The 57,671-nt window shown below is 66.2% G+C and carries 55 protein-coding genes and 1 riboswitch (2 of these 56 running past the window's edge); of the genes, 38 read left to right on the plus strand and 17 right to left on the minus strand.

Annotated features, from left to right (window positions below):
* The 3 genes from qcrA to ctaE form a co-directional block, all read right to left on the minus strand.
* Positions 1-495, minus strand: partial view of a cytochrome bc1 complex Rieske iron-sulfur subunit gene (gene qcrA, locus CH273_RS26380; RefSeq protein WP_230596647.1) — the 5' end (the start) only. It extends 714 nt beyond the left edge of the window; only the first 495 of its 1,209 coding nucleotides appear in the window; its start codon is at positions 493-495; its stop codon lies beyond the left edge, outside the window.
* Positions 492-1,340 (minus strand): cytochrome bc1 complex diheme cytochrome c subunit, encoded by an 849-nt coding sequence (gene qcrC, locus CH273_RS26385; protein WP_032394411.1) that lies wholly within the window; start codon positions 1,338-1,340, stop codon positions 492-494. The genes qcrA and qcrC overlap by 4 nt, the downstream gene beginning before the upstream one ends.
* Before the next feature lie 83 nt (positions 1,341-1,423).
* Positions 1,424-2,035, minus strand: coding sequence for an aa3-type cytochrome oxidase subunit III (ctaE, locus tag CH273_RS26390; protein WP_032394410.1), 612 nt, complete (start codon positions 2,033-2,035; stop codon positions 1,424-1,426).
* A gap of 151 nt (positions 2,036-2,186) precedes the next feature.
* Between ctaE and CH273_RS26395 the strand changes: the two genes are divergently transcribed.
* On the plus strand, positions 2,187-2,663 hold the full coding sequence (locus tag CH273_RS26395; protein ID WP_032394409.1) for a hypothetical protein: 477 nt from the start codon (positions 2,187-2,189) through the stop codon (positions 2,661-2,663).
* A gap of 53 nt (positions 2,664-2,716) precedes the next feature.
* A complete protein-coding gene (gene trpD / locus CH273_RS26400) occupies positions 2,717-3,778 on the plus strand; it encodes an anthranilate phosphoribosyltransferase (protein ID WP_032394408.1) in 1,062 nt (353 codons plus the stop codon).
* Between the two features lie 12 nt (positions 3,779-3,790).
* On the opposite strand, the gene CH273_RS26405 is transcribed toward trpD, so the two are convergent.
* Both CH273_RS26405 and CH273_RS26410 read right to left on the minus strand, forming a co-directional pair.
* Positions 3,791-4,066, minus strand: coding sequence for an Lrp/AsnC family transcriptional regulator (locus CH273_RS26405; RefSeq protein ID WP_027497377.1), 276 nt, complete (start codon positions 4,064-4,066; stop codon positions 3,791-3,793).
* Between the two features lie 54 nt (positions 4,067-4,120).
* The gene (locus CH273_RS26410; RefSeq protein ID WP_082322389.1) at positions 4,121-5,920 is read right to left on the minus strand and encodes a DEDD exonuclease domain-containing protein; all 1,800 of its coding nucleotides are present in this window, start codon (positions 5,918-5,920) and stop codon (positions 4,121-4,123) included.
* Between the two features lie 147 nt (positions 5,921-6,067).
* Between CH273_RS26410 and CH273_RS26415 the strand changes: the two genes are divergently transcribed.
* The 5 genes from CH273_RS26415 (at position 6,068) to CH273_RS26435 (ending at position 11,099) form a co-directional block, all read left to right on the plus strand.
* Positions 6,068-6,349 carry a hypothetical protein gene (locus CH273_RS26415; protein WP_032394407.1) on the plus strand — a complete coding sequence of 94 codons (282 nt, stop codon included), beginning with the start codon at positions 6,068-6,070 and terminating at the stop codon, positions 6,347-6,349.
* 115 nt (positions 6,350-6,464) lie between these two features.
* A riboswitch (cyclic di-AMP (ydaO/yuaA leader) is annotated at positions 6,465-6,628 on the plus strand.
* Positions 6,629-6,644: 16 nt separating this feature from the next.
* A complete protein-coding gene (locus CH273_RS26420; RefSeq protein WP_032394406.1) occupies positions 6,645-7,199 on the plus strand; it encodes a C40 family peptidase in 555 nt (184 codons plus the stop codon).
* A 382-nt stretch (positions 7,200-7,581) separates the two neighbouring features.
* The gene (locus CH273_RS26425) at positions 7,582-8,568 is read left to right on the plus strand and encodes an NlpC/P60 family protein (RefSeq protein ID WP_218829591.1); all 987 of its coding nucleotides are present in this window, start codon (positions 7,582-7,584) and stop codon (positions 8,566-8,568) included.
* A 30-nt stretch (positions 8,569-8,598) separates the two neighbouring features.
* Positions 8,599-9,951 (plus strand): hypothetical protein, encoded by a 1,353-nt coding sequence (locus CH273_RS26430; protein WP_094638092.1) that lies wholly within the window; start codon positions 8,599-8,601, stop codon positions 9,949-9,951.
* A gap of 23 nt (positions 9,952-9,974) precedes the next feature.
* Positions 9,975-11,099, plus strand: a complete 1,125-nt coding sequence (locus CH273_RS26435) for a glycosyltransferase family 4 protein (protein WP_032394404.1) — start codon at positions 9,975-9,977, stop codon at positions 11,097-11,099.
* A 25-nt stretch (positions 11,100-11,124) separates the two neighbouring features.
* Here the strand turns inward: CH273_RS26435 and CH273_RS26440 are convergent, their stop codons facing one another.
* A complete protein-coding gene (locus CH273_RS26440; RefSeq protein ID WP_032394403.1) occupies positions 11,125-12,930 on the minus strand; it encodes an AMP-dependent synthetase/ligase in 1,806 nt (601 codons plus the stop codon).
* Positions 12,931-13,133: 203 nt separating this feature from the next.
* On the opposite strand from CH273_RS26440, the gene CH273_RS26445 reads away from it, so the two are divergent.
* The 6 genes from CH273_RS26445 to CH273_RS26470 all read left to right on the plus strand — a co-directional run bounded on the left by CH273_RS26445 (position 13,134) and on the right by CH273_RS26470 (position 17,820).
* Complete coding sequence (locus CH273_RS26445; RefSeq protein WP_082322388.1) at positions 13,134-13,526, plus strand: polyketide cyclase / dehydrase and lipid transport; 393 nt, start codon at positions 13,134-13,136, stop codon at positions 13,524-13,526.
* A 151-nt stretch (positions 13,527-13,677) separates the two neighbouring features.
* Positions 13,678-14,112: an SRPBCC family protein gene (locus tag CH273_RS26450; protein ID WP_032394401.1), complete on the plus strand. Its 435-nt coding sequence runs from the start codon at positions 13,678-13,680 to the stop codon at positions 14,110-14,112.
* A gap of 29 nt (positions 14,113-14,141) precedes the next feature.
* Positions 14,142-15,368, plus strand: coding sequence for an ArsA family ATPase (locus CH273_RS26455; protein ID WP_032394400.1), 1,227 nt, complete (start codon positions 14,142-14,144; stop codon positions 15,366-15,368).
* Between the two features lie 40 nt (positions 15,369-15,408).
* Positions 15,409-15,882: a hypothetical protein gene (locus tag CH273_RS26460; RefSeq protein ID WP_032394399.1), complete on the plus strand. Its 474-nt coding sequence runs from the start codon at positions 15,409-15,411 to the stop codon at positions 15,880-15,882.
* A gap of 55 nt (positions 15,883-15,937) precedes the next feature.
* Positions 15,938-16,912, plus strand: coding sequence for an ROK family protein (locus CH273_RS26465; protein ID WP_032394398.1), 975 nt, complete (start codon positions 15,938-15,940; stop codon positions 16,910-16,912).
* Positions 16,913-17,091: 179 nt separating this feature from the next.
* Positions 17,092-17,820, plus strand: a complete 729-nt coding sequence (locus tag CH273_RS26470) for a lysophospholipid acyltransferase family protein (RefSeq protein ID WP_032394397.1) — start codon at positions 17,092-17,094, stop codon at positions 17,818-17,820.
* 21 nt (positions 17,821-17,841) lie between these two features.
* Here CH273_RS26470 and CH273_RS26475 read toward each other — a convergent pair whose 3' ends face one another.
* The gene (locus CH273_RS26475; RefSeq protein WP_052049325.1) at positions 17,842-19,134 is read right to left on the minus strand and encodes a glycosyltransferase 87 family protein; all 1,293 of its coding nucleotides are present in this window, start codon (positions 19,132-19,134) and stop codon (positions 17,842-17,844) included.
* A 79-nt stretch (positions 19,135-19,213) separates the two neighbouring features.
* Here CH273_RS26475 and CH273_RS26480 point away from each other — a divergent pair, with 79 nt between their 5' ends.
* Both CH273_RS26480 and CH273_RS26485 read left to right on the plus strand, forming a co-directional pair.
* Positions 19,214-19,705, plus strand: a complete 492-nt coding sequence (locus CH273_RS26480) for a polyadenylate-specific 3'-exoribonuclease AS (RefSeq protein ID WP_032394707.1) — start codon at positions 19,214-19,216, stop codon at positions 19,703-19,705.
* 45 nt (positions 19,706-19,750) lie between these two features.
* A complete protein-coding gene (locus CH273_RS26485; RefSeq protein WP_032394396.1) occupies positions 19,751-21,136 on the plus strand; it encodes a class II 3-deoxy-7-phosphoheptulonate synthase in 1,386 nt (461 codons plus the stop codon).
* Here the strand turns inward: CH273_RS26485 and pknB are convergent, their stop codons facing one another.
* On the minus strand, positions 21,137-23,119 hold the full coding sequence (gene pknB, locus CH273_RS26490) for a Stk1 family PASTA domain-containing Ser/Thr kinase (RefSeq protein WP_052049324.1): 1,983 nt from the start codon (positions 23,117-23,119) through the stop codon (positions 21,137-21,139).
* A gap of 217 nt (positions 23,120-23,336) precedes the next feature.
* On the opposite strand from pknB, the gene CH273_RS26495 reads away from it, so the two are divergent.
* On the plus strand, positions 23,337-23,708 hold the full coding sequence (locus CH273_RS26495) for an Rv2175c family DNA-binding protein (protein WP_032394395.1): 372 nt from the start codon (positions 23,337-23,339) through the stop codon (positions 23,706-23,708).
* Here CH273_RS26495 and CH273_RS26500 read toward each other — a convergent pair.
* The 4 genes from CH273_RS26500 to CH273_RS26515 all read right to left on the minus strand — a co-directional run bounded on the left by CH273_RS26500 (position 23,705) and on the right by CH273_RS26515 (position 29,132).
* Positions 23,705-24,670: a phytoene/squalene synthase family protein gene (locus tag CH273_RS26500; protein ID WP_032394394.1), complete on the minus strand. Its 966-nt coding sequence runs from the start codon at positions 24,668-24,670 to the stop codon at positions 23,705-23,707. The two genes, CH273_RS26495 and CH273_RS26500, sit on opposite strands and share 4 nt — an antisense overlap.
* A gap of 10 nt (positions 24,671-24,680) precedes the next feature.
* Complete coding sequence (locus tag CH273_RS26505) at positions 24,681-26,321, minus strand: alpha-(1->6)-mannopyranosyltransferase A (RefSeq protein WP_032394393.1); 1,641 nt, start codon at positions 26,319-26,321, stop codon at positions 24,681-24,683.
* Positions 26,322-26,478: 157 nt separating this feature from the next.
* Positions 26,479-28,062 (minus strand): phytoene desaturase family protein, encoded by a 1,584-nt coding sequence (gene crtI, locus CH273_RS26510; RefSeq protein WP_230596645.1) that lies wholly within the window; start codon positions 28,060-28,062, stop codon positions 26,479-26,481.
* Positions 28,063-28,073: 11 nt separating this feature from the next.
* Positions 28,074-29,132, minus strand: a complete 1,059-nt coding sequence (locus CH273_RS26515) for a polyprenyl synthetase family protein (protein ID WP_094631678.1) — start codon at positions 29,130-29,132, stop codon at positions 28,074-28,076.
* A 248-nt stretch (positions 29,133-29,380) separates the two neighbouring features.
* Between CH273_RS26515 and metF the strand changes: the two genes are divergently transcribed.
* Positions 29,381-30,307: a methylenetetrahydrofolate reductase [NAD(P)H] gene (metF, locus tag CH273_RS26520; protein WP_032394703.1), complete on the plus strand. Its 927-nt coding sequence runs from the start codon at positions 29,381-29,383 to the stop codon at positions 30,305-30,307.
* A 6-nt stretch (positions 30,308-30,313) separates the two neighbouring features.
* On the opposite strand, the gene CH273_RS26525 is transcribed toward metF, so the two are convergent.
* The 5 genes from CH273_RS26525 to CH273_RS26545 are packed head-to-tail and all read right to left on the minus strand — an operon-like array spanning position 30,314 to position 35,293.
* Complete coding sequence (locus CH273_RS26525; RefSeq protein WP_179275555.1) at positions 30,314-31,483, minus strand: glycosyltransferase family 2 protein; 1,170 nt, start codon at positions 31,481-31,483, stop codon at positions 30,314-30,316.
* Complete coding sequence (locus CH273_RS26530; RefSeq protein ID WP_179272919.1) at positions 31,480-32,235, minus strand: LppM family (lipo)protein; 756 nt, start codon at positions 32,233-32,235, stop codon at positions 31,480-31,482. The genes CH273_RS26525 and CH273_RS26530 overlap by 4 nt, the downstream gene beginning before the upstream one ends.
* Positions 32,236-32,245: 10 nt before the next feature.
* Positions 32,246-33,067, minus strand: coding sequence for a carotenoid biosynthesis protein (locus CH273_RS26535; protein WP_032394392.1), 822 nt, complete (start codon positions 33,065-33,067; stop codon positions 32,246-32,248).
* A complete protein-coding gene (locus CH273_RS26540) occupies positions 33,064-34,671 on the minus strand; it encodes a phytoene desaturase family protein (protein WP_082322387.1) in 1,608 nt (535 codons plus the stop codon). The genes CH273_RS26535 and CH273_RS26540 overlap by 4 nt, the downstream gene beginning before the upstream one ends.
* Before the next feature lie 4 nt (positions 34,672-34,675).
* On the minus strand, positions 34,676-35,293 hold the full coding sequence (locus tag CH273_RS26545; protein WP_032394391.1) for a GNAT family N-acetyltransferase: 618 nt from the start codon (positions 35,291-35,293) through the stop codon (positions 34,676-34,678).
* A 196-nt stretch (positions 35,294-35,489) separates the two neighbouring features.
* On the opposite strand from CH273_RS26545, the gene CH273_RS26550 reads away from it, so the two are divergent.
* From CH273_RS26550 to CH273_RS27895, 21 genes are all read left to right on the plus strand, one after another.
* Positions 35,490-35,945 carry an SAV_6107 family HEPN domain-containing protein gene (locus tag CH273_RS26550; RefSeq protein ID WP_052049323.1) on the plus strand — a complete coding sequence of 152 codons (456 nt, stop codon included), beginning with the start codon at positions 35,490-35,492 and terminating at the stop codon, positions 35,943-35,945.
* A gap of 227 nt (positions 35,946-36,172) precedes the next feature.
* On the plus strand, positions 36,173-36,610 hold the full coding sequence (locus tag CH273_RS26555; protein ID WP_032394390.1) for a DUF3040 domain-containing protein: 438 nt from the start codon (positions 36,173-36,175) through the stop codon (positions 36,608-36,610).
* A gap of 508 nt (positions 36,611-37,118) precedes the next feature.
* Positions 37,119-37,550, plus strand: coding sequence for a division/cell wall cluster transcriptional repressor MraZ (gene mraZ / locus CH273_RS26560; protein WP_027497352.1), 432 nt, complete (start codon positions 37,119-37,121; stop codon positions 37,548-37,550).
* Between the two features lie 219 nt (positions 37,551-37,769).
* On the plus strand, positions 37,770-38,801 hold the full coding sequence (rsmH, locus tag CH273_RS26565; RefSeq protein ID WP_032394389.1) for a 16S rRNA (cytosine(1402)-N(4))-methyltransferase RsmH: 1,032 nt from the start codon (positions 37,770-37,772) through the stop codon (positions 38,799-38,801).
* A complete protein-coding gene (locus CH273_RS26570) occupies positions 38,798-39,625 on the plus strand; it encodes a cell division protein FtsL (protein WP_230596643.1) in 828 nt (275 codons plus the stop codon). The genes rsmH and CH273_RS26570 overlap by 4 nt, the downstream gene beginning before the upstream one ends.
* Positions 39,622-41,478, plus strand: coding sequence for a peptidoglycan D,D-transpeptidase FtsI family protein (locus CH273_RS26575; RefSeq protein ID WP_032394388.1), 1,857 nt, complete (start codon positions 39,622-39,624; stop codon positions 41,476-41,478). The genes CH273_RS26570 and CH273_RS26575 overlap by 4 nt, the downstream gene beginning before the upstream one ends.
* Before the next feature lie 158 nt (positions 41,479-41,636).
* Positions 41,637-43,238: a UDP-N-acetylmuramoyl-L-alanyl-D-glutamate--2,6-diaminopimelate ligase gene (locus CH273_RS26580; protein ID WP_032394387.1), complete on the plus strand. Its 1,602-nt coding sequence runs from the start codon at positions 41,637-41,639 to the stop codon at positions 43,236-43,238.
* On the plus strand, positions 43,235-44,743 hold the full coding sequence (locus tag CH273_RS26585; protein ID WP_032394386.1) for a UDP-N-acetylmuramoyl-tripeptide--D-alanyl-D-alanine ligase: 1,509 nt from the start codon (positions 43,235-43,237) through the stop codon (positions 44,741-44,743). The genes CH273_RS26580 and CH273_RS26585 overlap by 4 nt, the downstream gene beginning before the upstream one ends.
* Positions 44,740-45,825, plus strand: coding sequence for a phospho-N-acetylmuramoyl-pentapeptide-transferase (gene mraY / locus CH273_RS26590; protein WP_032394385.1), 1,086 nt, complete (start codon positions 44,740-44,742; stop codon positions 45,823-45,825). The genes CH273_RS26585 and mraY overlap by 4 nt, the downstream gene beginning before the upstream one ends.
* A gap of 3 nt (positions 45,826-45,828) precedes the next feature.
* Entirely contained in the window at positions 45,829-47,301 is a 1,473-nt protein-coding gene (gene murD, locus CH273_RS26595) for a UDP-N-acetylmuramoyl-L-alanine--D-glutamate ligase (protein WP_032394384.1), read from the plus strand.
* The gene (ftsW, locus tag CH273_RS26600) at positions 47,298-48,884 is read left to right on the plus strand and encodes a putative lipid II flippase FtsW (RefSeq protein WP_032394383.1); all 1,587 of its coding nucleotides are present in this window, start codon (positions 47,298-47,300) and stop codon (positions 48,882-48,884) included. The genes murD and ftsW overlap by 4 nt, the downstream gene beginning before the upstream one ends.
* Positions 48,881-50,023, plus strand: coding sequence for an undecaprenyldiphospho-muramoylpentapeptide beta-N-acetylglucosaminyltransferase (gene murG / locus CH273_RS26605; protein ID WP_218829589.1), 1,143 nt, complete (start codon positions 48,881-48,883; stop codon positions 50,021-50,023). Before ftsW ends, murG begins: the two co-directional genes overlap by 4 nt.
* A gap of 63 nt (positions 50,024-50,086) precedes the next feature.
* Positions 50,087-51,592, plus strand: a complete 1,506-nt coding sequence (gene murC / locus CH273_RS26610) for a UDP-N-acetylmuramate--L-alanine ligase (RefSeq protein ID WP_052049322.1) — start codon at positions 50,087-50,089, stop codon at positions 51,590-51,592.
* A complete protein-coding gene (locus CH273_RS26615; protein ID WP_082322386.1) occupies positions 51,589-52,383 on the plus strand; it encodes a cell division protein FtsQ/DivIB in 795 nt (264 codons plus the stop codon). Before murC ends, CH273_RS26615 begins: the two co-directional genes overlap by 4 nt.
* 171 nt (positions 52,384-52,554) lie before the next feature.
* On the plus strand, positions 52,555-53,829 hold the full coding sequence (ftsZ, locus tag CH273_RS26620) for a cell division protein FtsZ (RefSeq protein ID WP_032394382.1): 1,275 nt from the start codon (positions 52,555-52,557) through the stop codon (positions 53,827-53,829).
* Positions 53,826-54,593: a peptidoglycan editing factor PgeF gene (gene pgeF, locus CH273_RS26625; RefSeq protein WP_032394381.1), complete on the plus strand. Its 768-nt coding sequence runs from the start codon at positions 53,826-53,828 to the stop codon at positions 54,591-54,593. The genes ftsZ and pgeF overlap by 4 nt, the downstream gene beginning before the upstream one ends.
* A gap of 19 nt (positions 54,594-54,612) precedes the next feature.
* A complete protein-coding gene (locus tag CH273_RS26630; RefSeq protein WP_032394694.1) occupies positions 54,613-55,368 on the plus strand; it encodes a YggS family pyridoxal phosphate-dependent enzyme in 756 nt (251 codons plus the stop codon).
* Positions 55,369-55,451: 83 nt separating this feature from the next.
* Positions 55,452-56,099, plus strand: a complete 648-nt coding sequence (locus CH273_RS26635; protein ID WP_032394380.1) for a cell division protein SepF — start codon at positions 55,452-55,454, stop codon at positions 56,097-56,099.
* A gap of 82 nt (positions 56,100-56,181) precedes the next feature.
* Positions 56,182-56,469, plus strand: coding sequence for a YggT family protein (locus CH273_RS26640; protein ID WP_032394379.1), 288 nt, complete (start codon positions 56,182-56,184; stop codon positions 56,467-56,469).
* A gap of 160 nt (positions 56,470-56,629) precedes the next feature.
* Positions 56,630-57,481 carry a DivIVA-like cell division protein Wag31 gene (gene wag31 / locus CH273_RS26645; protein WP_032394378.1) on the plus strand — a complete coding sequence of 284 codons (852 nt, stop codon included), beginning with the start codon at positions 56,630-56,632 and terminating at the stop codon, positions 57,479-57,481.
* A gap of 81 nt (positions 57,482-57,562) precedes the next feature.
* A protein-coding gene (locus CH273_RS27895; protein ID WP_032394377.1) for a hypothetical protein crosses the window boundary here: on the plus strand, positions 57,563-57,671 show its 5' portion. Its footprint extends 68 nt past the window's final position; 109 of the gene's 177 nt are visible here — the first part of the coding sequence; its start codon is at positions 57,563-57,565; its stop codon lies off the right edge, out of view.

The following is a 57,671-nucleotide window of genomic DNA, read 5'->3' on the forward strand; positions in this document are numbered from 1 at the left end:
GCGATCCGTCTCCGACGAACCGCCGTCGTGACGGTCCTGGATGGAGACCTCTTCGGGGATGAACTTCTTGGTGAACTGCACCGCGCCGACACCGACCGCGAGGATCGCCAGACCCATCGTTGCGCCGATGAGCGGGGTGTAGAGCGAGTAGGCAATGTAGTTCTCTTCGCCGATACCGGCGTACTGCCACGGCCAGAACAGGTAGATACCGATGAACGCGACCGCAGCGAGACCGGCGATCGAGAACCAGATGGCGACGCTGCGCTCGGCGCGCTTCTCGGCGCGGGTACCTTCCACTGCCCAACGGTTGCGGCGGAAAGCGACGTCGACACCGTCGAGGTTGGTGCCCAGTTTGACCAGGTCGTCGCGGCTGAGCGCGGCGAGTTCCTCGTCGGTGTACTTCTTGTCCGCGTTCACGCCTTCGGCACCGGGCGCATCCTTGCGTCCGGATTCGTCGTTGTTCGCGTCCTTACGGCCGGAATCGCCGTCGGTCATGATCTAGCTCCGATCCACAAAGTTGCTCCGACGACGGCGATGATGCCGACCGTCCAGATAGCGATCATCTCGGTACCGGGACCGAAGCCGCCGATGCTCCATCCGCCTGCGGGCAGCGTCTCGGTGGACGACTTGATGTAGGCGATGATGTCGGACTTCTCTTCCAGCGTCAGCTGGCGATCGGAGAACTTCGGCATGTTCTGAGGACCCGTGACCATCGCGGTGTAGATCTCCTGCTCGTTCGCGGGTCCGAGCGGGGGTGCGAACTTACCCGAGGAGAGAGCTCCGCCGAGGCCCGTGAAGTTGTGGCAGGAGGCGCAGTTGAGTCGGAACAACTCGCTTCCGCGTCCGATGTCGTCGCCGCGCAGTGACTCCTGAGCGATCTCGCCGTTCTCGTCGAGGATGACCGTCGGTCCGCCACCGTTGGCCTGGATGTAGGCACCGAGCGCGTCGATCTGCTTGTCGTTGAACTTCGGCGGCTTGCGCAGCGCCTGCGCCTCGTTGCGGACGGCAGGCATGCGGCCGCTCGACACCTGGAAGTAGACAGCCGCTTCGCCGACGCCGATGAGGCTCGGTCCGCGATCCTGAACACCCTGCAGGTTGGCTCCGTGGCACGTGACGCAGGACGTGTCGTAGAGCTGCTTGCCCTCGCGGATCAGCGCTGCCGAATCGGTATCGGCGGTCGCGACCTGCGGAGCCGGCGTCAGAGCCGAGGCGAGGAATCCTGCGCTCAGAAGGCCCATCATCAGAACGAGCGCACCGGTGATGCGTCGGCGCGTCTTACGCTGCCGTCTCGTCTTGGAGGCGGCGTTGTCGTCGGATGCTGCTGGGGGAGATGAACTCATCTTCTATCCCTTGTCGTGTCGGGACGGACCGAACGTCGGGGGCTGAATCCGTTCGCTCGTTATCTTTGGCGTGCTGACTGTCACTAGCGGATGAAGTAGATCGTTGCGAAGAGGGCAATCCAGACGATGTCGACGAAGTGCCAGTAGTACGAAACGACGATGGCGGCGGTGGCCTGTGCTGGCGTGAACTTGCTGACCAACGTTCTGGTGATCAGGAAGACGAAGGCGATGAGTCCGCCGATCACGTGCAGTCCGTGGAAGCCGGTCGTGATGTAGAAGACCGAGCCGTACACGCTGCTCGAGATCGTCGTGCCCTCGTGCACCAGGTGGTAGTACTCGTACGCCTGGCCGGCCACGAAAAACGTGCCCATCATCAGAGTGATGATGTACCAGCGGCGGAGTCCGAAGACGTCACCTCGCTCGGCGGCGAACACACCCAGCTGACAGGTGAACGACGATGCGATCAGCACCGCGGTCACCGGCACAGCGAGAGCGAGGTTCAGCTCCGTCGGCTCGGGCGGCCAGATTCCATTCGCCTGGGCGCGTGCGACGAAGTACATCGCAAACAGTCCGGCGAAGAACATGAGTTCACTCGACAGCCACACGATCGTGCCGACGCTGACCATATTGGGACGGTTCAGCGAGTGCACGCGTTGGGTGATTGCCGATCCTTGAGTCCCTACAGCGCTCGTCACAAAGAGAAGTATGACCCGTCGTAGTACGGAAGGCATATCCGGGTCCGCTCTTGGCGCGTCGTGTCGGAACGAATCCGGGTCCGTCCTTGTTCCCGTGCTGGTGAGAGCCCCTGTACGGGCCGGTAGGGTCCAGTCGTGCAAGGCTGGCCTCATGGCAAAGCGCACCGAGGGTGGATGGTTTCGGAGACTGTTCTCGCGATCGACGGCAGAACCTCTGGACCCCACCCGTGACGACCTCGTGACAGTGGCGAGTTGCTTCGACGATGCACAGGCGTGTTCGGCCGTGCTCGACGAAGCAGCGAGGACCCAGCCGGTGTGGACGGAATCGGCGGACGTGGTGCTCCGGCATCATCTGGTGTTGCCCTCGCACCAAGTCGAGGACGCTGCGGCGGTCGCGGCTCAGGACGGCTACGAGGTGGGACCGGTCGTCGATCTACCGGAGAGCTCCGGTTACCGCCCTCGGGTCGACGACGGCGTGCCTCTGGTACTGCAACGTGTTCAGGTGCTCGACGCCTTGCACTGCTCACAGGAGCGTTCTCGCATGGCCGGGCTCGCCCAGCGACGAGGGGGAGCGGTACTCGGGTGGGACGCACTGCAGCCTGCGCAGCCCGGGGCAGCCTCTGGCTAAGCTTCCACCGCACCGTACGGGTATCGACGGCAGAAGGGCACGGCACAACCACCATGACCGCACCGACCAGTGACGAGCAGCCGCGAACGTGGCGTCGAATTCTCGGAGCGTTGACCACGTACTCCGACCTGTCGAGCGCCGACACCGGTTGGGTGATGGACGAGATCATGTCCGACAACGCCACAGCCGCGCAGATCGCCGCCTTCGGTGTGGCGCTGAAGATGAAGGGCCCGACGCCTGCGGAACTTGAAGGTCTCGCCGAGTCGATGCTCTCGCACGCCCTTCTCGTCGAGACCGACCGTGACGCCGTCGACGTCGTCGGAACCGGCGGTGACGGAGCAGACACCGTGAACATCTCCACAATGGCCGCGATCGTCGTCGCCGCCAGTGGTGTTCGAGTGGTCAAACACGGCAACCGCGCAGCGTCGTCCAAGAGCGGAACGACCGATGTGCTCGAAGCGCTGGGAGTGCACGTGAACCTGGGCGCTGCCGGAGTCGCGTCGAGCGTCGAGCAGGTCGGTATCGGGTTCTGCTTCGCCCCGATCCATCACCCCGCGCTGCGTTTCTCCGGTCCCGCTCGCAAGGAGATCGGGATCCCGACGGCGTTCAATGTGCTGGGCCCGCTGACCAACCCCGGCCGCCCCCGCGCCGGACTGATCGGCTGCGCCTTCGAGAATCTTGTCCCCGTCGTCGCGGGCGTATTCGCCCAACGCGGCAGTTCGGTGCTCGTCGTGCGCGGTGACGACGGCCTCGACGAGATCACCCTGTCCACCACGACCACCGTGCACGTGGTGTCCGACGGGGCCGTCACGGTCGAGACCATCGACCCGGTCGACTACGGAATCGCCCGAGCGCCCATCGAAGCACTCAGAGGCGGAGACGCAGAATTCAACGCGGCCGTGGCGCACCGAGTGTTCGCCGGTGAACACGGCCCCGTCCGCGACGCAGTACTGCTCAACGCTGCCGCAGCAATGGCAGCGCACCACGGCGTATCCGACGACCTCCACGCCCGGATCGAAGCCGGATTGGTCACTGCCGCAAAGACAGTCGATTCAGGCGCGGCAGCACAGCTACTCGCCGACTGGGGTCGATGCACCACCGAACTCGCCGACTGACACCGAACGCACCTATTCGCCTATCGAGAACCCTGCATCGACATCGGCACTCGAATAGGACTGGAACGCAATGTGAGTGGTGGTGCTGCGCACGCCCCTCACTCGATTGATGTGCTTGGTGATGACCTCTGCGATCGAAGCATGATCGCGAACCTTGACGATGGCGATCAAATCGACATCCCCAGCACACGAATAGACCTCCGACACCCCGTCGACATCGGCGACGGCCTGCGCCGCCTCCGGAATCAGATCGGCCTCGGCGTCGATCAAGACGATGGCATTGATCATCTGTGCTCCTCCAGCATCTCGAGCTCGGTGTCCGACGCGAGCTACCCCCAAACCCTAGTGGCTGCCATATCCCGAGAGCCGTTCCGCAGGCTCCACTCCTGCCCACACTTGTCGTTCCGCAGGCTCCACTCCTGCCCCGAACGGTCGTTCCGCGGGCTCCACTCCTGCCCTCGCTGCTTCTCTCGCCGTCCGACACCACGACTCCCACGAACCCGCCGACCGTGCCGGGCTGCAGTACCCACTGCTCGTGCGCACGATCCGGACTCCGTCCGTGCGCAACCACGCCGCGATCAGTCCCACTTCTTCCGGCGACGCACCGCGAAGCGGCGTCGTATCGGGCAGCACCGTTTCGGCCGACGCGGTGATGGCATCGACGACAGGCATCGGATGCACTCCGCGCGGTGCGACGGCAGCGCCGGCCAGACGGCCGAAGCGCACCACGATCAACTCCCACCCGCCGTCGGCCGTTCGTTTCGCCGCAACGAGTTCGGCAATGGCGGCCACCGCCGCCGATCGGTGCATCCTGCGTAGTGCATCGACGGTGATCGCGATTCGATCACGCAGACGAGCGGCCGTCTCGAACAGCTCCTTGTCCGCGAGCTCGGCGACGCGGCGGCGCATGGAGTACAGCACGGCATCGTCCTGACCGCACACGAGCGCGAGAAACTGCCTCGGGGCGTCCGAGTACTCGTCGGCCGTCAACGGGCCGCACAGTGCCGCAGGGCAGCCTCCGACGTCTGTTGCCGGGCACTGGTCGCCGTGTCGAACCGAGCGCGCGAGTCGGCGAGTGCAGGTTCGCAGGCGGCAGAACTCGGCGACGAGCGCAGCGGCCTCTGCGGCGTCGCCGCGAACCGAGAACGGTCCGAGACTGTTCGGTGTCGGTGTGCGGACGATCGACAGGCGGGGGAACGCCTCGTCGGTCAGGGTGATCCACCACCCCTTCCTGGGGAACTTCGAGCGGCGGTTGTACGGCGGGACGTGCGCCGAGAGCAGACGTAACTCGCGGACCCCGGCTTCGAGCGCGTGCGCACACTCGACGTGGTCGACGCGAGTCGCCAGTGCGACCATCTCCTTCATCCGCCCTCTCGTCTCCGAACCGGTGAAGTAGTTGCGCACACGCCGCTTGAGGTTGTTGGACGTACCGACGTACAGCACCTCGTCGGACGGGCCGCGGAACAGATAGACGCCGGGCGTACCGGGAAGGTGAGCAGCCAGCCCGCGTTTGGCGCGCTGGCCGGCCGACACTGCGGGTAGGTAGTCGACCAACTCGGCGTAGCTGTGAACCCCCTGATTTCCCACCCGTTCGATGAGTCCGTGCAGAACGTCGACGGTCGCTCGGGCGTCGTCGAGCGCGCGGTGGGTGGGCCTGGTACCGGATCGGAACAGTGTGGAGAGCGCGGACAGCTTCACCGAAGGTGCCTCGTCGCGTGTCAGAACTCGTCGAGCCAGCTTGACCGTGCACAGCACCTGGAACCGCGGCCATGCGATGTCGAGACGACTGGCGGCGGCTCTGAGGAATCCCGTGTCGAAGCCGGCGTTGTGCGCCACCAGCACCGAACCGCGTGCGAACTCGAGGAAACCGGGAAGAACCCGTTCGATGCGCGGCGCGCCGATCAGCATCGCCGATGTGATGCCGGTCAGTTCCACGATGTACGGCGGGATGGATCTGCCCGGGTCGATCAGGGTGGCGAATTCGCCGAGAATTTCGCCGCCTCGTACCTTGACCGCGCCGATTTCGGTGATGGCCTCGGTGTCCGCGCTCCCGCCGGTGGTCTCGAGGTCGACGACGACGAACGTGGTCTCGTGCAGCGGGGTATCGAGTTCGTCGAACGTCAGCTGGATGGGCAGGCTCACCGCGACGACGTTAGGGCCGACCCCCGACAAGAACGTTCATGGTGCCGTCGAACGTCGCCGTGTCACGAAACCTGTCGGTGCTCGTCGCTATCTTTCGCTTCGTCGGCCGATTCGGCCGCCGGAAACCGCAAAGAGACAAGGATCACAATGATCATCGACTGCAGTGACTGCCTGGTCCGTGACATCGCCTGCGCGGACTGCGTCGTGACGGTGCTTCTGGGGGCTCCGGGGATGCCGTCGAGATCGGACGGTCGGTGGGTCGGGCCGCCGTCTCGTATCACTCTCGAGCAGGAAGAACTCGGTGCCATGGGTGTGCTCGCCGACGTCGGCCTCGTGCCCGCACTCAAGCTCGTTGTGAACGATGACGACACCGCCGAGGTTCCGTTGTTATCGACTCGTGACACACCGGGGGATCAGCGCGCCGGCTAGCGAGAATCGAGCCGAATCCGCTCGCCTCGGCGAGTTGGGGTCGACACGGGGGTATGCCATTTCGTAACCTTCCTGAGACCTTGCGGAGTCTCGCCAGTCCAAACCGGAGTGGCGTCGCAAGTCACCGCCTAATCGTTCACTCGCGAGAGTGTTCGTACCGGGAACCCGATATCTACTGGGGTGAATCCCGCTGAGCCACCACACGGTGGCCGGTGGGTAGGGCTGCTCTTCCCAGCCCGAACCCGTCAGCTAACTCGGTCGGCGGACGATAGGAAGAAACGGAGCACCATCTTTCGTGGCGTCACAACTTTCCAACCGATCATTGCGGCGTGTCCTCGTAGCCGGAGCGCTCACTGCAGGCGTGGTCATCCTTCCCGCTGCACCCGCAATGGCGGCCCCCCTCACCATTCCCGGCGTCGGAACCTTCGAGATTCCTGACATCCCGGGCCTCCCTCCCCTCAACATCCCGGGTGTGCCTGCACCGGGTGCGCCGTTGGCACCCCAGGTCACCCCGGCAGCAAAGGCCGTTCAGGCCGCTGAGTCCAAGATCGGAGCACCGTACGTGTACGGCGCTTCGGGTCCGGATTCGTTCGACTGCTCGGGCCTCGTCCAGTGGGCGTACAAGCAGGCCGGCATCAGCCTGCCCCGTACCAGCTACGACCAGGCGGCCGCGGGCACTCCGGTCTCGCGCGACAGCCTGGTTCCCGGCGACGTCGTGTCGTTCTACGGCGGCTCGCACTCGGGTATCTACGTCGGCAACGGCAATGTCGTGCATGCATCCACCTCCGGCGTGCCGGTCAAGGTTGCTCCGCTTGCCTCGATGCCGTTCGACGGTGCTCGCCGTTACTGATTCGAGCGAGCGACGTCCGCTGTGATCGACCGACAGGGTCGAGCCGTCCATCGGCTCGGCCCTGTCGTCGTATCTGGACACCGGCCGCGCGACACGCCGGTCCGGTGGACAGGGAAGCCCCCAGTTCGTAATCTGATCGAGACCTGGTCGATGTTTACTTTGTGACCTGTCACCTCGAATCCCCATCGATTTCGGGCCGTGTTCACGTCCGCGCCCGCAAGAGCATGGGTATGGTTCGGTTTCGGTCCACTTTTCCAACCGTTGCCTCGCTCGAGGCAACACGTGTGAGGACGGAGAGTCGCTTTCCGTGGCCCTATCGAGATCTACCCGAGCGTTGCGGCTGGCCCGCAACTCGGTGGTTGCTGTCGCACTGACCGCGTGCATGGTCGTGGTCCCGATGACGACGGCGACCGCGCAGCCGGGATTCGACTCGGCGTCCGACGCGCAGACCGAACTCGCCGAGCTCTCTCGCCAGTCCGAGCAAACCAACGAAGCTCTGCACAACGCGCAGATCGATCTCGACGCCAAGAACCAGCAGCAACTCGACGCACAGGTCGCCGTCGACCGGAGTCGTGCCGCACTGGAGGCAGCGCAGGCGCAGTTGGCGCAGCTCAAACCGGCCATGGACAAGGTCGCCAACGTCAATTACCAGGGTGCGCGGACCAATCGACTGTTCGCCGTGATGGTCAGCGATTCGCCGCAACAGTTGCTCGACCAGATGTCTGCACTGGACGTGATCTCTGCCGATACCGCCGACCAGGTCGCTCGATTCAAGCAGGCGAGCTCGGATGCCGTGACGGCCGAGAAGGCCGCAACGACGGCCGCCGACCAGGCACGTGTCGCCGCCGAACAGGCCAAGGCCGTCAGCGACGACCTTCAGGCCAAGCAGAGTGAGCTGCAGGGTCAGATAGCCGAGGTCATGGCTGCCTACAGTGCGCTCTCGTCCTCCGAGCAGTTGGCTCTGGCCGGATCGGCCCTGCCAGAAGGATTCGATCCCACCACGATTCTGCAGAATCTGACGCCGGGATCGGGTGCCAGTGCGTTGCAGGCCGGCCTGACGCAGATCGGCAAGCCGTATGTCTGGGGCGGCACCGGTCCGGACGGCTTCGACTGCTCCGGTTTGGTCGTGTGGGCCTACAAGCAGGTGGGCAAGACATTGCCGCGGTCGAGTCAGGCACAGGCAGCGGGCGGAACGCCGGTGGATCAGAAAGATCTGCAGCCGGGCGACGTCGTCCTGTTCTACCCGGACATCTCTCACGTCGGGATCTATGCCGGGAACGGCAACGTGCTGCATGCCTCCACCTTCGGTGTTCCTGTGAAGGTTCAGTCGATGGCATCGTTCCCGTACTACGGGGCGCGTCGATACTGAGGTGCGCCTCGACGATCGACGAACGCCCGCATGAGTGGCTCGAACCGGCGCTCCGGATTGCGTGTTCTCGCCCGATCGCTGCGAGTGCGGTTGCTCGCCGTCGTGCTCGTGGCCGCGGTGGCCGTCTCGGTCGTCCTAGTTCACCGATTCGACAGCACGTCCAGCGCAGGTACTGCCGACTCGACAGTCGCGGGAAACCCGCCGACCTACGATCAGCAGCGTCGCGCCGAGGTGACCGTTCTCCTGGACCAGTGGGCCCGTGCGGTTCGCTCCGGCGATCTCGATGCACTGCGGGAGTCGATGGATCCTCTGGCCGCCCCCGACTTCGTGGAGGCGCAGGTGCGCCGGGCCGCAGTGGTGCCGGGCGTGCCCTTCTCCGAGTTCGACTACGAGTTGGGTGACGAGCCCGAAACTCCGGTGCCGCCGCAGATCGCCGAGGCGCTGGATTCGACCGACGTCTGGGCACCGGCGGTGTATCTGAAGTACGCGGTCGCCGGGCCGGACGCGTCGCCGACGCGTCGGCCGGTCTCATTGGTGGTAGCCGAGCGGGACGGTCGATGGCGGCTGGTCGACGACGCGGACCTGACCGAATACCGACGCCACACCTGGCGTGGGCCGTGGGATTACGGGCCCTTGAAGGTGCGCTCGGTGCCCACCGCAGCCGGGACATCGGTGGTCATGGGGCATCCGGACCGCGAGCAGTTCGTCGAGAGCCTGGCCGCCGAACTTCCGTCGGCAACCGCGGCCGTCACCGACTTCTGGGGGGACGATTGGGCGCGCGACGGGCTGGTGTTCGTCGCGTCCTCCGCGGAGGAGTTCGCCGAACTGACGGGGTCCGCGCCGTCCACCGAGGTGGCCGCAGTGACGGTGTCCGACGCGGTGGTGGGCGACGGCTCCCGTCCGACGGGTCAGCGGGTGGTGTTCGGTCCCGACGCCGCGACGCGGTTGACGCCCTTCACCGTGCGCTCGGTTCTGCGCCACGAGTTGACCCACGTGGCGGCGAGGGCGAAGACGTCCGACGGTACCGAGTTGTGGGTGTCGGAAGGGTTCGCCGACTATTCCGGGTATCGAAATTCCGGTGCCGAGTTCGTGCAACTCGCCCCCACTCTCGCGGCGATCGTGGCGGCGGGCGGGCCGCCGACGGTGCTGCCGAAGAACGAGGACTTCGGTGCAGGCGGGGCCAGATCGAGTGTGGCCTACGAATCGGCGTGGTCGGTGTTCGCATTCGTGGCCGACAGATTCGGGGAGTCGAGGCTGCGCACCCTGTACGAGTCGCTCGCCTCCGACAGCTCCACCGATTCTGTCTTCGCGTCGGTGTTGGGAACGAGCCGCGCACAGTTCGTCGCCTCGTGGGGCGACTGGGTGGCTCGCCAGGCCGGCTGAGACGGGGCGCTACGGTTGTCGCCATGCGTCGTACTCTGCTCGTGACGAACGACTTTCCTCCTCGCCCGGGTGGTATTCAGTCCTATCTCCACAGCTTCGCCTCGCAACTGCCGGCCGACGAGCTGGTGGTGTACGCACCGCGGTGGCGGGGCGACTCGCACGAGAAGTTCGATGCCGCGCAGCCTTTCGAGGTGATCAGGCATCCGACGACCCTGATGTTGCCGACTCCGCTCGTCGCGCGTCGCGCAGCTCGAATCCTGAAGTCCCGAGGCTGCGATTCCGTGTGGTTCGGTGCGTCGGCTCCGTTGGCGGTGATGTCGTCGTACCTGCGCAAGGCCGGGGCCGATCGCATCGTGGCCAGTACGCACGGTCACGAGGTCGGTTGGTCGATGGTGCCGGGCGGGCGTGCGACCCTGCGCACGATCGGCGAGAACACCGACGTGGTGACCTACGTCAGCAAGTACACCCGGGGGCGCTTCAGCTCGGCGTTCGGGCGGACTGCCGCCCTCGAACACCTACCGCCCGGTGTCGACACCGATCGCTTCGTGCCCGACGACGCGGCGCGAGCTGAACTTCGCGCGCGCTACGGCCTCGGTGATCGCCCCACCGTTCTGTGCCTGTCCCGGCTCGTTCCGCGCAAAGGGCAGGATTTCCTGATCCGCGCGCTTCCGGGGATCCGCCGGGCCGTCGACGGAGCGGTCCTGGTCATCGTCGGCGGCGGACCCTACGAGAAGACCCTGCGCGAGCTCGTTCGATCCACCGGAATGGAGCAACACGTGGTGTTCACCGGCACCGTGCCGTCGGCGGAGCTCGCCGCCCACCACACCATCGCCGACGTGTTCGCGATGCCGAGCCGCACCCGAGGTGCCGGTCTCGATGTCGAAGGTCTCGGCATCGTCTACCTCGAAGCGTCGTCCTGCGGCGTACCGGTCGTCGCGGGCATGTCCGGGGGTGCGCCGGAAGCGGTGCAGCACAACAAGACCGGTGTCGTCGTCGACGGGACGTCGATCTCGGAGATCACGGACGCGATCGTGCGAATCCTGTCCGATCGCACGCTGGCCACGCAGATGGGCAATGCCGGCCGCGCGTGGGTGGACGCGGAATGGCGCTGGGACGTGCTGACCGAGAAGCTGCGGTCGCTGATCTGACGCGCGTCATCGCGATGCGGTGCACCTACCGGGCGTAGATCGATTCGATCTCGTCGGCGTAGGCGGCGGTGATGACGTTTCGCTTGAGCTTCATGGTGGGAGTCAGCTCACCGCTCTCCTCCGAGAAGTCGTGGGGGAGGAGTCGGTACTTCTTGATCGACTCTGCATGCGAGACGGACTTGTTCGCGTCGGCAACGGCGGCGTCGATCTCCGCGACGAGTTCGGGGTCGGTCTGCAGATCGGCTGCGGTGGCGTCGGCGGCCTTGCCGTGGGAGGACTTCCAGCGATCGAACGCATCCGGATCGAGGGTGATGAGCGCACCGATGAAGGGCTTCTGATCGCCTACGACGACGGCCTGGCTGATCAGCGCACCCGCCCGCAGTTGGTCTTCCAGTCCGGCCGGTGAGACGTTCTTGCCTCCGGCGGTGACGATCAGTTCCTTCTTGCGACCCGAGATCGTGATGTACCCGTCTTCGTCGACCGAACCGAGGTCTCCGGTGCGGAACCAGCCGTCGTCCAGCGACTCGGCGGTCGCGACCTCGTTGCGCCAGTAGCCGTCGAACACGACCGGTCCGCGGAGTTGGATCTCGCCGTCCTCGGCGATGCGCACGGTGTTGCCGGGCAGTGGACGCCCGACGCTGCCCACGCGCTGGAAGCCGATGGTGTTGACCGCGAACGCCGCGGTGGTTTCGGTCAGGCCGTAGCCCTCGTAGATCGTCACGCCGATGCCCCTGTAGAAGTGGCCGAGACGGGAACCGAGAGGCGCTCCGCCGGAGATCGCGAGTTCGCACTTACCGCCGAGCGCTGCCCGCAGTTTGCCGTAGACCAACTTGTCGAACACGGTGTGCTTGGCGCGCAACACGATTCCCGGTCCACCGGTGTCCTGCGCCTCACTCCACGCCACTGCGCATTCGGTGGCGAGGTCGAAGATCTTGCCTTTGCCGTCGGCGTGCGCCTTCTGTTTGGCGGTGTTGAAGACCTTCTCGAACACTCGAGGCACCGAGAGGATGAAGTCCGGTTGGAACGTACCGAACGTCGCGACGAGGTTCGGGATGTCGTTGGTGTGGCCGAGCGTGACTCCGGCATCGAACGACGCGATGCTCACTGCGCGGGCGAGGACATGCGCGAGCGGCAGGAACATCAGGGTGCTGCGGCCCTGCCTCATCAGTGATTTCAGCGAGGTCTCGCGAATGCCGAGTGATTCGGCGAGCAGATTGGCATGGGTCAGTTGGACGCCCTTGGGACGACCGGTGGTTCCGGAGGTGTAGATCAATGTGGCCGGGTCGGACGAGGCGAGTGTCGAAACACGTTGATGTACCTGATCTTCGGTGATCTCGGATCCGCCGTCGGTCAGGGCCTGCACGGCGTCGGACCCGGCGGAGTTCTCGATCACGAACGTCTGCCGCACCGACGGCGCAGCTGCCACAACGGTTTTCGTTTCCTGCACGTGTGCGTCGTTCTCGAGTATCAGCAGGACGGGCTCGGCGTCTTCGAGGATCCATTCCACCTGCCCGGCGGAGGAGGTCTCGTAGATCGGCACCGTGACACCGCCTGCGGCCCAGATCGCGTAGTCGAGAACCGACCACTCGAATCGCGTCGACGACATCAGGGCGACGCGATCGCCCTGCTCGATGCCGGCGGCGATGAGGCCCTGTGCCACTCCGACCACCAGTTGTTCGAACTCGGCGGCGGTGACGTCGAGCCACTGCCCATCGACCTGGCGGCGGAACACTGTCGCGTCCGGTGAGTTACGGGCGCGGACGAAGACGGTGTCGACAGCCGAGTCGGTGTCCGCGATGTCGTATTTTGCGGCGACGGTGAACTCGCGCACGGGATTACCTCCGGATAGAACGGGGAGAACGAAAGTCGATAGCTCGGCTTCACAGATACTCTAGACCCGGGCTCGCGGCATCGAAATGCGCCCGGAGTGGAGCCCGCAGGAACGACCCGGAAAAAGGGGGGGTGGAGCCTGCAGGAACGACCCGGGAAGAGGGGACGCGCACGGCCGGGGAACCGATGTGTGAAGCTCTGTCGATGAGCAGTATTCAAGTTGCGGATCAGACGTTCGTGGCCGCCTCGGGCGAGCGGGTTGCGCATGCGTTCGCATCGCCCGCTCGGTGGCGTCGATGGTGGCCGGATCTGAACCTGACCGTCACCGAGGACCGGGGCGAGAAGGGGATCCGCTGGGCGGTGCGCGGTGGTGTGGTCGGAACGATGGAACTGTGGCTCGAGCCTGCGCTCGACGGTGTGATCGTGCATTACTTCCTGCATGCCGAACCTGCCGCAGGCACCGACGTCGCGGCGCACCAGCATGCCCGTCGGGTGGCCGGACGCGCGATGACGTTCGAGCTCAAACGAGAGCTCGAGGCCGGTCGGTCTGCAGGTGAGGCACCCCACCACGTAGCGTCGACTTCGGCTCGTGAATGAACCGCGCGGTACGGTCGGCCGGTTCGCGTTGTGCGGCGGCGGATCGATCGTGTGAGATAGGCCTGCGCGAGTTCGACGGCACCGAAGCAAACCGAGCTGATCGAAGTACCCGAGCTGATCGAAGTACCCGAGAGGAAGCGGACCAGTAGTCATGGCGGAGAAAACCCAGAGGTCGATCGTCGTCGAAGCCCCACCGAGTCGGGTCATGGACGTCATCGCCGATTTCGACGCGTACCCCACGTGGGTGTCGGCCGCGAAATCCGTCGAGGTCCTCGAGGTCGACGAGGACGGCCGTGGCAAGCGCGTCAAGTTCGTGCTCGATGCGGGAATGGTCAAGGACACCTACGAACTCGAGTACGACTGGGCGGCAGACGGCAGTTCGGTCTCGTGGAATCTCGTGTCCGGTGAGATGCAGAAGTCTCAGAACGGCTCGTACACGTTGAAGGAGACCGGCGGCGGCACCGACGTGACGTACGAGCTCACCGTCGATCTGAACATCCCGATGATCGGTCTGTTCAAGCGCAAAGCAGAAAAGGTCATCACCGACACCGCGCTCAAGGAATTGAAGAAGCGGGTCGAAGGCTGACCGACGCTCGCACCGAAGCCCGCACCACGGTGTTGCTGTTCCTCGGCAAAGGTGGCGCGGGTAAGACGACGTTGGCGGCTGCGTCGGGTCTGCGACTGGCTCGGGCCGGTGAACGGGTGCTGATCGCCTCCGTCGACCAGGCGCACTCGCTCGCCGACGCATTCGCGGGGGACGCAGAGGCCGAGGATTCGTCCGGTGTTCGTTCGATCGCTCCTGGTCTCGACATCGTCGAGATCGATACGTTGGCGTTGCTCGAAGCGCGGTACCGGGGGCTGGGCTCGTTGATGGCCGTGGCGTCCGCGGGACACGAGCACGGGGTGAGTTTCGGGGCGATCGAACCGGAGGAGCTGCTCGGTCTTCCCGGAGTCGAAGAGCTGCTCGGTATGCACGAGATCGTCCGTCTCGCCGACGAGAATCGCTGGGACACAGTGATAGTCGATCTTCCCGCATCCGCGGATGCCCTGCGGACGCTGCAGCTGCCCGATACCGTCGCCGCGTACGTCGAGCGGATCTGGCCCCTGCATGCTCGGATGGTCTCGGGCACCGGCTCCGATGTACGTCTGACCCTCGTGGTGGCGATGATCGAGCGAATCCTCGCTCAGGTCGGCTCCGTCCGGTCCCTGATCACCGACTCCGCTCGTACCGGGGCGACCGTCGTCGTCACCGCCGAAAAGCTGTCGGTCGTCGACGCGGAGAGAACACTGTCGGCGGCTGCTCTGCTCGGCATCAGAATCGATCGTGTTCTGGTCAACAGAATCCTGCCGAAGCTCACCGCGTCGTCGATCGGTCTCGTGGGCGCTCACCCGGCGGTGTTCTGGTTCGAGAGGTGGCGGGCGGCGCAGCTCGACGCGGTCGCCGAGCTGCGTCGACGCGTCGGTACGGTACCGATCGTGGAGGTGGAGCACGCTCCCGGTGAACCGGTAGGGTTGGGGCCCTTGCAAGATGTGGCCGATCGCCTCGAACCGGACTCCCTCGAACGGCGCGCGCCGGGCTGGGGTGAGCAGCCTTCGGTGGTGCTCGAGTCGGGTACCGGACTCGAATCCGTGTACGCGATGAGAATGCTGCTGCCGGTGGCGGATTCGACGACCTTGGGCTTGGGGCGAGTGGAGGACGACTTGATAGTCAGTGCCGACGGGAGGCGACGGCGCATCACATTGGCGTCGGTGCTGCGTCGGTGCATCGCCGACTCCGCCGAACTCGACGGACCGTTCCTGGTTGTGCGTTTTCGCCCGAACCCCGACGTGTGGCCACTGTGACTTCTACGACCTCTACGACCCCGACGGCCGGGGTGATTCGATGACCTCGGAGCATTCCGAGCTGGGGGCGGATCTGCTGGCCCTGGCGGACACCGTGCTGACGCGACTCGAGCCGATCCTGCGCCGGGTCGCCGAGACGCAGCAGGATCGTGACCAACAGGGATGCAGTTGGTGCCCGGTCTGCGCGCTCGCGGCCCTGGTGCGCGGTGAGCGCCACGATCTGGTCGAGCTCGTGGCCTCCGAGAGCGCCGTGGTGATCGCGCTGTTGCGTCAGTTGCTCGCAGATCACACGACCTCCGGGGCTCCGCATTCTGCGACGCAGGCTCCCACCGAGTCGCGGTCACCCGAGGCCGCGGCCGAATCCGGACCCGGCAGTGCCGACATGCCCTCGGACCCGGCAGAGGTCGCGGACGTGTCGATCGACACGAAACTGCAGGATGCCCGCCCCGCGTCGTTCGTTCCGATTACCGTTCGAGTGAAGAATTCGCAGTCGGACGAGCGGGAGCGTCCGTGAGCGGAGCGACTCGGGTGCAGGCCGCGTGGGGGACGGCCGAGGAAGGCATGAACGAATGAAGCGGCACCACCAGCGATTGACGGTCGGCATCGACGTGGGCGGGACGAGCCTGCGCGCGTCGGTCGTCGACGAGGACGGTCAGGTACTCGACTCGACTGCCGCTCCTACCCCGCACACTGCTCGCGCCCTCGAACGCGGTCTCGACCGCGCCGTGCAGGAACTGGCCGGGCGACACGACATCGCGGCCGTAGGGCTCGCCGTCGCCGGGTTCATCGACTCCGATCGCACGACGGTTCTCTTCGCCCCGCATCTGCCGTGGGTGAACACCCCCGTGGCGACGGAGATGAGCATGCGCATCGGTCTGCCGGTCCTGCTCGAGCACGACGCCAATTCTGCGGCTTGGGCCGAGTATCGCTTCGGTGCCGCGGCCGGTGGTCGCAACGTGGTGATGGTGGCCATCGGTACCGGCATCGGTGCTGCGCTGCTGATCGACGGCAGGATCTATCGGGGCAGCCACGGGGTGGCACCGGAACTCGGTCACATCCAGGTCGTGCCGGACGGCCGGGCATGCCCCTGCGGCAAGCGCGGCTGCTGGGAGCGGTACTGCAGCGGCACCGCTCTGGTGGACACGGCAGTCGAGTTACTGGCGGCGGACCCGGCGTCGTCGACAACCCTGGCACGCGAGGTGTTCCTCGACCCGGGGTCTCTGACCGGCCGCCGCATCGCCGGCGCTGCGCACGAGGGCGACTCCATCGCCCGCCGCACGATGGAAGACTTCGCGCAATGGCTCGGCGTCGGGCTCTCGATGGTCAGCGACGTGTACGACCCCGATCTGATCGTGTTGGCCGGTGGAGTGGCGACGTCGTCGAGTCAGTTCCTGGCCCGCGCGACCGACAAGTACGCCGAGCTGGTGACCGGTGCGGGCCATCGGCCTCTCGCGCGGATTCGCAGTACTCAACTCGGTGAGGCAGCGGGCATGATCGGGGCCGCGGAGTTGGCCCGTGCGCAGTTCGTCACCGGGGTTCGGTGACTGTTCTTCGCCCGCTTCCTGTGACCTCTGTCCCGGGTTCGGAGATGATGTGGCTGGTGTCATAAACCGTGGGTACAGTTCACTACGCGGCACGGTTCGAGGAGGCACGGCCGCAGTCGATTCGCTCCAGGGCGAGGCGGCACCAAACGATTTCCCGACCATCTTCAGGGAGCATGTCAATGTGGTACTGGCTGGTTAAGTACATTTTCGTCGGCCCCCTTCTCATCGCCCTGGGTCGGCCCACGATCGAGGGTGCGGAGAACATCCCGACGGAGGGTCCGGTCATTCTGGCCAGCAACCACAAGGCCGTTCTCGATTCCTTCTATCTCCCACTCAAGACGCCCAGGCGCATCACCTTCCTCGCCAAGAGCGAGTACTTCACCGGACCGGGTCTCAAGGGTGCGTTCCAGAAGTGGTTCTTCACCGCGGTCGGTCAGGTGCCGATCGATCGCACCGGAGCCGACGCGGCACAGGACGCTCTCAACGCAGGTGTGCGCGTGATCGAAGCAGGCAAGGTTCTGGGTATCTACCCCGAGGGCACGCGGTCGCCCGACGCGCGGCTGTACAAGGGTAAGACCGGGATGGCGCGTCTGGCACTGCAGACCGGGGTCCAGGTGATCCCGGTTGCGATGATCGGTACCGAGAAGATGAACCCGATCGGTTCGCGAGTGTGGCGTCCGGCGAAGGTCACCATCCGAATCGGAAAGCCCATCGACTTCTCTCGCTTCGAAGGTATGGCCGGCAACCGTTTCGTCGAGCGTGCCGTCACCGACGAGGTGATGTACGACCTGATGTTGCTCTCCGGTCAGGAGTACGTGGACGTGTACGCCGCGTCTCTGAAGAAGGCTGCACCCGCGGCGGAGTCGGCTCCGACCGCGCAGCGTATTCCGGATTCCAAGGCCAGCTGAATCTGCCGGCTCGCTCCGCAATCAGGGTGCGGGACGGGTGTCGGCCTTCGTATCGGTTCGGTCGGTCCACCCGATCGCAGCAAGCGCGACGATCGACGCGAGAGCCCACCACACGTAGCCCGAGGCCGCGAACTGATCCACGAGCGGCCAGCCGAGGCCGCTCCATCGGCCCTCGCCGAGCTTCCAGTGCGGCGGGTAGAGCATCAACGCCAGCCCGACGGCCACCAGGGTCGCCAGCAGCGCACTGCGGCGGCGATAACCGAGAACGGCGAGCACAACGGTGAACGGGATGGCCCACACCCAGTGGTGTGACCACGAGACCGGCGACACCAGCAGACCGAACATGGCGTTGATCGTCAGCGCCAGCGCAGTCTCGCCTGCGGCAAAAGCTTTCCGCATCGCCACCGCCGCGATGGCGAGCACCACCACCGACAACGCGAGCCACAGGATCGATCGGGGCACTTCGTCCAACCCGAGCCGTGCGAGCACTCCTGTGATCGACTGGTTGGGTGGGTAGGCCGGGCCGCCGATTCGGTCGGAATCGACGATCGTCTCGGTCCAGTACCTCACCGAGTCGGACCACGTGAGCGCGAAACCGATCGCGGTGAAGACCGCAAAACTCAGTACCGACACCACCGCTGCTCGAAAGTCCTTGCGCAACAGAAAGAACAGTACGAACACCGCGGGCGTGAGTTTGACGGCGGCCACGAGACCGATCAGCACACCTCGGGGCCACGGCGTCTTCTTCGGTAGGCAGTCCAGTGCAACGAACGCCATCAGCACGATGTTGATCTGCCCGTAGTTCAGCGTCGAGGTGACCGGCTCCAGTACGAGCACGGCCACCGCGAACGCGGCACCTGCAGACCACCACATCAGTGCGCGAGGGCGTACCCCGAGCGAGGTGAGAGTGACCACGATCGTCACCAGCAGCAAGAGCATGGACAGCACGGTGACCGCGATCGAGGCGGCGTACAACGACACCGACGACAGTGGGCTGAAGATCGCCGCGGCGATCGGGGGATAGGTGAACGGCAGCGTGGTACCGGTCGCGATCGGAGGCAGTTGACCGTAGAGATCCCCGCCCTCGGCGAACACCTGACCGCCGAGTCGATACACGTCCAGATCCAGTCGGTAGTGCTCACCGATCGGACGTAGACCCGGGAAGCCGTTGAGATGGAACAGCACGCCCACAACGGCACCGATCAGGACCAGGACCCTGCTCGACGCCACCGCCCAACTCGGCCACCGGCGTCGCGTCGGCGCGGCAGGCTCCGGTGCTTCGGCGACCGGACGGTTGGTGTCGGGCGAGGTCACAACGTTCCCTTTCAGGGCTGTTCGGATCGGGGCTACCGGTACGTGGGGGGCGTGTCCAGGACGCGCTAGGGTGAGCCGCGTGCGCTACTTCTACGACACAGAGTTCATCGAGGATGGTCGCACAATCGAGTTGGTCTCGATCGGTGTGGTGTCGGAGGACGGTCGCGAGTTCTATGCGGTGTCCTCCGAGTTCGACCCCGAGCGCGCCGGCCGCTGGGTTCGACGCAACGTACTTCCCAAGTTGCCACCGTACTCGTCGCCGCTGTGGATGAGCCGGTCGCGAATCCGGGACGAACTGCTCGAATTTCTCGTTCCGCACTACGGTGCCGAGGTCGAACTGTGGGCGTGGGTTGCGGCGTACGACCATGTGGCGCTCTGCCAGCTGTGGGGCTCGATGACCGAGTTGCCGCGTTCGCTGCCGCGGTTCACTCGTGAGCTGCGCCAGCACTGGGAGGATCGCGGCAGTCCCGAGCTGCCGTCGGTGCCGGACGACGCTCATGACGCCCTCGCCGACGCGCGGCACAATCTGGCGAAGTTCCAGGCGATCGAGGAGCACTCCTACCGCGGGTGAACACCCGTTGTCCTGCGGCTTCGGCGGTGCGAATATCCTGTAGCGGTGAACTGGACTGTCGACGTACCCATCGATCGCTTGCCCGACCTGCCGCCGTTGTCGCCGACGCTGCGCTCTCGATTGGACGATGCGTTGGCCAAGCCGGCTGCGCAGCAGCCGCAGTGGGATCCCGAGCATGCTGCCGACATGCGCAAGGTGCTCGAGAGCGTTCCTCCGATCACCGTCGCCGGTGAGGTGGAGGCGTTGTCGGACAAGCTCGCTGCCGTCGCTCGCGGTGAGGCGTTCCTGCTCCAGGGAGGCGACTGCGCCGAGACGTTCGTCGACAACACCGAGCCGCACATCAAGGGCAACATCCGCACGCTGCTGCAGATGGCGGTGGTGCTCACCTACGGCGCGAGCATGCCGGTGGTCAAGGTCGCCCGTATCGCCGGGCAGTACGCCAAGCCGCGTTCGTCGAACATCGACGCTCTCGGTCTGCAGTCCTACCGCGGCGACATGATCAACTCCCTCGTCGCCGACGAGAGCGTCCGCGGCCACGATCCGTCGCGACTGGTGCGCGCGTACGCCAATGCGAGCGCGGCGATGAATCTGGTCCGCGCGCTCACCGGTGCGGGCATGGCCGACCTGCACAAGGTGCACGACTGGAACCGCGAGTTCGTCGCTCAGTCGCCCGCCGGTGCGCGCTACGAGGCGCTCGCGGGGGAGATCGACCGCGGACTGCGGTTCATGGATGCCTGCGGCGTCTCGGACCCCAATCTGCACACCGCGCAGATCTTCGCCAGCCACGAAGCGCTCGTTCTCGATTACGAGCGTGCGATGCTGCGCCTGGACAACACCGACGATCACCCCAAGCTGTACGACCTGTCCGCGCACTTCCTGTGGATCGGCGACCGCACCCGCCAGCTCGACGGGGCGCACATCGCGCTGGCCGAGCTGATCTCCAACCCGATCGGTCTCAAGATCGGGCCCACGACCACGCCCGAGATGGCCGTCGAGTACGTCGAGCGTCTCGACCCCACCAACAAGCCGGGCCGTCTGACGCTGATCTCACGCATGGGCAACGGCAAGGTGCGCGACATCCTGCCCGCGATCATCGAGAAGGTTCAGGCCACCGGCCACCAGGTCATCTGGCAGTGCGACCCGATGCACGGCAACACCCACGAGGCGTCGACCGGCTACAAGACGCGGCACTTCGACCGCATCGTCGACGAGGTGCAGGGGTTCTTCGAGGTCCACAACGGCCTCGGAACGCATCCGGGCGGAATTCACGTCGAACTGACCGGCGACAACGTCACCGAGTGCCTCGGCGGTGCCCAGGACATCTCGGATCTCGACCTCGCCGGTCGGTACGAGACGGCCTGCGACCCGCGGCTGAACACGCAGCAGAGCATCGAACTGGCATTCCTCGTCGCCGAGATGCTTCGCGACTGATCAGGGCAGCGAGACGACCTTGACCTCGGAGCCCGGTTCCACGCGAGAACCGGCTCCGGGGCTCTGGCTGATGACCAGAGATCCGTCGGTGTCCACCACCTGACGGACGTCGATGGGCAGGCCCAATGTTTCGAGGGTGGTCCGGGCCGAGCCCACCGACCGGCCGAGCAGCGACGGCACGGTGACGGCATTGGACACCTCGAGCACCGCGGTCGACCCGGATCTCACCTTCTCGCCGGCTTCCGGCGTCGTCCCGATCGCCTTTCCGCCGTCGGTGTCCTCGTCGAAGGTCTCTCGAACCTCGCCGACGGTGATGCCGACCGATTCCAGCGTCGTTCGGGCCTGGTCCACGCTCTGCCCACGTACGTCGGGTACCTCGACCGGCGGCGCGCCTTTGCTGCGTAGGACCGTGACCGAGCTGCCGGTGGTCAGGACCGTGCCCGGAGGTGGGTCCAGTGCCGCGACTCCGCCGATCGGTGCGGAGGTACTGAAGGCCTCGCCGCCGTCGACGGGTGTGAAAGTCCGGTCTCGCAATTGCTGTTCCATGTCTTCGACGGATGCGTCCGCGTCGATGGATGGAACCGTGGGGCTACCCAAGGACACCAGGAGAAACACTGTGTCGCCCTTGGCAATTCGCGATCCGCCGGTGGGGTCGGTGCCGATGAGAAGATCGGTGTCCACCGAGTCGGAGTAGGTTCCGCGCACCGCGGCTTCGAGGCCGGCCGCCTCCACGGCGCTGGTCGCACCGGTGGTGTCGAGCCCGTCCACCATCGGGACAGCTGTGTATCGCCCGGAGCCCATCCACCAACCGCCGAAGCCGACCAAGACGGCGAGCAGGGCGACGACGAGGAGCCAGATGACGATCGCGCGGCGCGATCGTTGGCGATCGGCGTCGAAGTCGGGGAACTCGTAGTGCCGTCGGCCGGTCGGGAGTGGCCCTGGCGGCGGCCCGTCGAACGGTTCCTGGCTGTCATCGACGCCTCGGGACGTGGGCGAGGTGACCACCCGGGTGTGCTGCACCCCGTGTTGCTGGGGCGGGGGCGGAGGATTGTCCACGACCTGGGTGCGAGCGGACGGCGGACGGTTGCCTGCCACCGTCGTCGGTGCTCCGGCCGCGGCCGAGCTCAGGTGCTCGGCCGAGCGTTTGGGTGCGGGCACGCGATACTCGGGCAGCGCGAGCGCCGACGCGGCAGCGCGCAGGGCACGGGCCATGTCGTCGGCATTGCGGTACCGGTGCTCCGGGTCGCGGACGGTGGCCCGTTGGACCACCTCGTCGAACTGCGGGTGAACGCCGGCGATGAGGGTGGAGGGGCGCGGTACGTCGTTGTCGATGCGCTGGTAGGCGATGGACAGTGAGGTGTCGCCGGTGAACGGTGTGCGTCCGGTCAGAAGCTCGAACAACACGACACCGACGCCGTACACGTCGCTGCTCGCGGACGCGGAGCCGGTGGTGACCTGCTCGGGAGACAGGTACGCGGCGGTGCCCAGAATCACACTGCTCGACGTCACGGTGGAGGCAGCGATGGCCCGGACGAGACCGAAGTCGGCGATCTTCACGTCGCCGTCGTCGCTGATCAGGATGTTCTCGGGTTTGATGTCGCGGTGCACGAGGCCGGCTCGGTGGGCGACGGCGAGTGCGTCGAGGACCGGGCGAACGACGGCCGCTGCAGCGTGCGGAGGCATCGGACCGCGCTCGCGCAGCAGTTCACGCAGAGTTCCGCCCTCGACGAGTTCCATGACGAGGAAGGCGTGTTCGCCGTCGCGCCCGTGGTCGTAGACGGCGACGAGGCCCGGGTGGCTGAGCCTGGCCACGGCACGTGCCTCGAACTCGAAGCGCTGCACGAACTGGGGGTCCTCGGCGAACTTCGGGTCCATGATCTTCACCGCCACGGGGCGGTCGAGCCTGGTGTCGAGTCCGCGGTAGACCGTCGACATACCGCCGCGCGCGATCGGTGCGTCTATTCGGTATCGACGATCGAGCATCGAACCCGGTATCACCGAACCTCCCCTCGTCGTCCACTCGTCTTCCGGCTCGGTCGCCGGACACTGAAGACGATCGTATCGGTGCCGGGGATGCCGACCGACGATCGTGGCTTGTGTCTCGGACCGGCTGGGTCGGCTGCACAGGAGTGGAGCCTGCGGAACGACCCGGCTGTGACGCTTTTGAAGTCTCGATGCCGGACCCGTTAACGTTACCTGCGTGAGTGCCATTCCCTATGCCGACGACGTGCTCGATCCGTCGGAGTCCGTGCTGCAGTTCGCCGATGTCGCGAAGATCCTCGACGTCCCCAAGACCCGCGTCGAACAGCTCGTCCGAGATCGCCAGTTGCTCGCCCTGAAGCGTTCACGCGTGCCCGTCGTACCGGAGCAGTTCCTCGATTCGAGCAAGGGCACCATCGTCAAGGGGCTGCCCGGTCTCTTGGCCGTGCTGCACGACGGCGGATACGAGGACGAGGAAATCCTGCGGTGGCTGTTCACCGAGGACGAGAGCCTGCCGGGTGCACCCGTCGCTGCTCTGCACGGCGACCTGATGCGCGAAGTGATCAGGCGCGCACAGGCCATGGCCTTCTAGCGAACCGTCGCGCGCTTGAAGCCGGTGACGGCGAACTGCGGCAGCGCTATGCGCGCTCTGGTCCACTGCGGCACCGTCGCGCGTTGGGAGAGCACACGGTAGCCCTGTGACTCGACCTCGTCGAGTATGCGGCCGTACAGAATCGACGCCGTGCGCATCGACGGCCGCACTCGCGGATCCAGCATCTCGATGCCTGCATCGGACGTGCGGTAGATCGAGCGGGTGACGGCGATCAGGTGTGCGAGGGCGCGGGTGACCCTGGCGTCGACACTGCCCGTGGTGCGGCACCACCGGAGTAGTTCTTCGTCGACGCCGAACGCCGCGAGCTCGTCGGTGGGCAGGTAGATGCGGTCGCGATCGAGGTCCTCACCCATGTCGCGGATGAAGTTGGTCAGCTGGAACGCCTCGCCCAGGGCTGCGGCCGGGGGCTCGGCCACGGACCGCTCGACGACGGTTCCCAGGATCGGCAACATCTGCAGTCCGATCACGGCGGCGGAGCCGTACATGTACTCGCGCAACTGCTCCATCGTGCGGTAGCGCGAGACGAACATCGGACTCCCCGGAATGTCCATACGCATCGAGTGCATGAACGCGAAGAAATAGTCGTGCGGAATGTCGTAGCGCGCCACGGTGTCGCACAACGCGCTCAACACCTGATCGGACACGCTGTCGGACAGGGGTTTTCCCGCCAATGCGTCGCGCACCCTGGATTCGATCACGTCGAGTTCGACGATGCGACGGGCATTGAGCTCGTCCGATCCCACGGCGATGTCGGTGCCTTCGAGGTCGACGATGTCGTCGACCATCCGGGCGAACCCGTACAGCGCGTGTACGCCTGCGCGCTTGTCGGTGGGGAGCAGGCGAGTGGCGAGGAAATACGTCTTGCCGTGTTGGGCATTGAGTTCGCGGCAGATGCGGTAGGCCGCGTGCAGTTCAGGATCGATACCGTCGAGTTCTTTCATCACGCGGCCCTCATGACGTGGATTCGTCTCCGGTCGGTTCCGTTGCTGGGGTCTTGGGCGCGTTCGGCACAGCACGGTGTTCCCTGGATCGGTCCGATCGTAAACGCAGCGGATCGACGCGTGTCAGCGCCAGAGCTGCGACGACCGCGGCGAAGATCGCCAGTGCGACGTGTCCGAAGGTGTACAGGCCGATCGATCCGTCGGGTTGGAAGACGAGCATGAGCCACGTCGACAGACCCGTCAGGATCATCAGGGTCGTGCGCGAAAGGGCGAAGCCTGCGGCGATCGCCAGTGGCCACGAGTAGTACCAGGGCAGGGCCGCGGGGGAGAGCACGACGGTGGCGACCAGGGCGATCAGGATGCCCTTGACCGCATCGCGTTCGGATCTGCGGCCCAACCACCAGGCCACCGCCAGAACGACCACCAGCGCTATCGCGCACAGCAGACGAGTCACATCGAGAACGGGTCCGAGGCGGAGATCGAGGAACCACGACGTGCCGACGGTCACCAGGTGCGCCAGGATCGTGGGCAGCGAGAGCCAGTTGATGATCTTGGCCGATCCGGAAAGAGCGGTCAGCCAACCGATTCCGACTCCGGCGATCACCGACGCCACGGCGAACACGGCAACGAAGACGGAGGCTCCGATGCCGGCGGTCTTGACGAACGCCAGGGCGGGCGACATCGGCTTTCGTCCCTCCGCCTGTGCCTTCTCCCGCAGATGGAGCATCCAGATCCACACCAGGAAAGGCAGCGCGAGGCCTGCTGTGGCCTTGATCGCCACCGCGATGGCGACCAGCGCGATGCCGCCCACGTGTCGATGCTCGAGCGTCAGCACGATTCCCGCGGTCATCAGGCCCACCATGAGCAACTCGTTGTGCACCCCGCCGATCAGGTGGATCAGGACCAGAGGGTTGAGGACGGCGAGCCACACCGCGGTGGTCGCTCGGCCGCCGAGGTGCTTCGCCAGCCGCGGAACCGCCCACATCATCAATGCCAGACCCGGCAACATCGTCAGGCGCAGCAACATGGTTCCAGCGATCACGTTGTCGCCGGTCAGGCTGGTGATTCCGCGGCCGAGCAGCAGGAACAACGGGCCGTACGGCGCAGTGGTGGTGGTCCAGACATTGCTGACGTTGTCGAGCAGAACTCCCGGATTGGCAACGGGGCCAACGGCATACGGATCGAATCCGTCGCGGAGCAGAGCGCCCTGCGCCAGGTACGAGTACGCGTCGCGGCTGAACATCGGCACCGACAGCAGTAGCGGTGCGGTCCATGCCGGGACGATCCAGCGCAGTTCACCCACCGTGGTGCGGCCGTGCAGAGTCGCACGCCCGAGCCGAACCCAGGCGGTGATCATCAGCAGTACGCCGACCCAGACGATGATGGTCGACAGGACGAATCCGTGGCCGAATCGCAGCCACGACAGGTGCATCTCCTCGAGCAACGGATCGCGCCTGCGCACACTGCCGGCCCCGAACCCGCCGAACACGATGCACACGGCACCGACCACACCGAGTATCGCGGCCTTGCCCTCGGGACTGCGAAGGAAGTTGCCCGTTGCGGTCACTCTGGACGGTCGTCGCGAATCCGAGGGCAGGGGGCCGTCCGACGATCGATCCTCGGAGGTGGAGTGCGACGAGATCGAAGACATTGCCGCCTGCTCCTCCTCTGCAACGAGTTGTGGGTCGAGATCCGTACGCCGGCCGATGGTTCACGCCGACCACCGAACGATCATGGTCGCAGCAATGAGCGCGACCGGCAAACGATCGCGCTCAGCTTAGTTGGTCGACGCAGTCAATCGAACGAACCTACCGTCCCGTGCGCCCCGTCACCCGTTCTGCGGCGAGCTTTCCCGACACCAGAACCGTGGGAACGCCCACTCCGGGCGTCGTGCCCGAGCCGGCGAGAACCACGTTGTCGAGCCCGGCGACCATGTTCTTGCGTCGGAACGGCCCGGTCTGCCGAAACACGTGCGCCGACGAGAACGGCGAACCGGAGATCATGCCTTTCTGCGCCCAGGTCTCGGGAGTGTCGATGTGGTCGAGTGTGAATCCGTCGAGTAGGCCCTTGTACCCCCGACCTTCCATGGTCGTCAGGATCTCGCGAAGGTACGGCTGCGCCAATTCGTTCCAGGGAAGGGGCGCGCTGGCGAGATTGGGGCACGGTGCGAGGATCGACACCGGCTCGCATCGAACACCGTCACGCACCATCTCGAGTTGGGTATCGCTGACCGACGGTCGGGTGATGAGCAGCGACGGATCGGCCATCAAGGACCCCTTGCCCGCCTTTGCGGTGATCCGGCGGAAGGTCTCGGCCCATTCGTCACCGAAGTCGATGGTGTGATGTGCGCGGGCGGGCCACGTCGCCGTCACGTCGGCGGGAACGGTTCCGTGCGCGACGACCGCCGACGGCGAGACCACGCCGTATCCGTTCCGGCGGCCCTTCTTCGACACCGACGCCCGGTCGAGCAGTCGGTCGACGACGGGCAGGTCTGCGGTGAGAACGAGTGCGTCGCACGCGATTCGACCGCCGGCTGCGGTGATCACGGAGTCGGCACGACCTCGGTCGACGGTGATGTCGACGATCTCGGTGCCGAGTTCGAGCGTGCCACCCGCGGTGACGAACGCGTCGGCCATGGCCCGTGCGATTGCCGCCATGCCGCCTTCGGGGAAGAACACCCCGAGCGAGGTGTCCATGTGTGCGATGGCTCCGTAGACCGCGAGCGCCTTCTGAGGTGCCATGCCGGCGTAGAGCGCCTGGAACGTGAACACGCGACGCAGGCGAGTGTCCTTCAGGAACTTGTCGACGCGTGGCCCGAGGCGTCCGAAGCCGCCCAGTCTGGTCAGCGTCGCGGTGTCGGAGATCGCAGCTTTCGATCCCACGAGATCGAGCGGTGAGTCGAAGTTCGAGTCGATGAAGCGGTCGAACTCGGCGTCGAAGATGTCGGCGAGCCAACGTCGCAGTTCGCGATATCCCTGCGCCTCGGCCGGGCCGCAGGTTCGCTCGACCTCGGCCGCCATGGCCTCGGGATCGGAATAGACGTCGATGGACGTGCCGTCGGCGTAACGCGTGTGATACGACGGCGACAGAGCGGTCAGCCGAATCGGCGGCGTGGTCGACTCGAAGTCGGCACCCACGGCGGCGAGTGCCTCGAGCACCAGGTTCGGCATCGTGAGCACGCTCGCGCCGTTGTCGATGTCGTACAGATGCGTTCCGTCGGCGTCCGATACCGGGTACACCCCGACGCGGCCGCCCACGGTCTCGTCGCGCTCGACGATGGTGACTTTCCTGCCTGCTCCCAGCAGATGCAGACCGGCGGCCAGGCCGGCCAAACCGGCTCCCACGACGACCACGGTGTCGGTGGTGCCGGAGACCGTGCGGATCGAAGACATGACGCTCTCTTTCAGTACTGCCGTTGGATGGCGGCGGTTGCCATGGCACGCAGGTGCGCGGCAGCGACCGGTTCGATCGAACTGTTGTCGAGGGCGGCAACGGCCCGGGTCCCGAGTTCGTCGATCTGTTTCTCGACCGCGTCCACTGCGCCGAGCTCGACGAGGATGGAACGGATGTCGGCCACTTCGTTCGCGTCGAGTTCGGTTCCGAGGCTGGCCCTGATCGTGGCTGCACGATCCGGCCGGGTCCGGTCGGCTTTCTCCAGCGCCAGCGCGATCAGCACGGTGCGTTTGCCCTCGGTGATGTCGTCGCCCGACGGTTTGCCGGTGACCTCGGGATCGCCGAACACCCCGAGGAGGTCGTCGCGCAGCTGGAACGCGATTCCGATGTCCGCACCGAAGTTGCGGTAGGCCGAGATCAGGTTCTCGTCGGCATCGGCGAGGACTGCGCCGAGATGCAGCGGCCGCTCGACGGTGTAGGCAGCGGTCTTGTAGCGGTTGACTCGCATGGCAGCCGCGACACTCTCGTCGGTGCCTGCCTCGGCTTCGATGTCGAGCAACTGGCCGCCGAGAACCTCCGTGCGCATCGCCGACCACACCGGCTGGACCCGTCGTGCGGCATCGGCGTCGATGCCGGACTCGCGCAGGAGATCATCTGCCCAACACAGGGCGAGATCGCCGACGAGGATCGCTGCCGATTCACCGAAGTGGTCCGCGCCGCCGGACCACCCCGCGTCTCGGTGCCGTTGGGCGAACCCGACGTGCACGGTCGGGAAACCGCGTCGGGTACTGGAGGAATCGATGATGTCGTCGTGGATGAGGGCGCAGGCCTGGATCAGTTCGAGCGCCGAGCACGCCCGCAGCACTGCGTCCGCTCGGGCACCGGTGGATTCACCGCCTGCACCGAGCCATGCGGTCCAGGCGAATGCAGGGCGCATGCGCTTGCCACCGCGAAGTACGAAGGCCTCGAGGTCGGCCACCGCAGCGGGATAGCCGCCACCGACGGTGTCGACGACATCTCGACGTGAGGTGAAGAACTCGGCGAGCGTCGCGTCGACGGCCGTGCGCATCGCCTTCGGGTCGTGCGCGGCGGCGGGAGTGTCGACTACGGGTGAAGAAAAGTCTCCGGACAGGACGATCCTCCAAGGTTGCTGTGGATTGCGTGAATTCTCATTCCCACAGTAATGGCCGTGGAAACCCTGGACCGACCTGCAGCGAACATCTGTCGTCAGGGATGCCCGACGGGCTTCGGTGGGCCGCAACCTATGATCTTCGGGTGAGCGAAGATTCCGTCAGGGGGCGGTCGAGTCGAGGATTCGTGACGAGAACACCGTCCATCGTCGACCGACTACGGACAGAACCCGAGGCCAGGATCCCGTTCTCGGTGGAGTTCTCGCCTCCGCGAGACGCGGCCGCCGAGGCCAGGCTGTGGCGGGCGGTCCGTGAGTTCGAACAACTTCAGCCCGCATTCGTGTCGATGACCTACGGCGCGGGGGGCTCCACCCGTGATCGGACGGTGCGTGTCACCGGGCAGATCGCCGAGGAGACCACCCTTCTGCCTGTGGCGCATCTCACTGCCGTCTCGCACAGTGTGGACGAGCTGCGATCCATGGTGGGGTCGTACGCGGACCGCGGTATCACCAACATCCTCGTACTTCGCGGAGATCCCCCCGGAGATCCACTCGGCGACTGGGAGAAGCATCCGGACGGTGTCGAGTACGCCGAGGAGCTCGTTCGGCTGGTTCGCGATCTCGGCGACTTCCACGTCGGCGTGGCGTCGTTCCCCGAAGGACACCACCGCGCAGGCGATCTCGAACAGGACACCCGATGCCTGGTCGGGAAGTTGCGGGCGGGAGCGGAGTACTCGATCACTCAGATGTTCTTCGATGTGGACGACTACCTGCGTCTACGTGATCGTGTGTCGGCGTTCGACGCCGAGCAGGGTGCCAAGCCGATCATTCCCGAGATCATGCCCATCACCTCGCTTCGGTCGGTTCGCCGGATGCTCGAGCTCTCGGGCACGACGCTTCCGTCGCACCTGGACGAGAAGTTCACGCGCGCAGCGGGATCCGGCCCCGAGGAGGACCGTGCCGCGGTGCGAGAAGTGGGCATCGAACTCGCGACGAACATCGGTGAGCGCCTGATCTCCGAGGGCGCACCCGGACTGCACTTCATCACTCTCAACTTCGCGCGCGCGACGCGTGAGGTGCTCAGCAACCTGGGGCTTGCAGCCGCGCGAGTGTGAGACGGGTCAGGTGTGCGGCGCAGGCATCGGGCGCGACTTCCACGACAGCGAGCCGCGACGCCTGCGCACGTGGGACTCTGCGACGAGTCCGACGAAGGCGAGAATCGAGACCGGGTGCAGCGCGGCGTCGACTACGTCGCCCACCCCGAACCGCGATCCCGTCTCGCGCCGCCGCACGGACATCCGTGACACCGTGCCTGCGAGATAGCCGGCGCAGCCGAGGCGACGCGCGACACCCGAGGAGGTGAGCGCAGTGATCGGGGGCAGCACGTACACGACGGTCAGTGCCAGGGCCGCGGCCACCGAACCGGCCGGTCCACCGAACTCGTTCCACAACCACCTGCTGTAGCCGGACCGCAACTCCGCTGCCGATCGGTACATCCGGCATCGAACGAACCCCGCACCCGACGCCACCGCGGTGGAGAACCCCCGCCGACGCAGAGCGCGTGCCAGATCCAGGTCCTCGGTTGCGCTCGCGGCGACGCAGCCGTGGCCTCCCACGGCCCGGTAGGCGGCGGCGTCGAAAGCCATGAACTGCCCGCAGGCGACCGCCATCGACGGTGCGAGCGTCGCGTTGCCGAGAGGGACGGGAAGCGTGGACATCCACGACCATGCGAGCAGGGGCTGGACCAGTCGCTCGACGGTGCTCTCGGCCAGTTGCTCCGGCCACGGGCACAGGAGGGAGGCACCGCGCCGTCGCAGCATGCGGGCCGCTGCAGCCACGGCCTCCGGTTCCAGGCGCACATCGGCATCGACGAACACGATCAACGACGTCGTCGGGTCGTCCTCGTCGGCCAGTCTCGCGAGCTCGGCGCACGCGGCGGCCTTACCGGTCCAGCCGGCCGGGGGAGCGACACCGGAGGTCACGACGTGAATCCTCGGATCACCGCCTGCAGCCGCGCGGGCAGCGGAGGCCGTTCCGTCGGTCGAGTCGTCGTCGAGGACGATCACTCGCAGATCCGTGCACGATCGTTGCTTCGCGAGATCGCCGATCAGCGCGGGAAGCGTCGCGGCCTCGTTGCGGGCGGGTATACAGACGACGACGCTTTCGGTGACGTCCTGCTCCGGGGAGTGCAGGCTCGGCATGAACCGAGAGTTGAACTCCGACACCGCGGCCGACGCAGCCGCGAGGACGGCAGCGGTCGCCGTCGTTCGCGCGAGCACGCGGTCTTTCACACAGATGTTCTCTCGGTCGAGCTTCCCGGCTCGGTACCGCGCGAGCCGCGGCCCCGCAGCGGTGGATTGCGCGACACCCAGGCCATGGCTCCGACGATGGCCGCGACACCGACCGTCACCCCGCCCACGATGCCGGCCCAGCCGGCGAAGCTTCTGGTGTTGGGATCGGGATAGTTGACCTCGGCGCGCACCGAGGTGACCTCGCCTGCCGGCAACTTCCAGGAGATCGAGTTGTCGCTCTCGCGGGTGCCGTTGGTGGTGCCGATGCGGGCCGGGAACGCGATGGTGAACTGTACGTCCGTGCCCTGAACCGGAACGGAGGACAGATCGGCGTTGCCGGCAAGAGTGACGGTGTCACCCGATCGCTGCAGTGTCAGCTGGAACGATCCGGCCGCGTTCTGGAAGATCGAGCCGAGGGTCTGCACGTCGCCGAACGAGAGATCGTCGAAGATGGCCTGCGATCCGACGTATCCGTCCTGGTCGTACGGCTCGACGCGAACCTTGTCCTCGATCGAGGAGGGAACCACCAGTTCCGGGCCGGTGTCGGAGTCCGATGTCGGCACGCTGGCCGCCACGATCTGACCTGCGACACGGTCGTTCGCCGACACGCCCATCGTGACCTGCACGCGCAGGCAACCGGCCAGCATCGGCGCGACCAGCAGGGCCAGTGCGACCACCGAGAGAACGCGGCGGCGGTGGGTTCGATGAGGTGTTCGCGATGTCGACTGCACAGCGACATCGTGCCAGGGCATCGAGGTGATGTCAGTCGGCAGGGGTTGTCAGCGAGGCGTGTCGGGTGTTCCTGGACAGACGGGCATTCCACAGCAGTGGTATGCCGACGACGCCCATGACGACGAATCCGTACACCGCCGAGAAGCGAAGCTCCGGACCGTCGAGGAACACCGCGTGCGCGAGCGCCGACCCGAGCCACGTCCACAGGAACAATCCGATGGGCACTGCGTCGTCGGACGACCGGGGGCGACCGACGGCGCGGTCGAGCGATTCCATCACCGCAGCCATCAGCGTCGCCACCACCAGCCAGCCGAGGTAGTTGGTCAGCGGAATCGACGGCACACCCGGCAGCCCGACCGAACCGGCGGTCCAGGTCCACTGTCCGTCGGTGACCATCTGTGGATCCAGATAGAGGTCCCAGCCGACCATCCCCACCGCCACGGCCACGATTCGCAGTGCGGTGGCGCGCGCCTGCGTCGTGTCGAGACGGCCGACGACGAAGGTCACTGCACACCAGATCGGGTAGAACCCGGCCGTCCACGCCAGAGGGACCACGACGGGTACCTCGAACAGGCTCGGGCCCAAGCGATTCTGCGCGTAGAAGTATTCGCCGAACGGGATCCCGGTGGCCGTGCCGACGAGTTCGGACGCGAACCCGGTTCCTGCGGTCACGACGACGAGAACGGTGGCCCACACGACACCGCGGTTCAGCGCCGCGTGCAGGATCGACGCGAGCGCGAGCAGGGCCACCACCGCCACCGTCACTGCGTCCCTGGTCGATCCCGACACCAGTGGGTAGAGGATCTGGCAGCCCACGGCAGCGGCCGCCACGACGATCGGAACGACCTTCATTCCCGTTTCCTTCCGAAGAACGTGCGACGGCGGGCTGCGCGGGCGTCGGCGATCGCGATTCGGGCCGCCGACCGACCACTGGCCGCGGTGACCCCTCCGCCGGGGTGGGTCGATGCGCCGGTGAGATAGAGCCCGTCGGCACCGGGGACCCGATGCCCGGCCAGTCGAGGATGCGGCCGCCACATCATCATCTGGTCCAACGACATGTCCAGGTGCATGATGTTGCCTCCGATCAGACCGAGCTCACGCTCGATGTCCGGCGGCGATTGAACGAACCTATCCAACACGGACTCGGCGAAACCGGGTGCGTACCGGTCCAGTTCGGCCACGATTCGATCTGCCTCGAACTCGGCCAACGAGCGCTCGCCCGGAACGTCCGATCGCCACTGCCTGCCGTCGGCGAGGGTATGGGGATGCCACTGCGACCACAGTGAGATCTGGTGCTGTCCCGGCGGTGCGATGGTGGGATCGAGTGCGCTGAAGGACATTCCCAGCACGGCCGGGGTGGGCGGCAGGTCGCCGGCCAGCGCGTGCCCGTGCGCCAACCGCAACTGGCTGCGGTCGCGTACCAGCAGCGCCAGACCGTGGGTGCCGTCCTCGATGCGGTCGGCACTCGGGTACGTCGGAAGAGCGTCGGTGGCCAGTCTGACCGCAGTACCGATCCCCGGTCCTACCCGAATCGTGCTGCGCCACGGGGCGATCTGCGCCGAGTCGTGTCCACCGGCTTCGAGAAGGTCGAGGGTGGTCAGGATGTGGCAGCCGGCCACGACGATGCGGCTGTCGATCTCCCGTCCCGACGCGGTCCTGGTGGTCCAGCCGTGCGGGCGGCGCACGAGCGAGGTGACCGCGTCGCCGAGTGTCAGTTCGGCACCGTCGCGCTGCAGCCGAGCGATCATCGCCTCGGTCAATGCTCCGCTGCCGCCGACGGCGCGGCCCGGCGGAAGGGTGTGCATGAGGGCCGCGAAGCCGACCATCGGTGCGGTACCAGGCTCGGACATCGGCGGACCCGACTGCGCGCCGAACCAGGCGAGCGCAGCCTTGAGTCGTTCGCTCGAGAACATCTCGTCCAACAGGGAATCGCCGGTGGCGAGGAACTCACGCGAGAGCGTGCTGCCGCCGTCGGGAGCACCGAGACCCCAGAAGGATCGGAGCAGTTTCGGACCGGTGGGTGGCCCACCGAACGCACGCATGGTGCGTTCGCTGCGGGGACCCCAGACGGAGACGAACGTTCGGTAGGCGCGCGCGTCGGCTGCGCCGCAGGCGGCGGCGATGGACTCGCAGGTTCGTTCCAGGCTTCGGTGGAAGACGATTCCGCGTTCGTCGGTGCCGACGGCTCCCGGCGCGAACGCCCAGGGGTCACAGTCGATGTAGCGCAGTCCGAACTCGGCGAGGCCGAGCTCCTCGATGATGCCTGTGTGCCGAATCATGATGTGTGCCGACGAACCACGGTCCACTCGGTGGCCGGGAAAGCGTTCCACCGTCGAGACCGCGCCGCCGGCGACGGAGTCGCGCTCCAGAACCTCGACCGACATGCCGGCATCGGTCAGGTAACAGGCGGAGGTCAGGGCATTGTGGCCGGAGCCCACCACCACAGCATCGATCACACCCTCAGGCTACTGGCCCGTCGAGGGGCAACCGGCGGCCCAGGACCGCGAAGGGTCGTCGGTCGCCGCTGAAGGTGAAGTCGCGCAGTACGTCCGCGAAGCCGAGCCTGCGGTAGAGCCGCCAGGCTCGGTTGTCCTCCTCGGCTACTTCGGGTGTGGACAACATCACGTTGGCCGCCGAGACGCCGCGCAGCAGTCGTCTGCACAGTCGTCCACCGAGACCGTGCCCCTGAGCGCTCGGGAGAACGTGCAACTCGGTCAGCTCGAAGTAGTCCGCGAGCGTGGCTTCGACGGTCTGCGGGGAATGCCCCGTGCGCCGTAATCCGTCGCGAACCTGTTGATGCCACCACTGGTGCGCGGCACCGTGGTAGCCGTACGCGACGGCCACCAGCGAATCGGGCTGTGTCGGATCGGCGTTCGGGAGCAGTGCACCGACGGCTCGCCAGCCCGGGCGGTGTAGGTGTTCACTCCACATCGGGGCTCGGCTCTGTTCGGTTCCACGCGGATAGCCCATGGCCTCGACGTAGATGGACAGTGCCTCGAACAGCCGCTGGCGGAATTCCGGGGGCGTCAGATCGACCAGGTACGGCGTTGTCCGCGCATCGGTGACGACTGTTCTCAACCTTTCTTCGGCAACTTGTCGGTGGGCACGGCTATATTGAATGTGTCGAACGGGTGTTCGACAATCGGGGCCGAGTGCGCCGGTGGCTTCGGCTCGGATGTCGAGTCGGATTCTTCCGGAGTTCGACTGTAAGGCTTCGCCACGGTTCCGGCCGCGCCAGGTGCGCGCCGGAGATTCGAACTGGAGGTGTTCGAGTATGACGATCACGAAGGCATTCGATGCCGGAGTGCGGTCGCCGGTGTCGCGTCAGGCTCAGATTCTGCTGGGCCGGGCCGATGCTCTGCTGTCCGAGTCCATCGGGGAGAGCGATGCCGGAGATCGATTTCTCGGCAGCTACGCCGCTGCACTGAAAGGCGCGGCAGCTGTGCTGGCGTCGTTGCCGAATTCGATCGGCGCGCGTCCTCGTTCGCGCAGTGCGTGGGTGTTGATGGCAAAGGCGGCACCGGATCTCGCCGTCTGGGCCGACTATTTCGCGTCTTTCTCCGCCACCAGGGCGGCGGTCGAGGCCGGCGCGTCGAGCACGATCGCCGATCTCGATGCCGACGATTTCCATCGACACGTCGGTCGTTTTCTGAACTCGGTCGAGGACCGACTCGGCGGGCAGGCTCGATTCGCGTCCGTCGACCCCATGACGGCGCCCCTGTCTGCGTAGCGCACCGAGCTGGACGTCAGGTGACAATCGCCACGTCATCGGGTGTTCGCCCAAGGTTTTCGGGACGTGCGTCTCGAAAACTTCGGTGTTTCTCAGGAACACATCGACCGAGTAGGTGGTAAGCGGCCGATTCAGCTCGTATCATCGACAGCAGGTAGCCGCCAAGGTCAGCTTCCCGTCGTTTCGGAACCGAAATGACCTTCAATATCTGTGCAGGGGGAGGTACCGTGCCACTCTCCGAGCACGAGCAGCGCATGCTCGACCAGATCGAGAGCGCTCTCTACGCCGAGGATCCCAAATTCGCGTCTCATGTGAGGGGCGGTCGCGTACGTGCGGCGTCGAGCAGGAGGCGCTTTCAGGCTGCCGCGCTGTTCGTAGTGGGACTCGTGTTGCTCGTCGCCGGTGTTGCATTGTCGACGAACAGCCTGGCTTTTCTCGTCGTCAGTCTCATCGGCTTTTTGTTCATGTTCGGTGCCGGGGCACTGTTCCTGTTCGGCGGTTCCAACAAGGGAGCCGCAGCGTCGCAGGACGAGGGCAGCGCATCCAACGATGCTGCCGAGACGTCCGGGCGTGGTACCGGACAGAAATCGAAGGGTGGTCGCAAGGGCGGCAGCTTCACCTCTCGCATGGAAGATCGGTTCCGTAAAAGGTTCGAGCAGGACTGAGTCGACCGGGTTTCGCCGAACCGACCCTTATCGGCTCGTCTCCACAACTTCACGCGTCAACGTAGAACAGCATCTCACCCTCGGGTGAGGTGCTGTTGTCGTTTCTGCCCTCGAACGGACGCCGCCCGATCGACTGCAGCCCTCCGCTCCGCGTCGAGGGCCGGTTCGCGCGTTCGCGCGCGGGAGTTCTGGGACGCGTCCCCCACTGTCACCCACGCTCCCCACTTTTCCCCACCGAGGCCCCACCGAGGGGCCGAGATCGACCGTCGTCCACCACCGTAGGTGCTGCGCGCCTGGTCAGGCTGCTTCGATGCTGGACTCGTGCGCCATGGCGTCCGGTTCGAGCCCTCGGAATCGCCCGCGGTATCGCTGACGGCAGCGCCGATCTTCTACGTCTTGACCAGCGCAGACAGTGACTTCTCCAAAGTTTTCCGGCCGTGAATGGTTCGAAGTGGGGGAGAGTGGGGTAAAGTGGTCCGCAGCGGAGAGTCGAGGCTGGAGGTGGCGAGTGTTTCTCGGTACCTACACGCCGAAGCTCGACGACAAGGGTCGACTCACGTTGCCGGCCAAGTTTCGGGACGCGCTTGCAGGAGGGGTCATGGTGAGCAAGGGGCAGGATTTCAGCCTCGCTGTCTACACCGCGGCCGACTTCGCGGAGCGCTCTCGGAAGTTGACGGCGGCTTCTCGTGCCAACCCCAAAGCCCGTGCCTACGTTCGCCAGTTCTTCTCGGGAACAGACGAACAACGGCCGGACGGACAGGGACGCATCACCATCAGTCCCGAGCATCGCCGCTATGCGGGGCTCGAACGAAACTGCGTGGTGATCGGTTCGATGGACTTCATCGAGATCTGGAACGACGAAGCGTGGGCGCGCTACTCCGCTGAGAACGAGCAGGATTTCTCCGACGCTTTCGACGAGTCCCTCGGAGGGATCTTGTAGCCCGACCAGGTCGCCTGCGAGTGCAGCGAGGCCTCTGCCCGATCAGAACCCTGACGTTCTTCCCCAACGCCAGGTTTCGCAGATCAGGACCCTGACGTTCTTCCCCAACGCCAGGTTCCCTATCGGACAGGGACCTCGAAGCATTCGTATCGGCCTCGGTGGGCGACCTGCACGGCCCGGACCCGGGCGAGAAGTACGTACGCGCGACCGGGAGGAACCATGACGGAGGGCACCGGGCCGGACGAGAGCGACTCGTCCGCCGACCGAACCCATCGTCGATCCTCGGGCCCGGTCCACGTTCCGGTTCGTCTCGAGCGAGCCGACGAACTGCTCGGACCCGCGCTCGAATCCACCGGCGATACCCGAGTCATGATCGACGCGACTCTCGGACTCGGCGGTCACTCCGAGCACTTCTTGCGGACCTATCCGCACCTGCACCTGATCGGGCTCGACCGGGATCCCGACGCGCTCGAGTTGGCCGGAGCCCGGTTGGCTCCGTTCGCCGATCGAATCACGTTGGTGCACACGACCTACGACGGCATCGCCGAAGCGCTCGACGAGGCCGGCCTGCCTGCGGTCGGCTCCGTTCACGCCATCCTGTTCGATCTCGGTGTGTCGTCCATGCAGTTGGACGAATCCGACCGCGGATTCGCCTACTCCGTCGACGCCCCACTGGACATGCGAATGAATCCGACCGTGGGCATCACCGCCGCAGACGTCCTCAACACGTACTCGCACGGCGAGATCGCACGGGTCCTGAGCACCTACGGCGAGGAGCGGTTCGCCGGAAAGATCGCCTCCGCCGTTCTGCGTCACCGAGAGCACACGCCCTTCACCACGAGCGGGCCGTTGGTCGAATTGCTCTATGCCGCAATTCCGGCCGCAACGCGGCGCACCGGTGGGCACCCTGCCAAGCGAACCTTCCAGGCCCTGCGTATCGAGGTCAACGGTGAACTGGAGTCGTTGAAGGCGGCGGTACCTGCCGGGCTCGACGCGTTGGCTGTCGGAGGCCGGGTGGTCTTCATGTCGTATCAGTCGCTCGAAGACCGAGTTGTCAAGCAGGAGTTGGCACCTCGGATCAAGTCCCGCAGTCCGGAAGGGCTGCCGGTCGAGCTTCCCGGAATGGGTCCGGAGTTTCGGCTCCTGACCAGAGGTGCCGAGCGTGCATCGGATGCAGAAATCGAGACAAACCCACGTTCGGCTCCGGTGAGATTGCGCGCCGCCGAACGGATTGCAAGGAGAGCGGAATGACGGTTCCAGTCACAACCATTGGACCACAACGCAATCGGGTTCCGGCATCGCCCCGCAACGCCGTACGGCAGGCTCCACTCTCGCGGCCCGAACGTACGGGTAAGGGTGGTGGACGGTCCGGTGCTGCACTGCGGGCATACGAGCGCAGGCAGCAGCGGGCGTCGATCCACACCTCGGATTCTGCGCGTGGTTCCGTAGCCGGTGCCCGGGCTTCGCTGAACGGAAGCGCCATCGCGGCGCGAATTCCGTTCGTCGCCTTGATCATCGGCCTGCTCGCCATCGGTCTCGGTCTGACGTTGCTGCTGACCACTCGGTCCGCGGGAGACTCCTACGATCTCAGCGCCGCCAAGGCCGTCAACGCCGAACTGGCTCAGCAGCGGGCCTCGTTGCAGCGTGATGTTGAGTTGGCGGAGTCGGCTCCGGAGTTGGCGCGCAAGGCCGCCGAACTCGGAATGGTCCCGGTCAAGAACTCTGCACATCTGATCGTCGCGCCGGACGGCGGCGTCCAGGTCGTCGGTACCCCGGCTCCGGCCGACGGTGCACCGGTGGCACCGCTCGATCCGGTGTCGCCCGCGGCCGCAGGCGAGGGAACCGTCACGAATCCGAGCACGCAGTCGCCGCAGCAGCAGACGCCGAGAAGCGCGTCGCAGCCGAATCGAACGTCTGGCACGATCGACACCCGCGCCGCCACGCCGAATGCGAGCAATGGAGCTGGAAACACCGCGCTTGCTGAACAATTGGTTCCCATGAGCATCCCCTCGCTCGAAACACCTGCGGTCGAAGCCCCCGAGCCCACCGGCGAAGCATCGGGTGACGGGCAGTGACCAGGCCCTCGCCTGCTCCACGCCGTCGACCACCGAGCCGAAAGCGTCTCGACTCGTCCACCTTTCGGTTTCGTCACGGCACCGGCCGCGTTCTGATGTATCTGGCGCTGGCCGTCGCGGCGGCACAGTTGCTGTGGATTCAGGGGTTCGATGCGCCGAGGTTGTCGGCCGAGTCGGCGTCGCAACGCACCACCACTCTCGTCGATCCGGCGCTACGGGGATCCATCCTGGACCGCAACGGCAATCCCATCGCCTTCACGATGGAAGCCAAAGCGTTGACGTTCCAACCGGTTCGGGTTCGCAAGGAACTCGACGAGGCCCGGGCGAAGGACCCGACCGAGCCGGAGACCGATCAGTACCTCGAGGACATAGCCGCCCGCATCCATGGCGACCTCGGTGATGTGATCAGCGAGAAGGATCTGCTCGCGAAACTGAAGAGCAACGACGAATTCACCTACCTCGCACGCGGAGTGGACGCCACCGTGGCGTCGAAGATCAGCAAGGATTTCAAGCAGGTCGGACTGGAGCGTCAGGACATCCGCGAGTACCCGGGCGGATCGCTGGCCGGGAACATCGTCGGTGCCACCGGTTGGGACGGACACGGTCTGCTGGGTCTAGAGGATGCGCTCGACGCGACCCTGGCCGGAACCGACGGTTCGCAGACCTACGACCGCGGATCCGACGGTGCCGTCATCCCCGGAAGCTGGCGGGACAAGCAGCCTGCCGTCAACGGTTCGACCGTCGAACTGACCATCGACGCAGATCTGCAGTACTACGTGCAGCAGCAGGTGCAGTTGGCCAAGGACCTGTCGGGAGCGAAGAACGCCTCGGCGTACGTGCAGGATTCGCACACCGGCGAGGTGCTCGCCATGTCCAACGACAACACCTTCAATCCCGGCATCGGAGTCGGCAACAACGAGCGCACCAAGGAAATGGGCAACCTGCCCGTCACCACGCCGTTCGAGCCCGGTTCGGTGAACAAGATCATCACCGCGGCCGCGGCCATCGAGTACGGACTCACCACGCCCGACGAGGTGCTGCAGGTGCCGGGCAGCATTTTCATGTCCGGTGTGTCGGTCAAGGATGCGTGGGACCACGGTGTCGCGCCGTACACGACGACCGGCGTGTTCGGTAAGTCCTCCAACGTCGGCACGCTGATGCTTGCCCAACGCGTCGGCGAGGACCGCTACGCGGACATGTTGACCAGGTTCGGCCTGGGCCAGCGCAGCGACGTGGGGCTACCGGGCGAGAGCGCGGGCAACGTTCCGAGCCGTGACCAGTGGTCGGGCGGCACGTTCGCCAACCTCCCCATCGGCCAGGGACTGTCGATGACGCTGCTGCAGATGACGGGGATGTACCAGGCTATCGCCAACGACGGAGTACGCATCCCGCCGAGGATCGTCGAGGCGACGGTGGACGCGAACGGTCAGCGGACAGAGACCCAGCAGCCCGACGGTGTGTACGTGGTCAGCCCCGATACGGCGAAGACCGTCCGTAACATGTTCCGATCCGTCACCCAGGACGACACCGGAAACCAGCGCGGTACCGGAGTTGCCGCGGGCGTCGAGGGATACCAGATCAGTGGCAAGACGGGTACGGCTCAGCAGGTCGACCCCGAGTGCAAGTGCTACTCGAACTCGAACTACTGGATCACGTTCGCCGGCATCGCGCCCGCGGACGATCCCCGCTACGTGATCGGGATCATGCTCGACGCCCCGACCCGCAGCGCCGACGGTTCCGGTGGCCAGTCGGCAGCACCGCTGTTCCACAACATCGCCAGCTGGATGCTGCAGCGGGACAGCGTGCCGATGTCCGCCGACCCCGGACCCAAGCTGGTTCTGCAGGCGGACTGAGATCCCAACCCGCCGGTCCGCGAGTCGGGGCGGCGACATCATGATCCCGGACGCCGGTAATCTGACACATCGGCTCGGGCGTGTTCGTTCGGCTGCCGCCGCGGCGTGATCGAGCCGCGGCAGGCGCGCGGCCGGCAGTAGAGAGGAAGGGAGCAGGAGTGACTGTGTCATCGGATTCACAACCGGCTCCGGGTTCACGTCCGGCGCATCCACCGCACACCGAAGTCCGGGAGGTGGCGTCTGCGGTCGGTGCAACCATCGACGAGGGCGACCCCGCCGGTGTGAGCGTGACCGGTATCGATCTGCGCGCACAGTCCGTTGTTCCCGGCGATCTGTTCGCGGCACTGCCCGGATCGTCGCGACACGGTGCCGAGTTCGTCGCCGACGCGGTCGAGCGTGGTGCGGTGGCGGTGTTCACCGACCCGGCCGGACTCGAGATCGTGCGGGGTGCTCTGGCGGGTACCGATCGACAGGTTCCGGTGCTCGTGCACGACCGTCCGCGCCAGGTGTTGGGGGCGGTCTCCGCTCTGGTGTACGGCAACCCGTCGTCGAAGATGACCGTCATCGGTATCACCGGTACGTCAGGGAAGACGACGACGTCCTATCTGCTCGAAGCAGGCCTGACCGCAGCCGGTCGTCGGTGCGGGCTGATCGGCACCATCGAGACACGTGTGCTGGGCCGGCACGTGCCGAGCGCGCTCACCACGCCCGAGGCTCCGCAGCTGCATGCCCTGTTCGCGGTGATGGTCGAGGAGGGCGTCGACACGGTGGTGATGGAGGTGTCCTCGCACGCGTTGTCCCTGGGCCGGGTCGACGGCACTCGCTTCGCGATCGGTGCGTTCACCAATCTTTCGCAGGATCACCTCGATTTTCACGATTCTCTCGAGGACTACTTCGCGGCCAAGAGTCGCCTGTTCGCGGCCGACTCGGCGGTTCGTGCCGAGACCGCCGTCGTCTGTGTCGACGACGCGTGGGGCGTGCGGATGGCAGACATCGCTCGGTCGGCCGGGTCGACCGTGGTGACCGCGTCGACAGGTGCTGATTCGCAGTGGACGGTCTCGGACTGGGCCAAGCACGACGACGGAACGCAGTCGTTCACCGTCGCCGATCCGCAGGGTGCGTCGCTGCCGGTCTCGGTCCGGTTGCCGGGGCGCTACAACGTCGCGAACACCGTCCTGGCGTTGGCGACCTGCGCAGCGGCCGGGGCCGATGTGCGCAGCGCCGTGACCGGGGTCGCGACGGTCGACGTGCCGGGTCGCGTGCAGCGGATCGATCGCGGGCAGAACTTCCTGGCAGTGGTCGACTACGCACACAAACCTGCGGCCGTCGAGGCCGTGCTGGCAACGTTGCGCGAATCCTCGCGTGGACGGATCGCGGTTGTTCTCGGAGCAGGCGGCGACCGCGATACCGCGAAGCGTCCCCTGATGGGTGCCGCCGGAGCGCGCGGTGCCGAGCTGTTGGTGGTGACCGACGACAACCCGCGCAGCGAGGATCCGGCCACCATCAGGGCGGCCGTCGAGGACGGCGCGCTGTCGGTGCCGGACGAGGCCCGCGGTGAAGTACGGAACGTGGCAGGCCGCGCAGCGGCGATCGAACAGGCCGTGGCGTGGGCACGCGAAGGGGATGTTGTGTTGATCGCAGGTAAAGGGCACGAAACCGGCCAAGAAGTAGCGGGCGTGAAGTATCCGTTCGACGACCGAGTGATACTCGCCTCGGCCATCGATGCGCGCCGGGTCGGCACGAGCGCGGGCGTACGGTGATCCCGCTCTCGATCGACCGAATCGCCGAGATCGTCGGAGGCACGGTGCACGACGTGCCGGATTCGACGGTCGTGGTGTCGGGACCGGTGGAGTTCGACTCCCGCAAGGTCACTGCCGGCAGTATCTTCCTCGCCCTTCCCGGAGCGAAGGTGGACGGTCACGACCATGCCGCCGACGCGGTTGCCGCGGGTGCGGCACTGGTGCTGGCTGCGCGTCCGGTGGGCGTACCGGCCGTGGTCGTGCGTCCCGTTCCGCACGACAGTCGCGCGATGGCACTCGAGAACGACCCGGACGGCTCCGGTGCGGCAGTGTTGACCGCTCTCGGCGCTCTGGCCCGCGCATCGGTGCGCGAGTTGACGGCCGAGCACGGCCTGACCGTCGTCGGCGTGACGGGATCCTCGGGGAAGACCTCGACCAAGGATCTGATCTCTGCCGTACTCGAACCCCTCGGTTCGGTGGTGGCACCGCCCGGATCGTTCAACAACGAACTGGGACACCCCTGGACGGCGCTGCGAGCCGATGCCGAGACCGACTTTCTCTGTCTGGAGTTGTCCGCCCGAGGAATCGGCCACATCGCCGAACTGGCCACGCTCGCACCGCCCCGGATCGGGGTGGTCCTCAACGTCGGAACCGCGCACCTGGGCGAGTTCGGGTCGCGCGCGGCCATCGCACTGGCGAAGGGCGAACTGGTCGAGGCTCTGCCGAGTGCTGCCGACGGGGGAGTGGCGATCCTGAACATCGACGATCGGCTCGTCGCTGAAATGGCAACTCGCACAACGGCATCCGTCGTCACGGTGGGGCGCAACGCAGAGGCGGACATCAGAGCACTCGACGTGCAGGTCGACACCGACGCCAGAGCGTCGTTCACGCTCGACTGCGCAGCGGGTTCGGTACCGATCACCCTGGCGGTACACGGCGAGCATCAGGTCGGCAACGCTCTCGCAGCCGCCGCCGTCGCACTCGAGTGCGGCGCGACACTGACGCAGGTCGCCGAGGCGCTCGGGGCTGCCGCACCGACGTCGATCAGGCGAATGGACGTCCGCACCCGCGCCGACGGCGTCACCGTCGTCAACGATTCGTACAACGCCAACCCCGATTCGATGCGCGCCGCACTCAAAGCACTGGTGTCGATGTCGCGTCGCGACGACGGACCCAAACGCCGCAGCTGGGCGGTGCTGGGGGAGATGGGCGAGCTGGGTTCGGACTCGGTGGTCGAGCACGACGCGATCGGCCGCCTCGCCGTCCGCCTCGACGTCGATCGCCTGATCATCGTCGATTCCGGCCGTCCTACTCGCGCATTGCACCAGGGTGCGGTCATGGAGGGTTCGTGGGGCGAGGAATCGATGTTGGTGCCCGACCGTGAAACGGCGATCGACGTACTGCACGAGGAGGTGCGTCCCGGCGACATCGTGCTGGTGAAGGCCTCGCAGTCCGGGGCGATGTGGACAGTCGCGGACGCCCTGCTGGCCGACGCGCCGAGCACCACTGCGGAGGGTGAGCAGTGAGGCAGATCCTGTTCGCCGGAGGTATCGCACTCGCGGTCGCGATCCTGCTGACCCCGGTGCTGATCAAGACCTTCTCGAAACAGGGCTTCGGCCAGGAGATTCGAGTGGAGGGCCCGGCGAGTCACCAGTCCAAGCGGGGCACACCGACAATGGGCGGCGTCGCAATTCTGGTCGGCATCTGGGCCGGCTACTGGGGCTCGCACCTGATCGGCATCGGTTACGACGCTGACGGTCCGTCGGCGTCGGCCCTGCTCGTTCTCGGCCTGACCACAGTGCTCGGTCTGGTCGGCTTTCTCGACGACTTCATCAAGATCCGCAAACAGCGCAACCTGGGCCTGAACGCCACTGGCAAGTACGTCGGTCAGATAACGGCGGCCGTGCTGTTCGCGATTCTGGTGTTGCAGTTCCGGAGCGAGAGCGGGCTCACTCCCGGCAGCACTCAACTGTCGTACGTGCGCGACATCGCCACCTGGTCGATGTCCGCGGTGGTCTTCGTATTCTTCGTCTGCCTGCTCGTGATCGCGTGGTCCAACTCTGTCAACCTCACCGACGGACTCGACGGCCTCGCCGCCGGATCGATGACGTTGGTACTCGGCGCCTACACCGTCATCACGTTCTGGCAGTACCGCCAGGCGTGCGCAGGACCCGCCGGGCCTGCCCCCGGCTGTTACGACGTTCGAGATCCCCTCGACCTGGCCCTGGTCTGCGCCTCGGCCGCCGGTGCCTGCATCGGCTTCCTGTGGTGGAACGCCGCGCCGGCCAAGATCTTCATGGGCGACACCGGATCCCTTGCCCTCGGCGGTCTGATCGCAGGCCTGTCGGTGGTGACCAAGACCGAGCTGATCATGGTGGTCATCGGTGCACTGTTCGTCGCCGAGGCCGCATCGGTCGTCATCCAGGTCGCGGTGTTCCGATCCAGTCGCCGACGAGTGTTCCGCATGGCACCGTTCCACCATCACTTCGAGTTGGCCGGATGGGCCGAGACGACGGTGATCATCCGATTCTGGTTGTTGGCCGCCATCGCGTCGGCCGTCGGACTCGCTCTGTTCTACAGCGAGTATCTCGCTGCTGTCGGCGGATAGGGCATGGACGAATCTGTGCCCGACTCTCGGACCGATCTGACCTGGTTGCGCGGCAGTTCGGTGCTGGTGACCGGAGCCCGCATCTCAGGACTCGCCGTCGTGCGACCACTGCTCGATCTCGGTGCCGTCGTCACGGTCACCGACTCGAATCGCGCCGCGCTGGACGAGGCGTCGAACTCCGGTGCTGCGGTGGTGCTGCAGGACGACCTGCTCGCCGATCCCGCGGCGCTCGCGGCGTTCTCGCTCGTCGTCACCAGTCCGGGGTTTCGACCCGACTCTCCGGTGTTGGCGGCGACCGCGAAGCTGGGCATTCCGGTATGGGGCGATGTCGAGTTGTCCTGGCACGTGGACCGGGTCGAGCTGTACGGACCCCGAACTCGGTGGCTGGTGGTGACCGGCACCAACGGAAAGACGACCACCACCTCGATGCTGGCCTCGATACTCGACGCCGCAGGCATCGAGTCGGTTGCCTGCGGCAACATCGGACTCCCCATCGCCGACGCGTTGCGCGGTTCCCCGCATCCGAGTGTGCTCGCGGTGGAGTTGTCGTCGTTCCAGCTGTTCTGGGCTCCCTCGGTGCGTCCGGCTGCGGGGGTGGTGCTCAACATCGCCGAGGATCATCTGGATTGGCACGGCGGTATGGACGGTTACGTTCAGGCCAAGGCTCGTGCGTTGAACGGCGACGTCGCGGTGGTCGGTCTGGACGACTCCCGGGCGGCGGGGCTGTCGGCCGGGTCTGCCGCGTCGACCGTCGTCGGTTTCCGGTTGGGTGAGCCGGCCTCGGGTGAGCTGGGTGTGCGTGACGGGGTGCTCGTCGACAACGCGTTCGGTGAGAACGTCGATCTTCTCGCTGCGGACGACGTGGAGCCGAGCGGTCCGTCCGGTGTCCTCGATGCGCTCGCGGCAGGCGCGCTCGCACGGTCGATCGGGGTTGAGGCAGGCGCTGTTCGGCTGGGGCTGCAGACCTATCGAGTGGGACCGCATCGTGCAGCGGTGGTGCGCGAGCTGGGTGGGGTGACGTTCATCGACGATTCGAAGGCGACGAACCCGCATGCCGCTCGCTCCTCCATCTCGGCGCACGATCGCGTCGTGTGGATCGCGGGTGGGCTGTTGAAGGGAGCGGTGATCGACGATCTGGTGATCGAGATCGCCGATCGGCTCGTGGCTGCGGTCGTTCTCGGACGCGATGGGATGCAGATCGCAGATGCTTTGGCGCGACACGCGCCCGATGTTCCGGTCGTCAGGCTCCCTTCGGGAGACGATGCTGGTGTGACTCATGGTGCTGAAGATGCTGATGCGGTAATGCGGGCGGTCGTGGCCCACGCGGCCGAACTCGCTGCTCCGGGGGACACGGTCCTGCTGGCCCCGGCTGCCGCGTCACTGGACATGTTCGCCGACTACGGCCACCGCGGCCGTAGCTTCGCCGAGTCGGTCCAGCTCCTCGAAGCCACCGACATCGGATCGCCGCGATCGTGACCGCCGCAGGCCAACCGCCTCGTCCGGCTCGACGCGCCGCCGCTCCACGTACCCGAATCGGCCTGTGGTTCGGCAGGCCGCTCGCGTCCTTCCACCTCATCGTCACGATCGCAGTGCTGCTCACGGTGCTGGGCCTGGTCATGGTCCTGTCGGCGTCGTCCGCCGAATCCTTCGCAGCAGACGAGTCCGGGTACGCCCTCTTCACCCAGCAGCTGATCGGTGTCGCGCTGGGAGTCGTCGCGTTCTACGTCGCTCTCCGGCTGCCGGTTCGGTACCTCAGAAAGCTGTCGTTTCCACTGTTCCTGGTCTCGATCACCATGCTGATGCTGGTGCTCATTCCCGGTATCGGTGCCGAACGCCAGGGTGCACGCCGTTGGTTCGACTTCGGCGTCGTGTCCTTCCAGCCGTCCGAGCTCGCCAAGGTGGCACTGGTTCTGTGGGGTGCCCACCTGTTGGCCTCGCGCCGCAGCGAACACGGCAACATCAAGTCACTGTTGGTGCCGTTGCTGCCCGCGGGACTGCTGATGTGTCTGCTCGTCGTGCTGCAGCCGAACCTCAGTACCGCCATCGCCCTCGGCATCATCCTGGTGGCTCTGCTGTGGTTCGCAGGCCTCAACGCTCGGCTGTTCGGTGCGGTGCTGATGACCGGTCTGGCGCTGGCAACCGTGCTCGCGTTCACCGCCGGTTACCGCTCCAATCGCGTCAAGGCATGGCTGAATCCGGGTGAGGACACCCAGGGCCTGTCGTATCAGTCCACCCAGGCGAAATACTCGCTGGCCGACGGCGGACTGTTCGGTCGCGGGCTCGGACAGAGCCGCGCGAAGTGGAGTTACCTCCCCAACGCGCACAACGACTTCATCTTCGCCATCATCGGCGAGGAACTCGGGATGATCGGCTGCCTGGCGGTCATCGGTTTGTTCGGCCTCTTCGTCTACACCGGCCTGCGCATCGCCATGCGTTCGGTGGATCCGTTCCTGCGTCTGCTGACCGCAGGTGCCACGTGCTGGGTGTTCGGTCAGGCCATGATCAACATCGGCTACGTCGTCGGGCTGCTTCCTGTGACCGGCCTGCAGCTGCCGCTGGTGTCCTACGGTGGTACCTCGACCGCGATCACGCTGCTGATGTTCGGCATCATCGCGAGCGCCGCCCGACACGAACCGGAGGCGATCGCAGCCCTGCACGCGGGGCAGGAGGGCCGTATCGCGCGAGCTCTGAAGCTGCCGCTGCCCGCCGTGTTCTCGCCCAAGCGAGCCGCGATGGCGCGGTCGAAGTCCACCCGCCCCACGCTGGCGGCGCAGGATCGCAAGCGCATCGAGGCCCGTAAGGGCCAAGGCAAGGACGGGCGTGCAGCGAGAGCAGCCGAGCCCGGACGTGCTCGCACGCGGGTCTCCAGTTCACGGACCGACACGATGTCGCCCAGATCGACCGCATATCGGGGCGAGTCACCCCGCGGCAACCCCCGTCGGAGCGAGCCCGTCCGGCGAGAACCCGCCGCGGGATCGCGTTCGGCATACCGTCCGCGGCCGGAACCACAACCCGGCCGCCCGCCTGTCCGCTCGGGTGAGCGAGGATATCGACGGTGAACCAGACATCTCGACCGATTTCCGTCGTGGTCGCCGGGGGCGGGACGGCCGGGCACATCGAGCCCGCGCTCGCTGTGGCCGACGCCTTGCGTGTCCTCGACCCCACCGTCACCGTCACCGCTCTCGGTAGCAGCCGTGGTCTGGAGACGACTCTCGTTCCGGCTCGCGGGTACGCACTCGAACTCATCCCGCCCGTTCCGCTGCCCCGCAAACCCACCGTCGACCTGCTCAAGTTGCCGCTTCGCGTCGTGCGATCGGTGCGACGCACCCGCGAGATCTTTGCGGCCGTCGAGGCGGACGTGCTCGTCGGATTCGGCGGCTACGTCGCGTTGCCGGCCTATCTCGCGGCCCGTGGTCGATTGTTCGGCCGTGGCGGCCGAATACCTGTGGTCATCCACGAGGCGAACGCGCGAGCGGGCATCGCCAACAAGGTCGGTGCCCGGTCGGCCGAGCGGGTGCTCGCCGCGGTCGAGGGCTCGGGGATCGCCGCGCGCGGTGCTGCCGACGCCGATGTGATCGGAATTCCCGTGCGTCCCACCATCACCGGCCTCGATCGGGCTGCCGTCCGCGCGGAGGCTCGCGCTCACTTCGGCCTGCCCGAGAGCGGTCCGGTGCTGTTGGTGTTCGGCGGCTCGCAGGGGGCCCGATCGCTCAACGACGCGGTGTCCGGAGCCTCGGCGGCCCTCGCCGCAGCCGGCATTTCGGTTCTGCATGCTCACGGTCCGAAGAACTCGCTCGACGTCGAGCAACGTGATCCGGACGCGCCGTACGTCGCGGTGCCGTACATCGACCGGATGGATCTGGCGTATGCGGCTGCGGACCTGGCGATCTGCCGGTCCGGTGCCATGACGGTCGCCGAGGTGTCCGCGACCGGTCTGCCTGCCGTCTACGTACCCCTACCGCACGGCAACGGCGAGCAGGAACTCAACGCCCGTCCTGTGGTCGACGCCGGAGGTGGCATTCTGGTATCCGATGCGACACTGACCGAGCGGTACGTGAGCGAGACGGTTGTCTCGTTGTTGGCCGACACCGAACGAATTGCCACCATGTCTCGTGCCGCCGCCGGTGCCGGGCACAAGGGCGCAGCGGCTGCCGTCGCGCAGATCGTGCTCGATACCGCGCACGCGGCGCGGCGCTGAGCCCGGCGGCGGCGAGCATGAGAAGAGAACGAGGGAGACGTCCGCGTGACAACTGAGGGTGCGATGTCGAATCTGCCGACAGAGCTCGAACGAGTACACATGGTGGGCATCGGTGGTGCCGGAATGTCCGGCATCGCGCGGATCCTGCTGGCGCGCGGGGGACAGGTGTCGGGTTCGGATGCCAAGGAATCGCGCGGCGTGCTCGCACTGCGCGCACGCGGTGCCCAGGTCCGCATCGGTCACGACGCCGGTGCCCTCGACATGATCGAGGGCGGACCCACCGTGGTGGTGACGACCCACGCCGCGATTCCCAAGACCAATCCCGAACTCGTCGAAGCGCGTGAACGCGGAATCCCGGTGGTGTTGCGGCCGGCTGTGCTGTCCTCGCTCATGCAGGGATACCGCACGTTGTTGGTCTCGGGAACGCACGGAAAGACGTCGACGACCTCGATGCTGGTGGTCGCGCTCCAGCACTGCGGGTTCGATCCGTCGTTCGCCGTAGGGGGAGAGCTGAACGAGGCCGGCACCAACGCCCATCACGGCAGCGGCGACGTGTTCGTGGCCGAGGCGGACGAGAGCGACGGCTCGCTGCTTCAGTACAGCGCCGACGTCATCATCGTGACCAACATCGAGGCCGATCATCTGGACCACTTCGGCACCACCGAGGCCTACGTTCAGGTGTTCGACGACTTCGCTGGGCTCCTGGGTCCCGGCGGTGTACTCGTGGCGTGCATGGACGACCCGGGTTCGGCGGCGCTCGCTCGACGTGTGGTCGAGCGCGACCTTCCGGGCGTGAAGGTGTTGGGTTACGGGTCCTCGGATGTCGACGCCGGTCCCGTCGAGATGGCCGTTCGACTGCTGGCATGGGAGCCCGAGGACATCGGCGGCGTCGCGCAGTTGCAGATCGCAGGCGAGGACGCGGCCCGCACCGTACGGCTCGGCGTCCCCGGCCGGCACACAGCACTCAACGCGCTGGCGGCGTTCGTCGCGGCGCGTCAGGTCGGTGCCGGAGTCGAGGAACTGCTGGCCGGACTCACCGGTTTCGGCGGCGTGCATCGGCGCTTCCAGTTCACCGGACGTGAGCACGGCGTGCGCGTGTTCGACGATTACGCGCACCACCCCACCGAGGTGCGCGCGGTGCTGACGGCCGCGCAGGCTCTCGTTGCAGGCCAGGACCGTTCGGGTCACGAGCCGGGACGGGTGGTGGTGGTGTTCCAGCCGCATCTGTACTCGCGGACCGCGACGTTCGCCGAGGAATTCGGTGCCGCGCTGTCCCTGGCCGACGAGATCGTCGTGCTCGACGTCTACGGCGCACGTGAGGAACCGTTGCCGGGGGTGACGGGGGCACTGGTTGCCGCTTCGGTGACCAAGCCGGTGAACTACCAGCCGGATCTGTCGTTGGTGGCCAAGCAGGTCGCCCATCTGAGTCTGCCCGGCGATGTCGTCATCACGATGGGCGCGGGTGACGTGACCATGCTCGGCGGACCGATTCTCGATGCGCTTCGCTCGAAGACCGATTTCGGTGCTGCGACCGGCCGCGGGGTACCGAAGGATCGGCCGTCGACGTGAGTCGTCGCTCCGATCGAGTCCGTTCTTCGAGGTCGGGAACAGCTGCAGGAGAAGGTGATTCGTCGGCCGCGGTCACCGACAAGCAGGCACGCGCGCTGGCGCGCGAGCAGGAGCGCGAACGGGTGAAGCGGTCGCGGCGCAAGGCCTTGGCCATCGCCCTGGCACTGGTGGTCGTCGTGGTGGGATCGGCTGCGCTGGTGTACTTCACACCGCTGTTGTCCGTACGCACCATTGCGGTCGCGGGAGCGTCGTCGGTGTCCGAGCAGGAGATCCTCGATCGGCTCGACGTACCCGTCGGCCTTCCGCTGGTTCGGGTGGACACGGCGGCTGCGGCGCAACGGGTGGCCACGATTCCGGCGCTGGCCACGGTCCGTGTGCAACGGAAGTATCCGTCCACTGTGCAGGTGACGGTGGAGGAGCGGGTTCCGGTGGCGTTCTTCGATTCTCCGGACGGCACCCATCTCCTCGATTCGACCGGGGTCGATTTCGCGATCGCGCCGCCACCGCCCGGGGTGGTGCGTCTGGTGACCGACAACCCGGTGTTCGGTGATCCGGTGACGAAAGATGCACTGGCGGTTCTCGATACGTTGCCACCGCTGCTGCGCGATCAGACAGGAGAGCTGCGGGCGAGCACGTTGTCCGACATCTCCATCCTGCTGCTCGACGGGCGCACCGTGGTGTGGGGCAGCAAGGACGACTCCGAACGGAAGGCCGCGGTGGCCATCGCCCTGCTGTCCCAGCCCGGCCAGATCTTCGACGTGTCGAGTCCGGATCTGCCCACCACCAAATAGTTTCGACGCGTCGGCGGGATTTTCTCGCGCGGCGTCGGCGCGCCTAATGGCGATAGTCGTCGGCGATGAATAGCGTTTCGACCAGTTCAGTACTTGACATAACTCTAAGCCTGTGGTTTAGGTTGAGGGTTTTCCACATTTCACGCAACAATCCACGGAAGGCGAGAGCCCATGACGCCCCCGCACAACTACCTCGCCGTAATCAAGGTCGTCGGCATCGGCGGCGGCGGCGTGAACGCGGTCAACCGCATGATCGAACAGGGACTCAAGGGAGTCGAGTTCATCGCGGTCAACACCGACGCTCAGGCCTTGCTGATGAGTGACGCAGACGTCAAGCTCGACGTCGGTCGCGAACTGACCCGCGGACTCGGCGCTGGTGCCGATCCCGAGGTGGGCCGCCGCGCAGCGGACGACCACAAGGACGAGATCGAAGAGGTGCTCAAGGGTGCCGACATGGTGTTCGTCACCGCAGGCGAGGGCGGCGGAACCGGTACCGGTGGCGCTCCCGTCGTCGCCAACATCGCTCGTAAGCTCGGTGCGCTGACCGTCGGTGTCGTCACCCGGCCGTTCTCCTTCGAGGGCAAGCGGCGCGGTGGCCAGGCCGACACGGGCATCCAGCAGCTCCGTGAGTCCTGCGACACGCTCATCGTCATCCCCAACGATCGACTGCTCCAGCTCGGTGACGCCGCAGTCAGCCTCATGGACGCGTTCCGCAGCGCCGACGAGGTACTGCTCAACGGCGTCCAGGGCATCACCGACCTGATCACCACTCCCGGTCTGATCAACGTCGACTTCGCGGACGTCAAGGGCGTGATGTCCGGTGCAGGCAGTGCATTGATGGGCATCGGATCCTCACGCGGCGAGGGTCGAGCCATCAAGGCGGCCGAATCGGCGATCAACTCGCCGCTGCTCGAAGCCTCGATGGAAGGCGCTCGCGGAGTGCTGCTCTCGATCGCCGGTGGATCCGACCTGGGTCTGTTCGAGATCAACGAGGCTGCCTCGCTGGTGCAGGAAGCCGCGCACATCGACGCCAACATCATCTTCGGCACCGTGATCGACGACTCGCTCGGTGACGAGGTCCGCGTGACCGTCATCGCCGCAGGCTTCGACGGCGGAACCCCGACGCGGCGTCCGGTGGAAGCGGCCACCTCCACACGTGGCCCGATCGGATCGGCTCGCTCGGGCGAGGTGTCGTCGCGGTCGAGCGACAGTTCGGACGGTGCGGTGTTCCGCGACCCGGTCGGCGCTCCGAGCGGTAGCAGTCTGCCGCCACTGAACTCGTCGAGTTCGTCCAATCGTGAATCGTCGAGCCGCGAATCCGCAGCCGGTTACGGCCGTGACTCGGCCGGCCAGGGCCGTGAGTCCGTCGGTTCCGGCCGTCGCGTGCCCATCGCCGAGGACGAGGGCGAAGACGACGTCGATGTGCCGTCCTTCATGCGGCGGTGAGTGACACCTCATCCCCAGGTCCGTTTCGGGTCCGACGCGTCTCGACGACGCGAGCGGGTGGCGTCTCGGCACCTCCGTTCGACACGTTCAACCTCGGTGACCACGTCGGTGACGACCCCGCTGCGGTGGAGGCCAACCGTCGACGCCTCGGCGATCGATTGGGCATGGGGCTCGAACGGCTCGTCTTCATGGAGCAGGTCCACGGACGCACCGTCACGGTGGTCGACGGTCCGGTGACCGAGCCGCTACCGATGACCGATGCGTTGGTGACGACGCACCGCGATCTCGGCTTGGTGGTGTTGACTGCCGACTGCGTGCCGGTGCTGCTCTCCGACGAGGAGGCCGGAGTGATCGCCGCCGTGCATGCCGGACGGGTCGGAGCCCGCATCGGCATCGTTCCCCGCGTGTTGGCCGCCATGGTCGAGCTGGGTGCGGTTCCGGCGCGGATCGGCGCGTTTCTGGGTCCGGCCGCGAGCGGTCGCCAGTACGAGGTGCCCGCGTCCATGCGAGCGGACGTCGACAAGCATCTGCCCGGCAGCGCGACGACAACCGTCCGCCACACGCCCGGGCTCGACATTCCCGCCGGTATCCGGGCTCAACTGCTCGCCGCGGGCGTGTCCGCGGTGGCCCAGGATCCGCGCTGCACGATCGAGGACCGGACGTTGTTCAGTCACCGGCGCGAAGGATCGACCGGCCGAATTGCCAGCGTCGTCTGGATGGACAGCACATCCCCAGGTGATCGGCCCGAATCGGCCGATCGGTGAACGGGCAGGGAAGGTTGTCATGAGCGAACTCAGCGGCACTGCGTCGGGTACCGGCAGGGCGCAGGAGATCGAGACGGCGTTGACGTCGGTACGCGAGCGGTTGCATCGCGCGTGTGTCGACGCGGGCCGGTCGCCTGCCGATGTGGCTCTGCTCCCGGTGACGAAGTTCTTCCCTGCGTCGGATGTACGGATCCTGTACGACCTCGGATGCCGCGATTTCGGAGAGTCGCGGGAGCAGGACGCGTCTCCCAAGGTCGCCGAGACGGCCGACGACTTCATCGGCGATCCACCCCGGTGGCACATGATCGGGCACCTGCAGCGAAACAAGGCCAAGTCGGTCGCCGCGTGGGCACACTCCATCCATTCCGTGGACAGTGCGCGGTTGGTGACTGCTCTGTCGAAGGCGACAACGGCGGCATTGGACGAGGGTGTGCGCCGGACCGAACTCGACGTGATCGTCCAGGTCAGTCTCGATGGGGACGTGCATCGCGGAGGCGTCGAACGCGACGAACTGCACGCGCTCGCCGACGCGGTGGCCGACGCGTCCGGGTTGCGGTTGGCGGGGTTGATGGCGGTGCCGCCGCTCGACGCCGATCCGGACGCCGCATTCGCCGACCTCGAGAGTCTGCATCGTCGACTGTCGGCCGATCATCCCGGAGCGCTCGAGCTGTCCGCGGGCATGACCGGAGACCTGGAAGCTGCTGTGCGCCACGGATCGACGTGCGTGCGTGTCGGTACCGCAATACTCGGCGCGCGGCCGATAGCCTCGCAATAACAGTCCATGGATCACATCAGTCACAACAGACACTTGCGAACCTGGAGATGGACAGTAGACACACCGCCACGGAAGGCAGAACGATGAGCACCCTGCACAAGTTCAAGGCGTACTTCGGCATGGTTCCGCTCGCCGACTACGAGGACGACTACCTCGACGATCCGGACACGCGACGCAGCTCCCGTGGTGGTCGCGACAGCTACGACGACATCGACGAGCGTGAGTTCGTGAAGCCGTCCTTCGGTGGATCGCGGCATGCGCAGGTCGAGGACGACTACGACGATTACGAGGCACCCCGTCCGGCGGCAACGCTGGCACCGATCGGTGGACGAGGCCGTGGCGCGGCACCGACCACGCGAGGTGCGGCAACCAGAGGAGCGCTCGCCATGGACACTCGGATGGATGTGCGCGCGGAGACCCGACGCAGCCCGATCGTCGACGACGGCGGCCCCCTCTCGAAGATCACCACGCTCCGACCGCGTGATTACAGCGAGGCTCGCACCATCGGTGAGCGCTTCCGCGACGGCACTCCGGTCATCATGGACCTGGTCGAGATGAGCAACGCGGACGCCAAGCGACTGGTCGATTTCGCTGCCGGGCTCGCCTTCGCGCTGCGCGGTTCGTTCGACAAGGTAGCGACGAAGGTCTTCCTGCTCTCGCCGGCCGACGTCGACGTCTCACCGCAGGAGCGCAGGCGGATCGCCGAGACCGGTTTCTACAGCCAGCAGTGAGACATTTGCTGTTCGGAGCGGTAGTTCAGGGCTGTGACCAGCGCGCTTTGCTCAGCCCGGCGAAGTCAGGCAGAGTATAGCCGTGATCGTGTTCACGGTGATCAACATCGTATTGTTTCTTTTTTGGCTCCTTCTCATCGGTCGAATCATCGTCGAGTTCATCAGGACTTTCGCGAGAGATTGGCAACCGACCGGGTTGGTCGTCATCGTGCTCGAGGCGATCTTCACCGTCACCGACCCGCCGGTGAAGTTCCTCCGGAAAATAATTCCGCCGCTCAACCTCGGTGGAGTGCGACTGGACCTGTCCATCATGGTCCTGCTGTTCGTGGTCTTCATCGCGTGGAATGTGACCAGTGGTCTCGCGGCCTGAGGCCGCAGATGAAATGTTAGAACGCGGGACCCAGCGCATGCTGCGTGTCCTGTGTGACAGAATGGACGCCAGTTACAGTTTGATTGTTCTGCACTCGCGCGGAATGGCATATAACTGAATGCTTGCTCTACCGCCCCAAGACGCGTGAAGGGATCCTTCCATGCCGCTGACTCCAGCTGATGTGCACAATGTCGCGTTCAGCAAGCCGCCCATCGGTAAGCGCGGTTACAACGAAGACGAGGTCGACGCTTTTCTCGACCTCGTCGAGCAAGAGTTGTCGCGACTGATCGAAGAGAACGCCGACCTACGCCAGCGGGTCGGTGAGCTCGATCAGGAGCTTGCGGACGCCAAGAGCGCTGCGCGGCAGAGCCCGCAACCGGCTCAGGCCGCGGCACCGAAGGCCGAGCCGCAGCGCCCGGTGGATCCCCCCAAGCCACCGCCCGTGGTGCAGCAGCCCGCGCCGGTCGCGCCCGTTGCAGCAGCTCCGCAGCAGAGCGGCGACTCCAACATGCAGGCCGCCAAGATTCTCGGCCTCGCTCAGGAGATGGCCGATCGTCTCACCGGTGACGCCAAGTCGGAGTCCGAGCAGCTGCTCGGCAATGCGCGCACCAACGCCGAGCGTCTGGTGTCGGATGCACGGACCCGTTCCGAGTCGATGATGGCCGAGGCTCGCCAGAAGTCCGAGTCGCTGTTGTCCGACGCGCAGACCCGGTCCGAGACCCAGCTGCGTCAGGCCAAGGAGAAGGCCGACGCGCTGCAGGCCGACGCCGAGCGCAAGCACACCGAGATCATGGCGACGATCAACCAGCAGCGTTCGGTGCTGGAAGGTCGAATCGAGCAGCTCAAGACGTTCGAGCGCGAGTACCGCGTGCGGCTCAAGTCCTACCTCGAATCGCAGCTCGAAGAACTCGAGAACCGTTCCTCGGCGCTGCCGGTGGACAACGGGCAGGATAATTTCAACCAGGACAATCAGTCCTCGGGGTACAGCCAGTCGTACGCCAAGGGCAACTGACGCACCACCGACCTCCGACGCTGTCGATCGTGGACAGCGTCGGATCAGGTTGTCGCGTCGAGTGGTGAGCGAGGAATCGGTGTGTTGGTCCTGACTCTCGGCGCGGCTGCGATCGGTTTCGGCTTTCTGGTTCTCGCCCTGATGACGGGATCCGTCGTCTGGGCCTGGGCGTGCATCGCCGTCTGCATCG

This window comes from Rhodococcus sp. 05-339-2 (assembly GCF_002258965.1).
Taxonomy (GTDB): Bacteria; Actinomycetota; Actinomycetes; order Mycobacteriales; family Mycobacteriaceae; genus Rhodococcoides.

Excerpts from the sequence above, each read along its gene's own strand:
- qcrC (WP_032394411.1), bottom strand. The coding sequence starts at position 1,340 with ATGAGTTCATCTCCCCCAGCAGCATCCGACGACAACGCCGCCTCCAAG.
- CH273_RS26395 (WP_032394409.1), top strand. The coding sequence starts at position 2,187 with ATGGCAAAGCGCACCGAGGGTGGATGGTTTCGGAGACTGTTCTCGCGA.
- trpD (WP_032394408.1), top strand. The coding sequence starts at position 2,717 with ATGACCGCACCGACCAGTGACGAGCAGCCGCGAACGTGGCGTCGAATT.
- CH273_RS26405 (WP_027497377.1), bottom strand. The coding sequence starts at position 4,066 with ATGATCAATGCCATCGTCTTGATCGACGCCGAGGCCGATCTGATTCCG.
- CH273_RS26415 (WP_032394407.1), top strand. The coding sequence starts at position 6,068 with ATGATCATCGACTGCAGTGACTGCCTGGTCCGTGACATCGCCTGCGCG.
- CH273_RS26425 (WP_218829591.1), top strand. The coding sequence starts at position 7,582 with ATGGTCGTGGTCCCGATGACGACGGCGACCGCGCAGCCGGGATTCGAC.
- CH273_RS26430 (WP_094638092.1), top strand. The coding sequence starts at position 8,599 with ATGAGTGGCTCGAACCGGCGCTCCGGATTGCGTGTTCTCGCCCGATCG.
- CH273_RS26435 (WP_032394404.1), top strand. The coding sequence starts at position 9,975 with ATGCGTCGTACTCTGCTCGTGACGAACGACTTTCCTCCTCGCCCGGGT.
- CH273_RS26445 (WP_082322388.1), top strand. The coding sequence starts at position 13,134 with ATGAGCAGTATTCAAGTTGCGGATCAGACGTTCGTGGCCGCCTCGGGC.
- CH273_RS26450 (WP_032394401.1), top strand. The coding sequence starts at position 13,678 with ATGGCGGAGAAAACCCAGAGGTCGATCGTCGTCGAAGCCCCACCGAGT.
- CH273_RS26460 (WP_032394399.1), top strand. The coding sequence starts at position 15,409 with ATGACCTCGGAGCATTCCGAGCTGGGGGCGGATCTGCTGGCCCTGGCG.
- CH273_RS26465 (WP_032394398.1), top strand. The coding sequence starts at position 15,938 with ATGAAGCGGCACCACCAGCGATTGACGGTCGGCATCGACGTGGGCGGG.
- CH273_RS26470 (WP_032394397.1), top strand. The coding sequence starts at position 17,092 with ATGTGGTACTGGCTGGTTAAGTACATTTTCGTCGGCCCCCTTCTCATC.
- pknB (WP_052049324.1), bottom strand. The coding sequence starts at position 23,119 with ATGCTCGATCGTCGATACCGAATAGACGCACCGATCGCGCGCGGCGGT.
- CH273_RS26500 (WP_032394394.1), bottom strand. The coding sequence starts at position 24,670 with ATGAAAGAACTCGACGGTATCGATCCTGAACTGCACGCGGCCTACCGC.
- CH273_RS26505 (WP_032394393.1), bottom strand. The coding sequence starts at position 26,321 with ATGTCTTCGATCTCGTCGCACTCCACCTCCGAGGATCGATCGTCGGAC.
- crtI (WP_230596645.1), bottom strand. The coding sequence starts at position 28,062 with ATGTCTTCGATCCGCACGGTCTCCGGCACCACCGACACCGTGGTCGTC.
- CH273_RS26515 (WP_094631678.1), bottom strand. The coding sequence starts at position 29,132 with ATGCGCACGGCCGTCGACGCGACGCTCGCCGAGTTCTTCACCTCACGT.
- CH273_RS26530 (WP_179272919.1), bottom strand. The coding sequence starts at position 32,235 with ATGCCCTGGCACGATGTCGCTGTGCAGTCGACATCGCGAACACCTCAT.
- CH273_RS26535 (WP_032394392.1), bottom strand. The coding sequence starts at position 33,067 with ATGAAGGTCGTTCCGATCGTCGTGGCGGCCGCTGCCGTGGGCTGCCAG.
- CH273_RS26550 (WP_052049323.1), top strand. The coding sequence starts at position 35,490 with ATGACGATCACGAAGGCATTCGATGCCGGAGTGCGGTCGCCGGTGTCG.
- rsmH (WP_032394389.1), top strand. The coding sequence starts at position 37,770 with ATGACGGAGGGCACCGGGCCGGACGAGAGCGACTCGTCCGCCGACCGA.
- CH273_RS26570 (WP_230596643.1), top strand. The coding sequence starts at position 38,798 with ATGACGGTTCCAGTCACAACCATTGGACCACAACGCAATCGGGTTCCG.
- murD (WP_032394384.1), top strand. The coding sequence starts at position 45,829 with ATGGACGAATCTGTGCCCGACTCTCGGACCGATCTGACCTGGTTGCGC.
- murC (WP_052049322.1), top strand. The coding sequence starts at position 50,087 with ATGTCGAATCTGCCGACAGAGCTCGAACGAGTACACATGGTGGGCATC.
- ftsZ (WP_032394382.1), top strand. The coding sequence starts at position 52,555 with ATGACGCCCCCGCACAACTACCTCGCCGTAATCAAGGTCGTCGGCATC.
- CH273_RS26630 (WP_032394694.1), top strand. The coding sequence starts at position 54,613 with ATGAGCGAACTCAGCGGCACTGCGTCGGGTACCGGCAGGGCGCAGGAG.
- CH273_RS26635 (WP_032394380.1), top strand. The coding sequence starts at position 55,452 with ATGAGCACCCTGCACAAGTTCAAGGCGTACTTCGGCATGGTTCCGCTC.
- wag31 (WP_032394378.1), top strand. The coding sequence starts at position 56,630 with ATGCCGCTGACTCCAGCTGATGTGCACAATGTCGCGTTCAGCAAGCCG.